Source organism: Oryzicola mucosus (genome assembly GCF_014534685.1).
In the GTDB taxonomy this organism is placed as follows: domain Bacteria; phylum Pseudomonadota; class Alphaproteobacteria; order Rhizobiales; family Rhizobiaceae; genus Oryzicola; species Oryzicola mucosus.
The window spans coordinates 1-57,331 of the sequence record NZ_JACVVX010000009.1 but is presented as its reverse complement, the minus strand read 5'-3'; the positions used below and the strand labels follow the sequence as shown (position 1 = coordinate 57,331).

Genomic DNA, 57,331 nt, shown 5'->3' with positions numbered 1-57,331 from the left:
GGAAGTGAAGCTCTCATTTCCTATGCCTAAATCTGCTCCTCTTCGGCAGCTTGCAGAGCTGCTTCTCAAACACCCGATGGACAAGGCGACCTTGGCCCAATGGGCGGCCAGAATCGGATTGAGTGAACGCACCTTGAGCCGGTCGCTTCTCGTTGATACCGGGATGAGCTTTGGCCGCTGGCGACGCCAGTTGCATGTTGTCCTGGCCCTTCAACGACTTGGTGACGGTGAAACCGTTCAAAATGTCGCGATAGATCTGGGATATGAGAGTGCAAGCAGTTTTGTGACAATGTTTCGAAAGACACTGGGAAAACCCCCAGCGCGATACCTCATGGATCAAACCTACAGTCTGGCTGAGGAGCGCGTCTCTTGATATCTGCGGCATGAGTTTCATCTCGGCGGGATCGAAAAATATAATGTCATGATTGCGCAATGACGCTTCCCGCCGACTGACTTATTGCTTTCAAACAGAAGGGAAATGCGGCGATCATGATCGCGCTCCTCTTCATAAGGGCAGCGCATGACTGCCCTAGCGAGCAAATTCAGATAGGGGTGTTGAAGTGATCGAACAGAAGCCAGTTAAACTGGCAATTGCGTGGCTGGTCCCAGCGGTCGGAGCCGCGATCTTCGTCACAATCCAGTGCTTCTCTTTTCTGAACGACTACGTCAGAAGCGGCGCGACGATGCAGGCCATTACCTTCGGCCCGGCCGCCCTGTGGGGGGTCTCTATCTTTTACGGTGCCTGGGTCGTCCCGCCAATGCTGGCGCTTTCCGAAAGACGCTTGACCGACTGGGCGATGCTCGTCCTTGGTGGTCTCCTTTTCACCATGAGCACGCTTGCCGGCGTATTGGATGGCTTGCGCGACGGCAGCCATCTCGTTGCCTTGGAACTGCTCGCAGTCACGCTTCCGGGCGCGTGCGCGCTGGTCATGACGTGGCGGCACATCCGCTCACATTGAAAGCATCCATCCCGGCAAGGAGACAAGACATGCCTTTGGACAGCACGAATTTCCCGCTCGTCTGGGTGAGTTATGACGAAGGTCCCGATCACGACCACGACGAGGACTTCGCTGCGCTCGAGGCAAATCTGAAGCGCGGCGCACCGTTCGTGCTCTTGACGGATTCCGCTCCGACCGAAGGCCACGAACACAGCCAGGAAGAAAAGAAGCGCACCTCGCTGTGGATGAAGAAGCACAAAGTCGAGCTGCGGACGCTTGTGCTGGCGTTGATCGTGATTGAGCCGAGCGCCACCAAACGCTTGGCATTCAAACCTTTCGGTATAGCTTTTGCTAAATTCTGGGGCTATCCGATGAGGCTGGCCTCGTCTCGTGAGGAGGCGATAGACATCGCCGGGAAACTGCTGTCGGAGCGCGCCGGGGCTGCAACAGCCTGACAAACGACAGCAACGATGCGAGGACGATCATCAGGTCACGTTGGCCATGAAAGGCTATTGTTTTTGGCGACCGCTTACCTTTCGGTAAGGGCATTCGGCTGGCGGAATAGATTAAGCCGTTGGCGCCAGGTACACTAACAAGACCGTGAATGCTGTTGGGATTTCGAAGAGCGGCTGCTTGCGGCCGCGGGGAGGGTAGAAGCTGCACGGCGTCGCTTTCACCCACACTGTCATCACGCTGGATTGGGACTCCAGGAAAGCTGCACTCGCTCATTTCCTAGGCGAGCAGACACCGGAGGAAGAACTATTGAACGCTCGGCAGGATGATTGGTCCCTCCTGCAACACATGTGCTTCGCCTCACATCGGCCCTTGGACCAGCGTTCTCTTTCTGAAAAATTGACATCTAACCTGATACATTAGGGTCCAGACCCTGACACTCCGGCCCGGATCGCGGTCGTGGCAACCGCGCAATCTATGTCGGAACGACTTTGCCAGGGTTCATCAGGCTTCGCGGATCGATGCTGCGTCGAAGTTGCTGCATTACCGCGATCTCTGCTGCGTCCCGGCTGTCGATTAGCTTCTGAAGATAGTTGAAGCCGATGCCGTGCTCCGCGGTGACACTGCCTTTGAAGGCAACGATCGTGGCGGTTACGGCCTCCTCGACCGCGCGGCGCAGCTCCGGAATTGCCGGATCGTCAGCGGATCGGTTGGGGAAACCGACCAGCACATGCAGGTTGCCGTCGCCCACGTGGCCGTAGACGGACAACAAAGCGTCGGGCCACACCGCGACGCGTCGGCGCAGCTCTGTAAGGAAAGCGGGCTGCGCTGCGACCGGAACCGACGCGTCGTTGGCGAACCGGGGGCCCAACTGCTTGGCAACTTCGGCCGTGGCGTGGCGCAGCGCCCAAATGTTCTTCGACTGTGCGATGCTTGTCGCGATGGACGCGTCGGCGATGACGCCGTCCTCGAGCGCTCCGCCGAGGAGCTCCTCCAGTCCTGCGGCCAGCTCAGTTTCATCCTTGCCGCAGAGCTCGATCAGCAGGTGCCAGTCGGCTTCCGTCGCATACGGCACGGCAATGCTTGGCAAATGCCGCTTCACCAGCTGGACGGTCAGGGCGTCGATCAGTTCGAGGCTGGTCAGCGACTCGCCAAAACGCGACGACAGCCGTCCGAGCATCTCGATCGCGGCCTCGGCGTCGCGAAGCACGGTCATGGCCGTCACCTGCGCGCGCTGCTTGGGAAAGAGGCGAAGTACAGCGGCGGTGATGATGCCGAGCGTCCCGCCGGACCCGATGAAGATGTGCTTCAGGTCGTAGCCGGCATTGTCCTTGCGAAGGCTGCGGTTGAGGTCGAGCACGCTGCCGTCCGGCAGTACGACCTCAAGGCCGAAGACGAGGTCGCGCATCACGCCGTAGCGCAATGCGTTCACCCCGCCCGCATTGGTCGCTATGTTGCCGCCGATCTGGCAGCTCCCCTCGGCTCCGAGGCTCAGCGGGAACAGCCTGTCGTGGCGGAGCGCCTCGGCCTGCACGTCGGCGAGAATGCAGCCCGCCTGGACCGTCATTGTCCCGCCTTCGGACGAGACGTCGAGGATGCGGTTCATTCGCCTGAGCCCGATCATGACGCACCGCTCAGTCGGCCAGGCCCGGGTGCCGCCGGACAGGCCAGTGTTGCCGCCCAGCGGTACCATGGGCATACCGGCGTCCGCGCAGGCACGTACAACCGCGGAGACTTCGCTCACATCGGCGGGAAAGACGAGGCAGAGCGGAAGCTCGTTGACGCCGTGCAGAACGTTGGCCGTCTGTGCTGCCAGGTCCGTCTCGCGCGTCACCACATGACCAGCGCCGACAATTGCGGCCAGCCGTTCGATCAGGTGGGTTTCGCCGTTGGTTTCGAAGGGCGTCACTTGGGCCGAGGTGTCAGCCATCTGCAGGCAGCAGTTTGATGGCGTTGCCGCCGGTCAGGGCGCGTATCTGGTCGTCATCGAATCCCTGTTCGATCAGGGTGTTCACGATGCGGCGATAGCCCTCGACAGGACGGGGCGATCCGGTCAGGCCAAGATCGGAGCAAAGCAGCGTCTTGTCGAGGCCGGCCAACTCGATCAGCTGCTTGAGCCGCGCGCCGTCATGCTTGTAGCCGCGCCCCTCGACGAACATGCAGATGGAGTGTTCCATGTGCACGCCCATTGCCGCGAAGCTGCGGATGTCTTCGTCGGAATATTCCACAACATAGGTGGGGTGGTTGACGAGCATCTTCTTGACGCCCCGCCGGATGGCTTCATCGAACAGGATGCCCTGCTCGCTGACGTGCAGATGCCCGCCGGCCAGGATGATGTCTGCCTCCGCAATGAGGTCGAGGATTTTCAGGGTCGCATCAGTGAGCTTGCCCGATTCGTCCAGAACGGTGAGGGGCTCCGCCTTCAGCATCGGTTTCTTGGAGGCGGGAAAGTTCTTGGTCGCCTTGGCGCTTTGATCGATGTGGTTCCTTGCCGCCAGCGTCGGCATCCAGACGATCTGGCCGCCAGTTTTGATGGCATGATCGACCGCGTGCGGGTTAATGCCGCCGCTCGGATTGTTCAACGCGACGCCGGAATAGAGCTTCACCTGCAAGCCTGGCATCAGTTTCTCGATCATGGCGCAATGCGACATGCCGACATAGTAGTGATCCTTGAACACCAGCGCACGGAAGCCAGCCTCCTCGGCGTCCACGGTCGCCTCGTGATGGTCGAGGATGCGCGGCATCGCCGCGGGGCCACTGTGGCAGTGCAGATCCACCGCGCCCTTCAGCAAGCCATCGATTTTGGCGTCCCGCTCGGCGCCGAAGCTCTTCTTGATGTCGATATCGCTCTGATCGGTCGTCATGTTCTGTATCCCATGCTGGCAAAGGTTGAGCCGCCGGCTCAGCCCATCGGGTATTCGTCTTCGTTGATCACCCAACCCGGCTTCAGCGAGAAATCGAGGCGCGGCGGCGAGAAGATGTCGACGAGACGGTTGCCAGCAGAGTCGATACCCTGCGATGTGTGAAGGCTGGGCGGCGGAATGATTGCCACCGAAGGCGCTGCGCAAACCTCATGATCATCCGGCAGCCACTGCGTTGAGTCGGTGATCCAGGGAAACCGGATGTGGTGGATGTACGAGCCGTCAAGCGCCAGCGAGCACTGTTCGAAATCGTCGTGGAAGTGCGGCGACAGGTTTTTGGGGTCGCGCGGCGGCTTGATCTCGAACGCGTTCACCATGAACGTGGTGCATCTGTAGATCGTTCCGAAGCGGCCCGGAACGGGCGGGACATCAAGCGGATAGCAACGGATGGCCCAGCCAGCCGGCGGTTCCGGCCAAGGCCGGAAAGGTGGCAGGTTCGGGTGCGGCTGCGCATATGCACCCGCGTTGGAGCACAATGCCGCCAAATCGGACGACTGGGTCGTGAACAGGCGCACAAGCCTGCCCTTGCCCTGAGCGGTGACCGAGCTTTTCCCCGGAGGCATCACGATCACGGATGCCTTGTCGGTGGTGACCGAAGTGCCGGGCTCTGACAGCACCACCGTCAGGCCGTCCTCCGGCAGCAGGACGACATATTCGTCAGGCTGGTCCAAGCGCTCCCAGGTAATCTCGCCATCGACTTCCGTATAGGCGACAAGGAAATTCTGGCCACGCGCGTACCAAGTCCGCCCACCATCGCGGATTTCCTGCGGATCGGTCTCGTAGAACTTGGCATATTCCGCCCGAGCGTAGCCGGTGGCAGCCGTCGCGGGCGGACCGGGCGTGGCAGCAGCCAGCGCCGAGCGGGGATCGTCTTTTGCGTACATCTCTATCTCCTGCCTGCGCGGCGTCGGATTCTAAAGTTCGGCGAAGTCCTTGAGGACCTTCGTCGCGGCCTGCCGCATCAGTCCCTGATCGGAAGAAACGATGAAGGCGGTTGCGCCTTGAGTCGCGAAACGCGTGGAGTCGGAGGCCGCGCCAACCATCACCATGATCGGTTTGCCGGCGCGGCGAGCGGCGGCGGTGGTCTTCTCCACCGCTGCGCTGACCTCGTCGGCATTCGGGGAGTCGGCGCGCATGGCGACGGCAAGATCGCCACGCCCGATGAAAATACCGTCGATGCCGTCGACCGCCAGAATCTCGTCAAGGAGGTCGATAGCGGCCACATCCTCTATCATCGCGATAAGCGCGACGCCGGCGTCGGACCGTTGGATGTGATCAGCCATGTTTCGCCCGCCATACTCGCCGGCGCGCGGGCTGTTGGAGAAGCCGCGGGCGCCTTGGCGATAGCGCCCGGCAGAGACGACCGCAGCGGCCTTCGCCGCGCTGTCGACATGCGGCACTAGCACCGCTTCCGCGCCACTGTCGAGCGCCGAAAGTATCTGCGCTGGCGTTGCCTCGGAGACCCGCACCACGCCCGCAATATCGAAGGCTCTGCAGGCCAGCAGAACCTGGTCTGTGGCGATGCGGTCGAACGGGGCGTGTTCGGCGTCGATCACGACGAAGTCGAAGCCGACGAGGCCGAGAATCTCCGTCGCGTGGCTGGTTGGGGTCTTGATGAACGCGCCGATCAGCCGCTCGCCGCGCAGGAATCGCGACCGAAACCTGTCCGATCCATCATGAGATTTCGCCAAGTTCGCTTCTCCTCCACGTCGGTGAAGCAAATTATCCACGAATGTGCGGTGGAGTGAACGGTGTATGCGGGCGGGTTTCTGAGGTTGAAACCAGCTCGCCTTATAGGGTCAGGCCGAGCAATCGATTTCACGGGCTGGAACTGGTTCGATATAGCCGTATTGACGCAGCCCTTCCGCCTGTAAGCTCACTCGCGACGGTGGCTATAAAGAAGCGGCAACAGTGCCCGCCACCTCGATTGGGAGGAAATTCATGCGCAAACTCGTTTCGACGCTATCTCTAGGCGCCTTGCTGCTTGCCGGGACGCTGGGCCTGCCTGTTAAGGCCTCTGCGGAAGACTGGCCGGCCCGCAAGCCGATCACCGCGATCTTCCCGTTTGCGGCCGGTTCTGACTATATCGCCCGCCTCGTGATGGGCGCGGTGGAAAAGGAGATCGGTCAGAAGATACTGATAGACAACCGCCCTGGTGCCGGCGGTGCGATCGGTACCGGCTATGCCGCGCGGCAGCCCGCGGACGGCTACACGTTCGTGTTCGCCTATCCCGGCCCGGCGGCTAACTTCACGAATACCTTCGCCGACCTTCCTTACAAGCCGCTCGAGGATTTCGAATACGTTTCCGGCATCTCCAAAGCGACGATGGTCATCTTTGCTCGCACCGATCTGCCCTTCGAGGACTTCAAGGGCATGATCGATTACGCCAAGGCAAACCCTGGAAAGCTCAGCGTCTCCAACAGCGGCATCGGAACCTACGGCCACATGGTGGAGCTCGCATTCTCCGATCTCGCCGGAATCAAAATGAAGATGGTGCCGTATAAGGGCAATTCCGAAGTGGTGACCGACATGCTGTCGGGCAGCCTCGACATGTCGATGGACTTCTTGAACAACAACTACATGAAGCAAATCGAAGCGGGAACCATGCGTCCGCTCGCCATCGTCTCGGCCGAACGTGCCGCCGGTCTCCCAGACGTCCCGACGTTCAAGGAAAGCGGCATCAATCTCGTCGCCCAGCCTTGGGCCGGCTTGATGGCACCCAAGGGCACGCCGACGTCGGTGATCGAGCGAATGAACAAGGCCGTGGTGAACTACCTGAATACCGATGAAGCAAAGCAGGCCTTTGCCAAGATCGGTCAGCAGGTCAATCCGACCACCCCTGAGGAATTCCGCGCTGTCGTCGTCGCCGAGGAGGCCAAATGGCGCGAGCTGATCGCCAAGTACGAGATCAAGAACCAGTGATCCCTATCACCATGTAGCGCCTGCCCGGCGGGTTGTCGGAGTAGGCGTCAAGTGGTGACGGTTTCCTTCAGAGTCGTGGTTCGCCGACGTCCGGCAACCGCCGCGGGACCCTGAGCCGCGCCTCCGGTCCCAACAATTGATGGCGTTGCCAATCGTCGCTGGATCGACTCAGGTGGCGATCGAAAAGCACGGAGGAGAATATGTTAACTACCTACAGGCCAGACCGCCGAAACACAGTCTTTGGATTGGTGTTTGTCGGCTTCAGCGCGTTGATGGCGTTCGAGACTTTGAGGAAACTGTCGATCGGTACGCCTGCCAACATGGGGCCGGGCTTCTTTCCGCTCTTGCTGTCGATCAGCCTGTGCGCGATCAGCATTCTGGCCGTCGTGTTTGGCCAGTCGAGCGCGCAAAAGGAGCCGCTCAAGGTGGCCCCCTTCAGGGCAGTGGCGATGGTCCTCGGTGCGCCAATCGTCTTTGCCCTCAGCATCGATCCGCTGGGCCTGATCATTGCCGTCTTTCTGTCGGTCCTGTTTGCGACGCAGGCCAGCATTCGGTCCAAGATCGGTGAATCCATCCTGCTCAGCGCAGGCTTCAGCGTCTTCTGCGTGCTGATTTTCATCTATCTGCTTAATCTGCCGCTTCCTCTGTGGGGCCGGCTTATAGCCGGTTAAGGGGCCGTATCATGGACTTTCTCCAGAACCTGGGCCTCGGCTTTTCCGTTGCCCTACTGCCCTACAATCTTCTGTTCTGCTTCATCGGCTGCTTCCTGGGCACTGCCATCGGCGTGCTCCCGGGGATTGGGCCGCTCGGCACCATCGCGATTCTGTTGCCCGTAACCTTCGGCGTATCACCGGAAGCAGCGCTCATCATGCTCGCCGGCATCTACTACGGTGCGCAGTACGGCGGCTCCACCACTGCGATCCTGATCAATCTTCCAGGTGAGGCGACCTCGGCCGTCACAGCGATCGATGGCTACCAGATGGCGCGTCAGGGACGTGCGGGCACCGCGCTCGCCATTGCCGCGCTCGGCTCATTTTTTGCCGGCACTGTGGCAACTTTTGCTATCGCCATCTTTGCCAAGCCACTCACCTCGCTGGCGCTCAGCTTTAGCCCGGCCGACTATTTCGCGCTGATGGTTCTTGGTCTCGTCGCTTCTATCGCACTGGCGCACGGTTCGGTGCTCAAGGGCCTTGCAATGATCCTGCTTGGCCTTCTTCTGGGGTGCGTTGGCACCGATTCCTATACAGGCGTTATGCGCTTCACGCTCGGCACGCTGGACCTGGCGGACGGCATCCCCATTGTCGCGTTCGGAGCGGGCATCTACGCGCTGGGCGAGATTCTGCGCGGGCTCGAAGACGAAAGTGATGCGCCTGTGACGGTGGCCCCGGTCAATAACCGCCTGCCCAGCCTCGCCGACCTGAAAGAGGCGACCGCGCCGGTCATTCGGGGAACACTGCTTGGCTCGGTGCTCGGTGTGCTTCCGGGCGGTGGGGCTCTGCTGTCCGCGTTCACGTCGTACGCCATCGAAAAGAAGCTGTCGCGCACCCCCGAGCGCTTTGGCCATGGCGCGATGGCCGGTGTCGCCGGACCCGAATCGGCCAACAATGCGGGGGCGCAGACATCGTTCATTCCAATGCTGACGCTGGGCATTCCTTCCAATCCGATCATGGCGCTGATGGTGGGTGCTCTCATTCTCCAGGGCATCATTCCGGGGCCAAATCTGATCACCGAGCAACCGAAACTTTTTTGGGGTGTGATCGCCTCGATGTGGGTCGGAAACCTGATGCTGGTCATCCTGAACCTGCCGCTCATCGGTCTGTGGCTGAAGCTCCTCAAGATACGGCCACACTACCTGTTTCCGACCATCCTCGGGTTCTCCATGATCGGCGTCTACAGCATCAGCAACTCGGCGTTCGACCTGTATCTGATGGCGTTCTTCGGCGCAGCTGGATACCTGCTTGGGAAGCTGGACTGCGAACCCGCCCCGATGCTGCTGGGCTTCGTGCTCGGGCCGCTTCTGGAGGAGTATCTGCGCCGGGCAATGATCCTCGCCGATGGCGATGTGGCCGTGCTGATCCAGCGACCGCTCAGTGCCACATTGCTCGCGGTGGCAGCGGCCTTGCTCGTGGTGATCCTTCTTCCGTTCATCCGCAAGCGCCGCAAGGAAGTCTTCGTCGAGGACGAGTAGGGCGCAGATCGCCGGTTCATCGATTTCGCGTTCATCATCGGGCAACCTTCGACACGAACCATCAACGAAGGACGGATCAATGCATCATACGCTGAGCCATTGGGGCCTCTATGAAGTTGTGCAGGACGTGAACGGCCCCCGGTTGGTGGCATCGGCGACAGATCCCGATCCGTCGCCGATCGGCCTCGACCAATTGTCGCCTGCAGTTACTCGCTTGCGCGTGAAGCGCCCCGCCGTCCGGCGCAGCTTCCTGGAGGGCAAGCGTGACGAAGGCCGATTGCGCGGTACGGAGCCGTTCGTGGAAGTCGAGTGGGACGAGGCCATCGCGCTCGTTGCTTCGGAACTGGAGCGCGTCATCGGCCGGCATGGCAACAGCGCCATCTTCGGCGGATCATATGGATGGTCGAGCGCAGGGCGGTTCCACCATGCGCAGGGGCAGATCCATCGGTTCTTGAATTGCATCGGCGGGTATGTCCGCCACCGGGACTCCTACAGCCACGCGGCTGCCAATGTCGTGCTGCCGCACATCGTAGCGCCGCTCGACACGTTGATGGCCCAGCATACGAGCTGGGATGAGCTAGCTGAACATTGCGAGCTGTTCGTCGGGTTCGGCGGCGTGCCACTGAAAAACGCGCAGGTCACTGCCGGCGGCGCCATGCGCCATCACGTGCGCGAAGGGTTGGAGGCGATGCGACGAGGAGGCACGCGCTTCATCCTGATCGGACCACTGCGGTCCGATCTCGATATCGACGGGCCGTTCGAATGGCTTCAGATCCGACCGAACACAGACACCGCGCTCATGCTCGGCCTGATGCACTGCCTGCTACGGTCCGGGCGTCACGACACGGAATTCCTCGACCGCTATTGTGTCGGTTTCGACAAGGTGAGCGATTATCTGGCAGGCCGCGCTGATGGTGTCGTCAAGGATGCGGAATGGGCCGCGGGGATCACTGGGGTCGCTGCCGACAGGATCGAGGCGCTCGCGGGCGAGATCGTTTCGTCCCGGACCATGATGAACGTCGCCTGGTCGCTGCAGCGCGCCCGACACGGGGAGCAGCCATACTGGGCGCTGATCACGCTCGCCGCCATGGTTGGCCAGATCGGCATGCCGGGCGGCGGCTTCGGCGTGGGCTACGGAGCGGTGAACTCCGTCGGCACCTCGAAGCTGCGCATGTCGGGCCCCACCTTCCCGCAGCTCAGGAACGCCGTCAGCGACTTCATTCCGGTGGCGCGCATCGCCGACCTTCTCTCTAAGCCCGGTCAGCCGTTCAACTACAATGGCGGCGTCTACCGCTATCCAGACATCAAGCTGGTCTATTGGGCCGGTGGCAATCCGTTCCACCACCATCAGGACCTGAATGCGCTGGCGGCGGCATGGGCCAGGCCGGAAGCGGTAATCGTGCACGAGCAGTACTGGAATCCGGTCGCGCGGATGGCCGATGTGGTGCTGCCGGCGACGACCACGCTAGAGCGCAACGACTTGGGCTATGCCGGGCGCGAAGGGCATCTGGTTGCCATGAAGAAGGTGACGGAACCCCATGCGCAGGCTCGGGACGACTACGACATCTTCGCCCAACTTGCAGCGCGCATGAATGTCGGCCCCGCCTTCACCGAGGGTCGGGACGAGACCGGCTGGTTGCATTGGTTCTATGCAGAGGCCGTCGCCCAAGCGGACAAGCTGGGCTTAACCTTGCCGTCATTCGAGGAGTTTTGGAATACAGGCCTCATTGATCTCGGCGATATGCCGGAAGGGCCGGTGATGCTCGGCAACTTCCGCGCCGATCCCAAAACTCACGCGCTGCCCACACCGTCGGGCAAGATCGAACTTTTCTCGGCCACCGTGGCGAGCTTCGGATATCAGGACTGCCCGGGACACGCAGCCTGGCTCGAACCGGACGAGTGGCTGGGCGCTACGCAGGCGGCACGGTTCCCGCTTCACATGATCTCGAACCAACCCTCGCGTCGTCTCCACAGCCAGCTCGATCATGCCGGCTATAGCGTCGATGGCAAGGTGGCGGGCAGAGAGGTTGCCCGCATCCACCCGGCCGATGCGTCGCGACGCGGCATATCCAGCGGGGACATCATCCGGCTCTGGAACGATCGCGGGAGTTGCCTTGCAGCCGCCGCCATCGACGACGGCGTCATGCCGGGTGTCGTCGTCCTCCCCACGGGCGCATGGTACGACCCGGATCGAACCCTGGAAGTGCCGCTAGAAAAGCACGGAAATCCGAACGCCCTTACGCTTGATCGCGGGACATCCAGCCTCGCCCAGGGATCATCGGCCCAGACCTGTCTGATCGAAGTGGAACGCTTCGAGGGAGAGGCTCCTGTTACGGCCTTTGATCTTCCCGAGATTGAGGCGGGGGCGTCGTAAGACCGATGTACAGGGCCGTTGCCCTGCGGTTTCAGGACGTGAAATCCCGCCACAGAGAGCATGGCTGCCCGATACTGCCTCAGGTAGTTTAAACACGACGATGGCTTCGCCAAGATGCGAAGTTCACAGCCATTCCTGGCCCGTAACTCTCAAATACCGAAGGCTTGCCATGCAGACCGCTCGTTCCTGCTTCATCAACGGACAATGGGTGGTGCCCGACAAGCCCACCTCGTTCATGGTGACCAACTCCGCGACCGGCGCGCCGTGGCTGGAGGTGCCGCTTGCCGGCGTCGCCGAAGCCGAAATCGCGTGCAAGGCGGCGCGCACCGCCTTCGCAGGGTGGTCGACCCTCGATCCCTCCGTTCGCGCCGGCTACCTCGGCCGGATCGCTGACGAACTGGAAGCGCGTCAAGCAGAAATCGCGGCTGCCGTCAGCCGCGAGGTCGGCATGCCGCTAAAGCTGTCCGAGCGCATCCAGGTCGCCGCGCCGATACTGGCATGGCGGCGGCTCGCAAAGACGTCAGCGGACTATCAGTGGACCGAGACGATCGGCAACTCGCTGGTTGAACGGGTCGCGGCCGGCGTCGCGATTTGCATAACACCTTGGAACTACCCGCTGCATCAGATCACCGGCAAGGTCGCGCCCGCGTTGCTTGCAGGGTGCACGGTCGTGCTGAAGCCGTCGGAAGTGGCTCCGTCCGCGGCAATCCTCCTAGCCGAAGCGATCGAGGCGGCGCAGTTGCCCGCCGGCGTTTTCAACATGGTGATCGGCGCCGGGGCCGATGTCGGCGCAGCTCTTGTCGCGTCGCCCGAGGCGGATGTGATCTCGTTCACCGGCTCCACCGCGGTCGGACGCCAGATCGGTGCTCAGGCGCTGTCAGCCGTCAAGAGAGTGACGCTCGAACTCGGCGGAAAATCGGCCTCCGTTCTGTTGCCCGGAGCTGATGTGGCCGTTGCCGTGAAATCCACCGTGGGGAGCTGTTTCCTGAATTCTGGCCAGACCTGTTCCGCGCTGACCCGGTTCATTGTTCCCGCCGCGCAGCAGGAAGAGGTCTTGACCCTCATCTCGGAGGCCGTTCAGCGCATTACGGTCGGTGATCCGCTGGACCCGAATAGCCGCATGGGCCCCTTGGTATCGGACGATCAGCGGGAGCGGGTGCGCCGATACATCCGCAAGGGAATCGAATCGGGTGCGCGGCTCGTCTGCGGCGGTGCCGAGCCAGTCGGAAACGCGGCTGGCTATTTCGTCGCGCCCACCGTTTTCGCCGACGTTGATCCGGCTTCGGACATCGCGCAGGAAGAAATCTTCGGGCCCGTGCTATGCGTCATCCCCTACCGGGACATTGACGAGGCCGTCACGATCGCCAACGGGACGCCCTTCGGTCTTGCCGGCGCAGTATGGGGCCTCGACGACGCGTCTTCGCTCTCCGTGGCGCGGCGGATTCGTGCGGGCCAGGTCGACATCAATGGCGGCCCTTTCAACCTCGACGCGCCCTTCGGTGGCTTCGGCATGTCCGGAGTCGGCCGCGAAAACGGTCGTTTCGGCCTTGATGATTTTCTCGAATATCGGTCGCTGCAGCAACCGCAGCGCAAGGGATGAGCGCGATGGAATTCACACAGGTAAAGCTGCAGGTTGAGGCTGGCGTTGCAACGGTTTCGTTGGATCGTCCGGACAGGATGAACGGCGTTACCGCCGTCATGGAGCGCGAGCTCTATGCAGCCATGAGGCAAGCCGATGCCGACCCGCAGGTGCGCGTCATTGTCCTGACTGGCGAGGGACGGGCCTTCTGCGCCGGCATGGACATGGCAGAACTCGAGGACCTCGCGCCGGAAGACATCTACGAACCGGCCAAGATGCGCCCCTTCGATACTGCGATCCGGGCGGATTTCCAGAGCCGTTACATCTATTTCCCGGCGTTGGTGAATCCGGTAATTTCCGCCATCAACGGAGCGGCCGCCGGGCTCGGCATCGTGTTCGCGCTGGCATCGGACATGCGGTTCGCTTCGGAAAAGGCAGTGTTTTCCACCGCCTTCTCGCGACGCGGCCTGATTGCCGAACACGGCATCGCGTGGCTCATGCTGCAGACCGCGGGGCCAGGGGTGACGGCCGACCTTCTGTTTTCGGCGCGGCGGTTCGATGCTGGCGAGGCGAAGTCGGCGGGTCTGATCGACAGGATCTATCCGCCTGACGAGCTGATGGCCCGAACCCTCGACTATGCGCGCGAGCTGGCTTCGCTGGCGTCACCCCGCTCGGTCAGGGTCATGAAGCGCCAGCTCTGGGATGCACGCTTCCAGAACCTTCAAGATGTCGTGACACAGGCGAACCGTGAAATGATCGAAAGCTTCCGAAGCGAGGATTTCCAGGAAGGCGTACGGCATTTCCTCGAGAAGCGCTCCCCTGTCTTCACGGGTCACTGACATCATGGATTCCGGCATATCATCTACTGACAAGACCTGGCCTCTCATCGACACGGCCGCGCTTCACGCAAGCCGCTCGGCCCGGGACGTGATCCTCGACGCAAGCTGGTATCTGCCCTCGGAGAAGCGCTCGACGCGGGATGACTTCCATGCGTCGCGCATTCCCGGAGCGCGCCGTTTCGACTTCGACGGGGTCGTTACCGATCGAAGCAGCGATCTGCCGCACATGATGCCGCCGCGCGCGGAATTCCAGTCGCACGTTCGCCGCTGCGGCATCAATGACGAGAGTCGTGTCGTTATCTACGACACTGCCGGCATATTCGCCGCGCCGCGGGCGTGGTGGATGTTCAAGGCAATGGGACACGCCGAAGTCGTCGTGCTCGACGGAGGACTCGATGCGTGGATCGCCGCTGGGTATCCGCTTGAATCGGGAGCCGATCTGCCCCCGTTCCGCGGCAACTTCACTGCGCGGCCGGACCGTTCCCGCATCGCCGGAACCGACGACGTTCTGGCAGCGGTGAGGGCGGCCAACCCGCAGATCGTGGATGCTCGTTCGGCCGGCCGCTTCGAAGGTCGCGATCCCGAACCGCGACCCAGCCTGCGCGCCGGCCACATGCCAGGCGCGAGGAACCTGCCTTTCGGACTGCTTCTGGCCGACGGACGCTATCGACCGGTCGATGAACTTCGTGCCGCATTTAGTGCCGTCGGCATCGATCTCGCAAGGCCGGTAATCGCGACATGTGGATCGGGCGTGACGGCTTGCATCGTCGCGCTGGCGGCCGAACAGGCTGGCATCGCCGAGGTCGCGGTCTATGACGGATCCTGGGCGGACTGGGGACGCGATGGTTTTCCCGAACTGCTGGTCGAGACGGGCAGTCCCGACTTCGAAGAAGGCGTATTTCATAGGCTGAAATAAACCAGGTTACGGGTTTATAGCTGAAATGCGGAGATGTAAGGTCGTCGCAGCTCCGGGATGGAGGCTTGCCGCCCTGCAGAACACGCTGGGCGAAGCTGGAGCAGAGGGAGCTGACGTTCGTGCCGCGCTTCCATGATGGGGACTTGGTTCGAAGTAGCTCCGACGCGATGAAGGGAGAAGACGGCCATGAACGCGATGTTTCCCGTAGAGGATTGCCTGACGCCGTCCAACGGTGCCGCCGTCGTCGGCGATGGGGCGCATTCCTACGCGCCGGTCGAATCCGTTCTGCGGGCGCTGGAGGTGCTCAAGCATCTCAACATGCTGCGTGTCGCCACCGTCACCGAGTTGCACAAGATCACGGGTATCGCGAAGCCGACGGTGGTGCGCATGCTCGAAACGCTTATTACGGCCGGCTACGTGACCCGCGACAAGGCGTTTGGCGGCTATCGCATCACGGCGAACGTCCAAAATCTGAGCGACGGATACTTCGGGGCGCCCATGGTCATCGAGGCCGCCCATCCCTATGCATTAGAATTGACCCAGCGCATCAAGTGGGGCGTGGGGGTTGGCATGCTTGAAGGTCAGTTCATGCGGTTGCAGTTCACCACGGCACGCTACAGCCCGTGGGCGATGCCGATGACCCATCTGCGCATGCGGCTGGACCTGTTCACCAGCGCGATGGGCCGTGCCTATCTTGCATTCTGCCCCGACTACGAGCGCGAGGCGCTGATCGACGCCCAACTCGTGCGCATCACCCCCTCGAAGCGCGCCGAAAGCCGGCGGCAGATCGGGCGCGTGATCGATGACATCCGCAACCAGGGATATGCGCGAAAGGTGAGATCGCGTGAACACTCCAGCACCGAGACGATCTCTGTCGCGATCCGCAATGACGGCCTGGTCCTCGGCTGTCTGGCACTCGGATATTTTCGCAACGCCGTGCCGGAAAGCGAAGTTGCGCAGCGTCTGGCCGAGCCTTTGCAGGTCACCGCGCACGCCATTGAGGCGGCAATCGCGGAGAATTACGGCAACATGACCCGAACGCCCATGGGTCAAAACCGAAACTGAGGGATCAGCACCCTCCACAATTAATGGATATGAGATGACACGCAGCGTAATCATTACCTGCGCGCTGACCGGTGGCGCGCGCCTGAACGAGACCGGATACAAGCATGTGCCGATCACGCCGGAACAGATCGCGGCTGATGCGATCCAGGCGGCTGAGGCAGGTGCGGCGGTGGTGCACATCCACGTTCGCGATCCCAAGACCGGCGAGCCGGCGATGGAGCTTGGCCTCTACCGCGAGGTCGTCGAGCGCATACGTGCCAGCAAGGTAGACATGCTGATCAACCTGACCACCGGACCGGGCGCGCGAAGCTTCCCGCGCGTCGACGACCCGACCAAGAGCCAGGACGGATCGGTCCCGCGCACCCCGGACTTCCGCACTCAGCACATCGTCGAGCTGAAGCCCGACATCTGCAGCCTTGACGTCGCGACCATGAATTTCGGCGAGGCGGCGATCGTCAATCTGAGCTCGCATCTGCGTCCGATGGCTGCCACGATCCGGCAGGTCGGCGTTAAGCCCGAGATCGAGGCATTCGACCTCGGTCACGTCTGGCAGGCCGCTGATATGGTGAGCCGCGGCGAGCTGCCGGCCAACCCGCTGTTCCAGCTCTGCATGGGCATTCCGTGGGGCGCGCCGGCGACCGTCGAGGCGCTGTTGCAGATGAAATCGATGCTGCCGGTGGGCAGCACGTGGTCGGCCTTCGCGATCGGCCGCAACCAGTTTCCGATGGTTGCCCAGGCGGCGCTGCTCGGCGGACATGTCCGCGTGGGACTCGAGGACAATCTCTACCTTCGCAAGGGCGAGCTTTCCGTCGGCAATGCGCCGCTGGTGCGTCGCGCGGTGGCGATCCTGGAGAGCCTCGACATGTCGCCCGCCACACCCGACGAGGCCCGTCGCATCCTGCAACTGGGCTGACGGAAGAACGACTGACGGCGCGGCATCAAAATCCCAGGAATCGAGAACATGTCCAAGATCGAAATCACCGACCACGGCAAGGTCAGGCTAATCACCATCAATCGTCCCGAGCGGTCCAATGCCGTCGATCGACAATCGGCGCTTGATCTCCAAGCCGCATTCCAGGAGTTCGAGGCGTCCGACATGCGGGTCGCCGTGCTTACCGGCGCAGGGGAGAAGGCATTCTCCGCGGGCGCCGACATCAAAGACCCGCCGGAGATATGGCGGATCATGCCGACGGTCGGCTTCGAATCCGAGAAGCCGATCATCTGCGCAGTTCATGGCTGGTGTATCGGCGGTGCGTTGATGACCATGGTCATGAGCGATCTCTGCGTGGCAGACGCCACCGCTCGCTTCTCCTATCCGGAAGCGCGGGTGGGTGTCACCGGTGGCGTCGCGGCCGCACTGGCGGCACGCATTCCGCACAAGATCGCGATGGAACTGCTGATGATGGGCAAGCCGATCTCGGCCGACCGCGCCCTGGAAGTGGGTCTGATCAACCAGGTCGTCGAAAAGGGCAAGCATGTCGACACCGCCCTGGAAATGGGTCAGGAGCTTTCCCAGATGGCACCGATGGTGCTGCGCACCATCAAACGCTTCGTGTCCCGCACGCTTCCGAAAAGCCCTTCGGAGCTGATGTTGGCTGCGCAGATCGAGATCGGTACCATCTGGGCAAGCGCGGACAAGAAGGAGGGAGAAGATGCCTTCCTCGAAAAGCGCGCACCGGTCTTTGTAGGTCAATAGCTTTTCGCATCCGGCGAGCTGTCTGCAAAATCTGGACAGAGCAGCCGCAAAGGTTCAGGCTAAACCCGATCCATCACATATCGGACGGAACACGTAGGGCAGGCGAAGTCTGGCGCGCGCCACCATGCAGAATGCGGATATGGTTTCGGCACTGGGCTACAATCCGCGCCTAATTTACGCCGTCACCTTCGCGATAGGTGCGGGACTAGCAGGCTTGGCCGGCGGCTTGCTTGCACCCCTGACCGGAGTGATCCCGTCGATGGGTGTGGCATTTGTCGCCAAGGCCTTCATTACGGTGATTTCGGGCGGAGCGGCCGTCATTTTAGGCACGGGTGTCGCGGCAGCCATCTACGGAACGATCTCCCAAGCGGTAACCTATGTCTCGACCCCGGTTATGGGCGAGGCAGCGTTGTTCGTGGCGGCGATCTTTCTGCTTCGCGCACTGCCAAATGGCCTTGCCGGCCGGTTCTTCAAAGGAGGGGTGTGATGGCCCCGTTCCTCCACATACGGCACAAGGGAACCTTGCTGACATCAGGGTTCATTTTGGCGGCGACCATCGTTTTGCCTTCGCACTGCCAGCGCTGGCAGGTGTGGTGTGCGATGGAACGGTGCCACCACCCAGCGCCCGCAGCGCGTTGAGGATTACCGCTATGTCGATTCCCTCCTGCAGGAGCGCGCCAGCCACCGGCGTGATCAAGCCGAAAGCTGCGGCGATCATCGCGGCACCGGAGAGGGCCAATCCGACGATGATGCTTTGCCGCGCGATTGAACGCGTCCGCCGGGCGATCCAGACGGCATCGGCGACCGGCTGCAGGCGATTGGTCAGGATGATGACATCGGCGGCCTGGGATGACGCGGTGGCGCCCCTGGCTCCCATGGCCACCCCAACCGTCGCGGTCGCCAGGGCAGGCGCGTCGTTGATGCCGTCGCCGACCATCATGGTGGCCGCCAGGGCATTTTCGGCTTCCACGGTGGCAACCTTGTCTGCGGCGCTGGCGTCGGCAACAACCGTGTCGATGCCGGCGGCGGTTGCCACCCGGGTAGCCGTTGCAGCGTCGTCGCCGGTGAGCATGACGAACCGGGACAATCCCGCAGAGCGAAGGTCGTCGAGGGCAGTCCGCGCATCGGCTCTCAAAGCATCGCCGAAAGTCAAAACAGCGGCCAGCCGACCATCCAGCGCCACGAATACCCGCAGCACCGGCTGCCCCCGATAGCGCAATTCGCCCGGCTCGGCCCACAGTGGCAAAGGTTTGCGGTCCAGAACGAGCGAGCGCGACCCTGCGCGTACCAACGTACCGTCGACGACGCCCGTCAGACCGGAGCCCCGATACTCCTGGACATCACTTGGATTGGATAGCGCCAATCCCTTCTTGCGCGCCACCGCCACGATGTTTTCCGCGAGGATGTGATGCGACGCCTGTTCAAGCGATGCAAGCAGCCGCAGGGCCTTGTCCGGATCCCGTCCCGGGGCGGTCTCGACCTCGATCAGGTCGGCGCCGCCATAGGTCAGTGTCCCGGTCTTGTCGAACACCGCCGTGCGCGCCTCGGCCAGCGCCTCCAGCGCGGCACTGCCTTTCATCAGTATCCCGGCCCGCGCGGCCCGCGCGACGCCGCCGATGAAGGCGACTGGGGCCGCCAGAATCAGCGGGCAGGGCGTTGCGACCACAAGCACGGCCAGCGCGCGGATGGGGTCGCCGGAGAAATGCCAGGCCAGCCCGGCAAGGATCAGCGTCGCCGGCAGCATCACCATCGCGAAGCGGTCGGCCATGCGAATGAACGGGGTTTTCGCCGTCTGCGCCGCCGCGACCATATTGACGATGGCCGCATAGGTGCTTTGTGTGGCAATTGCCGAAGCGCGCATAACGAAAGCTTCGCCGGCGTTGATCGTGCCGCTGCGCAGACGGTCGCCTTCAATCCGCCTTTCGGGCAGGGGCTCGCCCGTCACGGCAGACTCGTCAACGGAGGCGGCAGCGTCTGCCAGAATGCCGTCGACAGGCACCAGTTCGCCGGCGCGGACGAGCAATTCGTCCCCAACCGCGACCTCGTCCACGGCAATCGTCTCCAATGCCCCATCCAACCTGCGGTGCGCCAGGCGAGGGGAGCGGTCGGTCAACGCGGTAAGGTCGCGCTCGGCTCGGCCACGCGCAAAATCCTCGAGGACGGTGCCGCCCGCATACATGATCGCGACGACGACCCCGGCGAGCGGTTCGCCGAGGGCGAGCGCGGCAGACATCGACACGAGCGCGATGGCATCAACTCCAAACCGGCCGGCCCACAAGTCGCGAAGAATGGAAAAGGCGAGCACGGTGACGACCGGAACCGTCGAAGCAGTCCAGATGACTGTGGGCCGCACGACGACGACACCTAGGTATTGATTCGCCAATCCAGCACAGAGGCCGATGAACGCGACCGCAAGCAACGCTCTTCGCATGGTGGTTTCGTTCACGGTTGGCCCCGTCCGCGGCGCTAGAGTTTCCGAACGATCTTGGCGAGCATGTCTCTCACTCCGGCCGCGACTTCGCCAGTCGCGAATTCCGCCCCGCCGTAGCCCTTTCCTGCGCGGATGCCGCAACGAGGAACGCGACGGCCAGAAGAGAAGCGACGAGCAGGTTCATTTTAGGCACCTGCCGGTGGATCCATTCGAACGATACGCCATTCGCGCATGCGATCGTTGATCAGGATCAATTTTTCGAGGCCGGAGCTTTGATGCAGCGCAAAGACCGGGTCGGCTCGGCCCAATAGGTTCATTGCAGCAATTGGAATCCTTAACAGACCAGGAACTCCGCAATGTCGTACAAAACAATCCTTACCGTCACCGGTTCCGGCTTCGGCGATGGCGACCTCAAGCTTACGGCCGGCCTGTGCGAGGAGGTGAAAGCCCATTTTTCGGTGCTTGTCATTGCGCTGGCCGCGCCGCCGCCGATAGGTTCGGCCAGAAATCTCTCGTTGGCATGGCTGGAGGAACAAGAAGAGGATATGCGGCGCGTGGATGCGAGGACCGCCGCAGTGTCGGTTCTGCTCGCCGGCAATACACTGTCAGCCGATGTCACTAGCGACTATGCCGAATTCGGACAGGGCGACGAGGCGATCGGACGGCGAGCTCGCTATGCCGACCTGACGGTCCTCGGGCCGGAGGTCCTGGCCGGCGCTACACTGAAGGAAAAAGTAATAGAAGGCGCGCTGTTTTCCTCCGGAAAGCCGCTTCTTCTTGTGCCCGAAGGGTCGTCGCCGACGCTCAAGCCGAAGCGCGTGTTGGTTGCCTGGGATTCTCGTATCGAGGCCTCGCGCGCCGTTCGAGAATCCCTTGAGATGCTGATAGGTGCGGAAGACGTACGCCTCGTACTGGTCGATCCCGTGCAGGGAGAAGAATATCACGGCGAGGAGCCCGGTGCCGACGCGGCCGCCTATCTCGCCCGCCATGGAGTCAAGCTGACGATAGACCGGCTGCCCCGGATGAACCGCTCCGTCGCGGACGCGTTGCGCCAGCACGCTCAGGATACCGCGACTGAACTCATGGTCATGGGCGCCTACGGGCATTCGCGCCTCAGGGAGCGCCTCTTTGGCGGTGTGACGAAATCGATGCTCGACAAGTCATCCGTGCCGATCCTGATGGCGCGCTGATAGCTGCGCTCCGATATTCGTCGAAGGCAATGAGCCGGAGCCGATGCGCCATGAAATGGCGGCCCTAGATGCTGTTTTTGCCTCGATCCGCGCGATCCAGAAGAAGGCGCGGCCGGTTGTGAGGGTCGTGGCACACCCTCGCTTGCGCAGGCATGTCCGATATCCAGGCGATACCCCTGCAGGAGCGGGTTGCCAAATCCAGATATGGCAGCACAACATCATTCCGGAAGCTGCCTTTGCTCGGAGCAGCAATGCTTCAGACGTGTTATGGTCGAGAAAGATGCCTGAACAAGCGCCCCAAGATTATTCGCTCCTGCGTGATGCGGTCGTCCTCCTTCTCGCTGCAATAATGGTTGTGCCGCTGTTCCGGCGCTTCGGTGTCAATTCTGTAATCGGCTATCTTGTCGCTGGGGTGGCCATTGGCCCTCATGGCTTGGCGTTGATACGCGAGCTCGAAGGCACCCATCGGCTTGCGGAGCTGGGAATTGTCTTCATGCTCTTCGCGATCGGCCTTGAGTTGTCGGTCGAGCGATTGAGGGTAATGGCGCGTTATGTTTTCGGCTTAGGCGTGGCGCAGGTAACAGCAACCGGAGTCGTCCTCGCAGGTAGTGCGCTCCTGTTTGGAGCGGGGTGGGGGCAGGCTGCCGTCATCGGCGGGGCGCTTGCATTGTCCTCGACAGCCTTCGTCCTTCAGCTCCTTTCTGAAAGAGGCGAACTTTCTACGCATTTCGGCCGGGTAATCCTTTCGGTGCTGCTGCTCCAGGATTTAGCAGTGGTACCGGGCTTGGCGGTTGTAACCGCGCTGGGCAGAGAATCGGAGGCGCTCGCCCTTGCCCTGATGTTTGCGGGGCTAAAAGCGATCGCGGCCCTCGTCATGCTCATTGTCGTCGGCAGGGTAGTCCTTCGGCCGCTCTACCGCATGATCGCGGACACGCGCAGCCCGGAGCTTTTCGCGGCGGCAACGCTGCTGGTTGTGCTGGCGACGGCATGGGGAACCGCCCAGGCAGGGCTGTCGATGGCCTTAGGAGCTTTCCTGGCCGGGCTGATGCTAGCTGGAACCGAATACCGACACCAAATCGAGGCGGATATCCGTCCAGTGCGGGGCATCCTCCTGGGGTTATTTTTTATCTCGATCGGCATGCTCGTGGACATGAGGGTCATCCTTCCCCAGTTGCCGCAGGTCGTGGCGGTTGCGGCGGGCCTCATGGTTTCCAAGGCGATGGTCGGGATGCTCGTCGGGCGGCTGTTCGGGTTGCCAATATCCATCGCGGCAAATGCTGGTCTTCATCTTGCTCAAGGAGGAGAATTTGCCTTCGTCCTGTTCACGCTTGCCATGGGAACCGGGGTGCTTCCAGTTGCAACCGGGCAATTTCTGCTCGCAGTCGTAGCGATCAGCATGGCATCGACGCCAGTCTTGGCCATGGCGGGGCGGCGTGCGCAAGCCTGGCTTGAACAGCGAGGAGTTGGCGGTATAGCCTCGTTGGCAGCCGAGGCGGAATGCTACTCCGGGCATGTCGTCATTGCCGGTTTCGGTCGCGTGGGCAAGACTATCGCCCAGATGCTCGAGGCGCGGGACCTGCGGTGGGTGGCTATTGATCTTGATGCAGCCAATGTCGCGGAGGCACGCGCAAAAGGTCTGCAGGTTTTCTTCGGGGACGCCGCTAAGGAAGCCATCACCCAGGCCGCCAGAGTGGACCATGCTCGCGCCGCCGTCATCACATTGGACGACCCAGCCGCGGCCGCGGCCGTTCTCAGGTGCATACGAAAGGATTTGCCGGATCTTCCGGTGATCGTGCGTGCACGCGATACAGCACATATGAAAGATCTCCTGCGCAGCGGCGCCACCAGCGTCATGCCCGAAACCATTGAATCCAGCCTGCTGCTTGGAGGGATAGTGCTTCGGGCGCTCGGGGAAGGAGACTCGCAGATCGAAGAGGTCATCGAGCGGCTGAAGCGCTTTAGCTATGACATGCCTGGGCCAAATAGCGCCGGGTGAAAAGCCAATGGGCTGGGTGTCTGAAGCAGCGGTTCAACAATTTACCATTGCTCATCTGTCGCGTTCGATGCGTATTGGCGACCGCTCATCCCCTGCCTCCGTTCCTTGGAAGCAAGCGACACCGCATTCTTAATTTCCAAACATCAGCTTCGATCCGGGAAAAGCGCCTTCAGGCCCTCGGGCGAGGGCGTGGCGATGCCGCGCTCCGTGATGAGGCCGGTGATGAGGCGCGCGGGGGTGACGTCGAAGGCGGGGTTGGCTGCGGGGCTGCCCTCGGGTGAGATACGGACAGTCGCGATCGTGCCGTCGGCTGCGCGGCCCTGGACAAAGCTCACCTCGTCGCCGGCGCGCTCCTCGATCGGGATTTCCTTGACGCCGTCATGCACCGTCCAGTCGATGGTCGGCGAGGGGAGGGCAACATAGAAGGGCACATCGTTGTCGCGCGCGGCGAGCGCCTTGAGATAGGTGCCGATCTTGTTGCAGACATCGCCGTTCGCCGTGGTGCGGTCGGTACCGACGATCACCATGTCGATATCGCCATGCTGCATCAGGTGGCCGCCGGCATTGTCTACGATCAGCGTATGCGGCACACCGTGGCCGTTCATCTCCCAAGCCGTCAAATAGGCGCCCTGGTTTCGCGGGCGGGTCTCGTCGACATAGACGTGAACCGGAATGCCTTCCTCGACGGCGAGGTAGATTGGCGCCGTAGCCGTGCCATAGTCGACGGTCGCGAGCCAACCGGCATTGCAATGGGTGAGAATGCGCACGGGCTCGCCAGGTTTTTTCTTGGCTGCAATATCGCGGATGACCTCTAGGCCATTCACGCCGATGGCGCGGTTGAGCGCGACGTCCTCTTCCGCGATTTCGGCTGCGCGCTTGTAGGCGGCGTCCGCGCGTTCTGCCTCCGGCAACGGCTTCAGATGTTCGCGCATCGCATTCAGCGCCCAGCGCAGATTGATCGCGGTCGGTCGGGTCTCGTTCAGCTCTTCCCAAACGGCGTCGAGATGCGCGTCGGACGGATCGTTCGCCATGGCGATGGCGACGCCATAGGCGGCGGTGACGCCGATCAACGGCGCGCCGCGCACCCACATGTCTCGGATCGCGACGGCGATGTCGGCGACGGTCTTCAGCGTCACGACGCGGAATTCATGCGGCAGCCAGCGCTGGTCGATGATGTCGACGGAGCGGCCGTCCCCGTTCAACCAGATCGTATGGTAGTGGCGTTCTCCGACTTTCACGCGAGAATCTCCTGTTCAAGCCGTTCCACCGTCTCTCGGATGTCCCTTAGGCTGTGGATACGTTGCCGGTTGACGGCGAGGTGTCGCCCGAGCTTCAGGGCTTTGCTTTCGCAGGGGGCACGGCGGTCGGGGTCGGCGATGGTCTCGAAATCGGCATTATGGGCAAGACCGAGGATGCGGCGGTGGATCTCGATTCCGGCAAAGCCCAGCATCTCGCGCCAGATATCGTCGATGACGATGTTAAGCGCCTGCTCGGAAGCGAGCGGGTCGTTGCGATCCTCGAAGAGGCTTGCCTGGTAAAGGATGCCCTTGCGCTCGGTGCGCCAGAGATGGGCAAACTCGGCGCGGAACGTCTCCCACAGCGTCTCTACCGTATCGAGCAGGAAGTTGCGCATCGCGCTGCGCGCGCCAGGTGCCGCTTCATGGCCGGCTTGCGAAAAATAGCTCATCCAGAAATTGGCGATCAGCATGCCGATGTCGAAGCTGATGGGTCCGTAGAAGGCGAATTCCGGGTCGATGACGCGTGTCTCGTTGTCGGTCACCATGATGGAACCGGTGTGCAGGTCGCCATGGCAAAGCGTTTCGGCCTTGGCCGAGAAAAGGTGCTTCAGACGCTGCGCCTCCACCTTGAGGTCGCGGTCGGCGCGCAGTTCGGCGACGAGCGGATCGAGCTGCGGCGTGGTGTGGCGGTTGAGTGTCGCCTCGAAATAAGGATCGGAAAAGACGAGGTTTTCCGTGATGTCGCAAAGCTCGACATTGTCGGAAAACAAAGCGACATCCGCCTTCTTCTCGCGGGTCGCCATAGAAAGGTCGGAGCCGCGGAACAGCGTCCGGGCGACGAAGAGACCGAGGTCGCGGCCGATTTTCGGCAGTTCGCGCCCTTCGATCAGCGCGCGGCGCAGAATGACGTGCGGCGTCAGGAACTCCATGACGATGATGGCCTGCGCCTGGTCGAAGAACAGGATGTCAGGCACCGTTCCGGGGGCGCGTACGCTTTGGCGCTTCAGCGCGTGATACTCGAAGAACGAACGCTTGAGCGGCAGCGGCCAGCTTTCGCCGACGAGGCGCACATAGGGCAGCGCCTGCTTGACGATCACGCTGCCCGTCTCTCCGGTGACGATGAAGACCAGATTGAGGTTGCCGTCGCCGACTTCCCTTATCGTCCAGCGGGACGAATCGCTGCCGATCTTTTCCCTGATTGCGGCGTTGCCGCTCAGCCGAATCGGCAATGTCTCTATGCTCAGCGCCTCGAAGACCTGGCTGTCCATGGTATGCTCCTCACTGCGCATGGGGCTGCCTCCACCGCTTGCCGCCATGCGGTATCGCTCACAGCTAAGGCATCATTCTGTCAAATGTCAACGTTCTTGACATTTGATCGCGGCCCATCCTAACTTGGCTCGTTGGGAGGAGAGAATGAGCGAACAGGTAGTGTTTCGCATTGAGGGCGTGCGCAAATCCTTTGGGCCGGTATCGGTACTGCAGGGTGTGGATCTCGATCTCAAGGCAGGCACGGTGACGGTTTTGATGGGCGCCAATGGCGCCGGCAAATCCACGCTCGTGCGCATTCTTTCCGGCGTATATATGCGTGATTCAGGCACGATCCTGCTAGCGGGCGACGCCTTCGATCCGGCAACACCCGCCGAAGCGATCCGCGCCGGCGTTGTCACGGTGCACCAAAACATCAATGACGGTGTCGTCGCCGATCTCGATGTCGCGACCAACCTGACCCTCGACCGGATGAACGGCAGAGGAGCCAAGCTGTTCTTCAATCCGCGTCGGGTGCGCCGCGAGGCCGCCGCCGTCGCCTCGCGGATGGGCATAGCCATCGATCTCGCTGCCAATATCAACGACCTCACGCTTGCCGACCGTCAAATGGTCGCCATTGCGCGCGCAATGGCACATGAGCCCAAAGTGCTGATCCTCGATGAACCGACGTCTTCGCTGTCGAGCGCCGAGGCGGACCGCCTCTTCGATCTCGTCGATCGCCTCAAGGCGCGTGGCGTCGCCATTCTTTATATCTCGCATCGCATGTCAGATATCCGCCGCCTCGCCGACAGCATTCTTGCCTTGCGCGACGGCCGCATAACAGGCCGGTTCGAGGGGCCTGAACTCGACTATGAAGGAGCGGTCAATGCTATGCTTGGCCGAAAGGTCTCCGCGGGAGCGGTCGCCGCGCGCATCGCCGGCCGTCCGGTGTTCAGCGCGCGTGGTCTCAAGCTGTCGGCGCAGACACGCGCTTTCGACTTGAATCTTGGCGATGGCGAGATCGTCGCCGTCACCGGCCTTGTCGGGGTGGGCAAGACGGCGCTCGCCGAAACATTGTTTGGCGCGCGTGCTCCGTCGGCCGGTGAGATGATGCTGGACGGCACGAATTATGCACCGAAAACGACGGCGCAGGCGATTGCGCGCGGCGTGTTCCTCGTCGCCAAGGATCGCGCGATCAGCGGGATCGTGCCGGATTTCAATATCTACGAGAATGTCAGCCTGCCGTTCCTGCGCCGTCTCTCGTCGCTTGGTATAGTCAACCGCCGGGCCGAAAAGGCGAAGGCGCGCCGGCAGATCGCCGAACTCGGCGTCGTGTGCCGCAGTGAGCGCGACGAGATGCAGACGCTGTCGGGCGGCAATCAGCAAAAGGTCATGGTCGGCCGCTGGCTTTCAGAGCCTTCCCGCCTGCTCATTCTGGACGAGCCCTTTCAGGGCGTCGATATTGCCGCGCGCCGCGACATTGGCGAGAAGCTGCGCACATCCGCAGCCGGGCGCTCCACCATTCTTTTCCTCACCGAGCTCGACGAAGCCTTTGAGGTGGCCGACCGCATCCTCGTGATGTCGGAACACACCATTGTGGGCGAGCACCGAAATGCCGACATCGATGTCGAGCGGCTTCTCTTCGAGATCGCCGGGCAATCCCACCGACAGGTCAGCGCATGATGACGAGTGAAGAGAGCAAACCCGCCGCGGCCGGAGCTTTTGCGCCCTCGGCCCCAAATATTCGCGAAATCGCGATCAAATACGGTTTTATCGCGCTGCTCGTCGGCATGGTGCTCTATTTCTCGCTGGTCACCGGGGGCTTCGCCTCGCCGCAAAGCGCCGTCTTCATCCTGCAGTCCGTGTCGATAACAGGCATTCTCGCGCTCGGCGTCACCGCGACGCTGGTCGTCGGGGGCTTCGACCTTTCGATCGGTTCTGTCGCCACCACTGCGATGATGGCGTCGTCCTATGTGATGGTGGTGATGGGCGGCGACGCGCTGGCGGCGACGCTCGTCTGCCTTGCCGTCGGCGTGCTCGTCGGCCTCATCAACGGCATCATCATCGTTTATATGCGCGTACCGGATCTCTTGGCGACGCTCGGCATGATGTTCCTGCTGCTCGGCCTCCAGCGTATCCCGACGGAGGGACGCTCGATCGCCACGGGGATGACGCTGCCGGACGGTTCGACTGCGACGGGCGCCTTCAGCCCGGCCTTCCTGGCGCTCGGCCGCCATCGCTTCGACCTGATCCTGCCCAATCTCGTTCCGGTCTCCGTAGTCGTGCTGATCGTGCTCGCCATCGTCATCTGGTTCTTCCTCGAATACACCCGATTCGGGCGCATGATGTATGCCGTGGGCTCCAACGAGCGTGCGGCAAGCCTCGCCGGTGCGCCGGTCAATGCTTACAAGATCTCGGCCTATGTCATCTCCGGTGTTTTCGCCTCTATCGGCGGCATCCTGCTCGCTGCCCGGCTTGGTCGCGGCGACATCGCCTCGGGCAACAACCTGCTTCTCGATGCGGTGGCCGCAGCGCTGATCGGTTTCGCCGTGCTGGGCGCCGCCAAGCCGAACGCCTTTGGCACGGCCATCGGCGCGCTGTTCGTCGGCATCCTGCTGCAAGGCCTGACGATGATGAACGCGCCCTATTACACGCAGGATTTCGTCAAGGGCGCAGTGCTCGTCATCGCCCTGATATTCACCTTTGCGCTCTCGAAAAGAGGCAAACGCTGAGGCACAAGCCCTCGGCAGTCAATCAAAGTTCACCAGTGGAGGAGACTGTCATGGATTTTACACGTAGGACCCTGGGCAAAATAACGCTCGGGTTGATTGGGGCCGCGGCATTCGCCGTCCCATCCTTCGCTGCCGATATGCCGTCGCCGTTCGACAAGCCCGGCGACGTCAAGATCGCGCTCGTGCGCTATCTCTCGACCGGCGACTTCTTCCAGTCCTACCTGGCCGGCGTGGAAGCGCAGGCCAAGGCGCTCGGCGTGCAGCTTCAGGTTTTCGACAGCCGCCAGGACGCGGCACTTCAGGCCGACATGGTCGACCAGGCCATCGCGCTCGGCGTGCAGGGCATCATCATCCAGCACGGCCTGACGGAATCCATGAAGGAAGCCGCCCAGCGTGCGGTCGATGCCGGCATCAAGGTCGTCGCCTTCGACGTCAATGTCGAGAACGACAAGATCCCGCAGGTCGAGCAGTCCGACCGCGACCTGGCCCGCCTCGCGCTTGAGCAGGCGATCAAGGACAATGGCGAGAGCTTCAAGGCCGGCTATGTCTATGTCGCGGGCATTGCGCCGCTAGACCGCCGCGACGAGACTTGGAAGGAGTTCAAGGCAAAGTATCCTGGCATCAACGAGGCCGCCCAGTTTGGCACGATGGACAACCCGATCGCCAACTCGGTCGCCAACCAGGCGCGCTCAGTGATCTCCGCAAACCCCGACATCACCGTGATGTTCGCCCCCTATGACGAATTCGCCAAGGGTGTGAAGATCGCCGTCGATGAGGCCGGCCTGTCCTCCAGCGTGAAGATCTACTCGGCCGATATCTCCACCTCAGACATCGCCGCGATGCGCGAATCCGGTTCCGCCTGGGCTGCGACGGCAGCGACGAATCCCGCCGTGGTCGGTCAGGTCTCGGTGCGCACGCTGGCCATGCTGCTTGCCAACGAGGATCCGGGCAAGCAGGTCATCGTGCCTCCGACGCTGATCACCCAGAAAGACCTCAACGATCAGGACATCAAGAACATGGAAGAGCTCGGCGTGAAACTGCCGCAGTTTGCCCATGCCGATGTCGCCATGCCGGCCTGGATGCCGAAGCCCTGAGTTTCCAATGAGCGAAAGGCGAAAGGGCGGTCCATCCGACCGCCCTTTCGTATAGTCGGCAAAGGCCAAGCGAAAACCGGCTTGGTCGGCATCGGCGACTCCAGACCTGTGGGCTTCAGCCCCTGCGCGAGCCGGCCTTACCGAGTCCTTCGCGGCTCCAGTGTTCCACAACCCGCCGCGCCATCGACGTGGTGATGACCAGATGCGAGGCAAAGCCACCCTTTAGCGCCGCGATCAGCGGTCCAAATTTGTTGTCTTCCTGCACGACGAGCATCCGCTTCTTGATCGCGCGGATGGAATCGAGATCGGCAGAGATACAGCGTCGATTGTGGGTGCAATCCAACAAATGGCCATCGTGGTCGATGAGCTGTCCGGCTATGACACCGGCTGCGCCCTTCTCGCCCATGTCGTGCATGTCTTGCGCCGAAAGAGCCCCGCATTTGACGAGGTGGCTGTCTTCTTCGATGCCGCCAACGGAATAGAGCGCCAACTGACAATCGGAAATGGCCGCAAGCTGCTCCCGGATAACGGGTTCGTCACGCAGCTCATCCGCAAGACGTTCCGAGGAGAGTACGAGAGGGGCATAGAAATTGATGCCCTCGGCATTGAGGCGGCGGGCGATTTCGGTTGTGCACTGGTCGGGGCGGTAGGAGTAGGGTGCGCCGAGGTTGCCGCAGAGCTGCACGACAGTGACACCGCGCAGGTCCGCGAACGGCATGACATCGGCTATGTGATAGACGGTGCGGCCCCAGGCCACGCCGATCCGCTCGCCCTTGTTTATGAGCTCAAGGAAGACCGAGGCGGCGACTACCGGCATTTCGGCGGCCGGGTCCATGGCCTTCCGATCCTCCCGCACGATCCAAGCCGTAGTCAGCCCCGTCGCGTCCTCCAACTCCCGGGCAAGGACGTCATCGGAAAAAAGCTCTGACGAGGTGGTAATGGTCACAATGCCCATTTCGCGCGCACGGCGCAGATACATTGCAACCGAAGCTCGAGAAATTTCCAGCCGTTGGGCCACTTCGTCCTGACGCAGGCCATGCGTGTAGTAAAGCCACGCGGCCTTGTGGATGATCTGATCTGCAACGCGGATCGGCATGGTTCCCTTTCGTTAGGCAGAGGCTGACATAATTCATCATCGTTGACAAAAGTCAACGCGGCGCCTTTACCTTGATATCCGACCGCGAATTGTCTGGACCATGGGCGACTCGCTTCCGCGCCCAGTCCCATCTGACATGGAAAGCCGGGTCTCAAAAAGACAGCGGTTGGAGAGCCGTCTATCGTCTTTAACATCTCAGATATCGAATCTTCCACGGTCATGTCGGCTTTCCCGAAGTGGACGAACTGCGTGCCCGCACGCGGGCGCTCGGCCCGAATGCAGGCGCTGCCGAGCGCGGGACGATCCTAGCGCTGCTCGGTTCCATCGAGCGGTCGCAGAACTTGATCCACAGGATCGACGCGGAACGCAAGCCCGCACATCGCTGCAGAATGTTCGTAGGAAATTACCGAGGACATGATTGAGGGCAAGCGTCCGGCGAAACCGCCTTTGAGATTTGCGGCGAGCACCTGAAGCTGTACGCGGCCAGATCGCGATGCAGTTTGCCGGGCAGGGCACAGGTGCCCATCCTGACCCATCACTGCCAACTGAAAGATCGGCGTCCCAATTTGCGGTGTGCCGCCGAGAAATGGCCCTGCCTGCTCGGGCGGTTCAACTGGAGCGGTTCGAAGGCGGCCGCCGACTTTCCCCTTGAGCGACAGGATGCAGCCGGGCGGGGGCTGACGTCTGATGATATTGCGCAGCTCGAAGGCGAGGCGCTTGAACGGCGACAGCTGCCGGATTTGAGACGGAGATGGCCGAAGTCGAACCGCCAGCCGGAGTGCTGTCTGCCCCCATGTTTGCGCACGATCCCAGGGTCCGAGCCGAAACCGTCATCGAAGACGAGTTCCCGAATGTACTTGGCGTCGGCTGCGGATTCAGATCACCAGGAAATCCTTGTAGCTTATGGTTTCCTGGTTCGACAGGATGGCGAACAGGACCGGTTGATAGGTGCTGCCGCTGCCGTCGCGGTCGAAATAGAGTTCGCCGGTATCTGTTTCGTAGATGATCCGGTCCGAAGCATCGGCGGCGTTGCCCGTTGTGTTCGCCCGGAACGCGGCGGACGACAGATTTCCCGCGGAAAGCCCCAGGAACACAGCGTTGTCGATGCGGATGCTGTCGTCCGGCGCATGGAAATCGGTGATCGTGTCGACATTCGACGCCCCAAGCGCCTGATCGAACACGAAGCGGTCGGCACCGCCCTTGCCGGTCAGCGTATCCTTGCCGGCCATGCCGTTCAGAATGTTCGAACCGTTGTTGCCGTCCAGGACATTATTGAGCTTGTTTCCGGTGGCATTGAGGTTGCCGGTCCCCACGAGGTCGAGCGTTTCGACATAACGGCCAGCGAGCGTATAGCTGACCGTGGAGATGACCTTGTCGGTACCTTCACCGTTCGCTTCCACGACATTATCGCCGGCATTGTCGACGTAATACGTGTCGTTCCCCGCATGGCCTATAAGGGTATCCGCGCCGGCCTTGCCGTCCAATACGTTGTTGCCCGATGTGCCGTCGATCAGGTTGGCGAGTTCGTTGCCAGTACCGTTGATGTTGCCGCCGGAGAGATCGAGCGTTTCAACTGAGCGCCCAACAAGCGAGTAGCTGACGCTTGCGTTGATGGTGTCATGACCCTCGCCATCGATTTCGATGACGTTGTCGCCGGCGTTGTCCACATCATAGGTATCGTTACCAGCCCCGCCTTGCATACGGTCTGCACCTGTTCCTCCTCTGAGGTCGTCGTTCCCGGCGCCACCATTTAAGACGTCGTCTCCGCCGAACCCCAGCAGCAAGTCGTCGTTCTCATCCCCAGAGAAGTAATCGGATTGGCTGCCCCCCATCATCTGGTCATTGCCGTGGCCGCCATAAACGCCGCCCAATTGGCTGCCAAGTCGGCCGTCATAGGAGTCGTTACCGCCCCCAAAGAGGATGCGGCCTCTTATAAGGCCATTATTTGTAATGATGTCCCAGCCGCCGTAAGCGTCGACGTAAGCGTCGCCGGAAATGATGTCTATAGAACCGTTATTCGTGATGACGACGTTCTCAGAGCCGTTACGCAGAATGGCCGTGTTGCCGAGAATGTAGCCTTTATTGATGATACTGGCTTGTGTCGACGGGCTAGAAACGGACAGTGTGATCGCGTAACCGCTGTCTCCGTTGGCGATGATGCTCCCACCCTCACCGACACGGATCGATGCGCTGCTGCCCCAAATGCGAATTGCAGAGCCGGCGTCGTTGCTGTTCCTTATTGTGCCATCGACGTTGATGTAGCCATTGGTGGCGGCCGTTGTGTAGTGGACGGTGGTTGTCCCGGCTGAGCTTGCGATTGTGCCGCCCCAAAGATCCACGGTCGGTGCGACATTCGTCGCGAGGAAAACGCGACCGTTTGTCGAATGGAGCATCGCCCATCCTGCAAGCTCATATCCTGAATTGGGATTGGAGATCGTATAGAAATCGCCGGAACCGACATAGTCGGTGTGTAGAAGATATTGTGCGGGCATGAGCGTCTCCATGAATTCTGCGATAGAGACTCTAGGGAAAGCGCCAAAACAACACAGTCGGCATTTGCCGACCGTTCATCTGAATCCGCTCAACTTTGCCGCTTTGCCAGCCTCGGAAAACACCAAATCTAGGCCTCCAGAGTGGGTTGTTGCCCGTTTGGTGGGCAACGAGAAGGTCGAGCAGGAAGGTGGCCCGTCGAAGGGGCGCTACCGTCTGGTCGTCGATGGAATTGAGGTGGAAATGACCTACAGCCGGGTCGGCGACGACTTGATCATCATCGACCATACAGAGGTTCCCGCGGCCTTGCGTGGCCGCAAAGTCGGCGAGCGACTGGTGCGTCAGGGGATCGAGGATGCGCGGCGCGACGGGATCGAGATCATTCCGCTGTGCCTTTTTGCAAAAGCCCAGATCGGACGCCATCCTGAATGGCACCACGTACTGCGTCGGTCGTAGAGGAATGGCGGCGGATCATCGCGTCAGTTGGCGGTATGCTGACCTGTCGACCACCACTGTCGAGGTCGTCACAAGTTGGGTCGGAAGATTGTGCCGGCAACGATGACTCCACGAACAGCTGCTATCCGCTATCATGACCATCAACCGAACCGTCAGGTTTCGGCCCCTCTGCTGCCAGTCTGCAACAAGCGCCCATTTCGGTCGTTCCCGATGAAGGCCTCGCCCCGATAAACAGACATGTCGCTCGGGCGGCACAAGGCACCGCTCCGTGCTGTGGCCACCGCCGCCATCGCGCGTTCGTTGGCGTACCGGGCGCATCCTGATCTTTTCTTTATTCCCCTCCCAGCTCTTCCCAATCGAAGTCTGACCTGAAGCGCCCTTAATCCTGTCTGTCGTATCAACAGGAGATTCGGACATGTCCGACTTCATATTTATCGCGCTCGGCTCTGGCACGCTTCTGGTGCTCGCATTTTACGCCCGCGCGCTCGACCGGCTTTGAGGGCAACGCAAATGCTTGAACCCCTCTTCGGCCTCGCTGTCGCCATTGCCCTTGGCGTCTATCTCGTCGTGACGCTCCTGCGTCCCGAACGCTTCTGATCGGGAGCAGATCCATGACCCTTGTCGGATGGCTGCAGATCAGCCTCCTTTTCCTCGCCGTCCTCCTCGTCATCAAACCACTTGGCCTCTACATGGCCAGGGTGTTTTCCGGCGAGCGGACCTTTTTGTCTCCCGTGCTCGGCCGCATGGAGCGTGATCTCTACCGCGTGAGCGGCATCAGCCCCGAGAAGGAACAGAGCTGGCTCGGCTATACGCTCGCCATGCTGACCTTCTCGCTGGCGGGCTTTTTGGCGCTCTACGCCATGCTGCGGCTGCAGGCCTATCTGCCGCTCAACCCTCAAGGGTTCCCCGGTCTGCCTTCGGATCTCGCGTTCAACACGGCTGTCTCCTTCGTCACCAACACCAACTGGCAGAACTACGGCGGCGAGACGACGATGAGCCATTTCTCCCAGATGGCTGGCCTCACCGTGCAGAACTTCCTCTCGGCCGCGACCGGCATGGCACTTGCCGTTGCCGTTACCCGCGCGCTTGCCCGCTCCAAGGTCCCAACGCTTGGCAATTTCTGGGTCGATATGACGAGAGCCACGCTCTACGTGCTGCTGCCGCTCGCAATCGTCGTGGCGCTCGCCTTCGTCGCGATGGGCCTGCCGCAGACGCTCGATGGATCGGTGACGGCGACGACACTCGAAGGTGCCAACCAAGTGATTTCGCTAGGACCCGTCGCGTCTCAGGAGGCGATCAAGCAGCTCGGCACCAATGGCGGCGGCTTCTTCAACGTCAATGCTGCTCACCCTTTCGAAAATCCGAGTGCCTGGTCGAACTATCTCAACATCTTCGCCATGCTGTCGATCTCGTCAGCCCTCGTATACGCCTTCGGCCAGATGGTCGGAAACCGTCGCCAAGGCTGGGCACTGATCTCGGCCATGGCGGTTCTGCTGATCACAGGCGTCGCCGTGACCTATTGGGCGGAGTCTCAGGGTAACACCATTCTGACGGCCATCGGTGTCGATCCCGCGCTCGGCAATATGGAAGGCAAGGAAGCCCGCTTCGGTCAGGCGATGACGGCACTTTATGCCGCCGTCACGACGGGCCTTTCTGATGGCGGCGTCAACGGCATGCATGGCTCGTTCACCGGGTTTGGCGGTCTCGTGCCGATGTTCCTAATCCAGCTTGGCGAAGTGCTGCCGGGCGGCGTCGGTTCGGGTCTCTACGGCATGCTGATTTTCGCAATTCTCTCCGTCTTCGTCGCCGGGCTGATGGTCGGGCGCACGCCGGAATTCCTCGGCAAGAAAATCGAGGGACGCGAGATGAAGTTCGCCATGCTCGCCGTGCTCATCCTGCCGCTCGCCATCCTCGGCTTCACGGCAGTCTCCGCCATGCTGCCTTTTGCAGTGGCGAGCGTCGGCACGGCTGGCCCGCACGGACTGTCGGAAATCCTCTATGCCTATACCTCGGCTGCCGGCAACAACGGCTCGGCCTTCGGCGGTCTGTCTGGCAACACGCCCTGGTACAACACCACGCTTGGCATCGCGATGCTGCTTGGTCGCTTCGCCTATGTCGTGCCGGTCATGGCGATTGCCGGATCACTCGCCGCCAAGGTGAAGTCGCCTGCTTCCGCTGGGACGTTCCCGACCGACGGCCCGCTCTTCGTCGGCCTCCTGATCGGCATCATCCTCATTCTCGGCGGCCTGCAATTCCTGCCCGCACTGGTGCTCGGCCCGATCGTCGAACACTTCGCCATGCTCGCCGGCCAGACCTTCTAAAGGACCCATCATGTCAAAAGACCAAAAAGCATCAGGTCTTCTCGACCCCGAGATCCTGTTTCCGGCGATCCGCGACGCGTTCGTCAAGCTCGATCCGCGAAAGCTTCTGCGCAACCCGGTCATCTTCGTGACCGAGATCGTCGCCATCGTCGTGACGATCCTCTTCATCCGCGACCTCGCCTCAAATTCGGGCGAGGCAGGCTTCTCCGGCCAGATCGCCGCCTGGCTCTGGTTCACCGTGCTCTTTGCCACCTTCGCTGAAGCTGTGGCCGAGGGCCGTGGCCGCGCCCAGGCCGACAGCCTGAAAAAGACCAAATCCGAACTCATTGCCCGCCGGCTCGGCTCCAACGGCAAGACGGAGACCGTTCCTGCCTCCAGCCTCAAGGTCGGCGACATCGTGCTGGTCGCAGCCGGCGAGCTGATCCCCGGCGATGGCGAAGTGATCGAGGGTGTCGCCTCGGTCAACGAAAGTGCCATCACCGGCGAATCCGCCCCCGTTATCCGCGAATCCGGTGGTGACCGTTCGGCAGTCACCGGCGGCACGCAGGTTCTGTCCGACGAGATCAAGATCAGGATCACCGTCCAGCCCGGCTCCTCCTTCGTCGACCGGATGATCGCGCTGATCGAAGGCGCCCAGCGCCAGAAGACACCCAACGAGATCGCTTTGTCGATCCTGCTCTCGGGCCTGACGCTGATCTTCCTGTTCGTCTGCGTCGCGATCTGGGGTCTTGCCGGCTATTCCGGCACGGTTCTCTCGGTCACGGTGCTGGCAGCGCTTCTCGTCACGCTGATCCCGACCACGATCGGCGGACTGTTGTCCGCCATCGGCATCGCCGGCATGGATCGTCTGGTGCGCTTCAACGTGATCGCCACCTCCGGCCGCGCCGTCGAAGCTGCCGGCGACGTCGACACGCTGCTCCTCGATAAGACGGGCACGATTACCTTCGGCAACCGCATGGCGAGCGACTTCCTCGCCGCCCCTGGCGTCACGCCGACGGAACTGGCAGAGGCAGCACTGATCGCCTCGCTCTCCGACGAAACGCCCGAGGGACGCTCGGTGGTGGCGCTGGCGACAGGCGAGTTCGGCGTACCCATGCCGAAGGCCGAGTTCGATGCCGTGATCGGCTTCACTGCCGAAACGCGCCTTTCGGGTGTCGACATCGGTCAGCGTCGTCTTCGCAAAGGTGCCGTCGATGCGGTCTTGAAGTTTGCCGGTCTCACCGAGCAGCATGCGCCGACCGAATTCCGCCGCGCTGTGGACCAGGTCGCCCGCACTGGCGGCACGCCGCTCGGCGTTGCCGATGGAGACCGTCTGCTCGGCGTCATCCACCTTAAGGATGTCGTCAAGCCGGGCATCAAGGAACGCTTCGCGGCACTGCGCGCCATGGGCATCCGCACGGTCATGGTGACCGGCGACAACCCTGTGACAGCAGCTGCCATTGCCTCGGAGGCCGGCGTCGACGATTTCCTCGCGCAGGCAACACCGGAGGACAAGCTCGCCTATATCCGCCGCGAGCAGCAGGGCGGTCGGCTCATCGCTATGTGCGGCGACGGCACCAACGATGCGCCGGCGCTTGCCCAGGCCGATGTTGGGGTTGCCATGCAGACCGGCACTCAGGCCGCCCGTGAGGCCGCCAATATGGTGGATCTCGATTCCAGCCCGACCAAGCTCATCGAGATCGTCGAGATCGGCAAGCAGCTCCTGATGACACGCGGGTCGCTCACGACGTTTTCGATCGCCAATGACGTCGCCAAATACTTCGCCATCATCCCGGCGCTGTTCGTCGCCACCTATCCGGCCCTTAAAGCGCTCAATGTGATGGGGCTCACCTCGCCGCAGTCGGCCATCCTCTCGGCCGTCATCTTCAACGCGCTGATCATCGTGGCGCTCATCCCCCTGGCTCTGAAAGGCGTGGCTTACCGTCCGTCGGGTGCCGCAGCGCTGCTTCGCCGCAACCTGCTGGTCTACGGTCTCGGCGGGCTCGTCCTTCCCTTTGCCGGCATCAAGGTCATCGATCTCGCCGTCAGCGCTCTTCATCTGGTGTAATCATGCTCAACCATATCAGACCCGCAATCACTCTCGTTGTCGCCATGACCGCTCTCACCGGTCTCGCCTATCCGCTGGCGGTCAACGGCATTGCCCAGGCAGTGATGCCGTCAGGGGCTAATGGCAGCCTGATTGAGCGCGATGGAACGGTCGTCGGTTCGGCGCTTATCGGTCAGACCTTCACCTCGGATCGCTACTTTTGGCCACGCCCCTCGGCGACCGGTCCGGACCCCTACAACGCTGCGGCCTCGTCCGGTTCGAACCTCGGCACCACCTCGGTCAAGCTGAAGGAGCGTGTCATCGCCGATGTCGCCCGGTTGACCAAAACTGGCATTGTGCAGCCCGTTCCAGCCGACGCGGTGACAGCCTCCGGCTCGGGCCTAGACCCGCATATCTCGCCGGCCTTTGCCCGAGCCCAAATCAAACGTGTTGCGCAGGCGAGGGGGCTGGAAACCGCTGCCGTCGCATCGCTCGTCGCGCAGCAAACCGCAAATCCCACCTTCGGCGTTATCGGCCAAGAAAGGGTCAATGTGCTAGAGCTCAACCTGGCCCTCGATGCCCTGTAATATGTGAGTTCTTGAATGGCGGATGACGACCGTAGAGACGACCGGCGTCCCGATCCCGATGCCCTGCTTGCTCTGGCGGATAAGGACCGCCGGGGCAAGCTGACCGTTTTTCTGGGGGCTGCTCCCGGCGTCGGCAAAACCTATGCGATGCTCTCGCGAGCCAAGCGCCTCAAGGCGGACGGCTTGGATGTCGTCGTCGGGCTGGTCGAGACCCATGGCCGCAGCGAGACGGCAGCCTTGCTCGACGGCCTCGAAGTCCTGCCGCGCCGCAGAGTCGCCCATCGCGGCCGCATGCTCGAAGAGTTCGACCTTGATGCGGCGCTCGAACGGCGCCCGCGTATCGTCATCGTCGATGAACTCGCCCATTCCAACCCTGAGGACAGTCGGCACCCGAAGCGGCATCAGGATATCGAGGAGCTGATATCAGCCGGCATCGATGTCTGGACGGCGCTCAACATCCAGCATTTGGAAAGCCTGGCCGATCTTGTCGCCCAGATCACCGGCGTCACGGTGCGCGAGCGCGTGCCTGACATCGTCCTCAAGCGGGCCGACGAGGTGTTGCTGGTCGACCTCGCCCCGTCTGAGTTGATCGAGCGATTGAAGGACGGCAAGGTCTACCTGCCCGAAAGCGCCACCCGCGCCGTCGACCGCTTCTTCCGCCTCGGCAATCTGACGGCGCTGCGCGAACTGGCGCTGCGCCGTACTGCCGACCGGGTCGACGATCAGATGGTCGACTATCTCAAGCAGAATGCCATAGACGGCCCCTGGGCCACGGGCGAACGCCTCATCGTCTGCGTTGGCTCCGATCCCCTCTCGGAGAAGGTCGTGCGGGTGGCGAGCCGGCTCGCCTCCGGTCTCAACGCCCCCTGGCTGGTGGTCTCGATCGAACGCGCGGATCGAGAGGTTGAGACGCCGGAGCGCCTGCAACGGATAGAGACGCTGTTTCGCCTCGCCGAACAGCTCGGTGCGGAAACGCGCCGGATCATCGGCAATGACTTTGTCGAGGAGATACTCAAGCTCGCACGCCGCGAGCACGCCACCCAGATCGTGATTGGCACGCGCAAACGGAGCCGCTGGCAGAAGCTCGTCACCCGGTCGCTGCCCGATGCACTGGCGTCCAGGGCGTCAGGTCTCGGCGTCCACATCGTGACGCAAGACGGAGCGGCCGCCGACCGCGTACGCCCGTCCATGAGCCTGCCTCGAGCCAAGGCGCTGAGACAATCGGCCATCTGGGCACTCGGTTTCGTCGCCCTGACGACGGCGCTGGGCAAGGGGATTGATGTCTTCGTCCAACTGCCGAACATATCCTTGCTCTTTCTGCTCGCCGTACTGGGTGCCTCCGTGGTCGGCGGCTATGCAGCGGCATTCCTGGCCGCAGTCCTGTCGGCGCTGGCCTATAATTTCTTCTTCATCGACCCCCGCCATACCTTCACCATTGCCGCTCCGCATGAGGTCTTCGCGCTCTTCGTTTTTCTTGCCGTGGCCATCATTGCAGGGGGTCTTGCCTCGCGCATCCGCGAACAGGCAGAAGTCGCGCGAATCCGCGCAACCGCGCTGCAATCGCTTTATGATTTCTCCCGCAAGCTCGCGAGCACGGGAAAGGGCGAGGATGCGATCTGGCTCGCCGTCTCGCAATTGCAGGCGCGCCTCAAGCGCAAGGTTGTGCTGCTTGTCCCGCGCAAGGGCGATCTTGGTGTGGCCGCTGCCTGGCCACCGGATGCCGAGCTCGACGTCACCGACATGACGGCCGCCCGCTGGACGCACGACAAGCGGGAGCCCGCCGGCCATGGTACGGGAACGCTGCCCAACAGCCGCTTCGAATTCCGGCCGCTGCTCGGGCCGCACGGAATCGTCGGGGTTTGCGGCATCGAACATTCCGGAGAGAGGCTCGACCTGAATGCCGAACGCGCGCTGACTGCCATCCTTGACCAGACGGCGATCGCGCTCGACAGGGCGCGTCTCGCCGACGAAACCGTCGAGCAGGCGGCAAGGCTGGAAGGCGAACGCTACCGCGAGGCCCTGCTGTCCTCGATCTCCCATGATCTGCGCACGCCGCTGGCAACGATCACCGGTGCCGTCACCGGTCTTCGCCAGCTCGGCGAGCGCATGACGCCGGAGAACCGCGACGATCTTCTCCAATCGATCGAGGAGGAGAGCGGCCGCATGAGCCGTTTCGTCGCCAATCTGCTTGACATGACGCGGATCGAGGCAGGCACGCTGAAGCCGAAACAGGACTGGGTGGATATTGCCGACGTCGTGCAGTCCGCCGTCGAGCGCACGCGTAAATACGCACCGGGACGGATCGTTGAGACAGGTATTGCCGCGGACCTTCCGCTGATCCGAGGCGACAGCGTGCTGATCGGCCAGGTCCTGTTCAACCTTCTGGACAATGCCGTGAAATATGGCGGCGACGAACCGATCAACGTCTATGCCCGTCGCGACGGCAAGGATGTGCTGATCTCGGTCACCGATCACGGGAAGGGCATTCCGCCTGAAGACCTGGATCGAATCTTCGAAAAATTTTATCGCAGGGGAAAGCCGGATGGACGCTCACCCGGTACGGGACTAGGCCTCTCCATCGCCCGCGGTTTCGTCGAGGCCATGGGCGGCAGGATCCATGCGGAGAGCCCGGCGCTCAAGAAGCGGGGAACGCGCGTCGTGATGCGGTTTCCGGGAAGTGAAGCGAGGGGCGAGATTACATGAACCAGTCCCGTATCCTGGTCGTCGATGACGAGCCGCAGATCCAGCGCTTCTTGAAACCCTCGCTGACGGCTGCCGGTTATGAGGTGGTCGAGGCCGCAACGGGCGCGGAGGCGCTGAAAGCCGTCGCCACCCAAGCGCCGGATCTCGTGATCCTCGATCTTGGCCTGCCGGATATGGACGGCAAGGAAGTCATCGCCAGCCTGCGGGGCTGGTCGGACATCCCGATCGTCATTCTCTCGGCCCGCGACCGAGAAAGCGAGAAGATCGCAGCCCTCGATCTGGGCGCCGATGATTATATCGAGAAACCCTTCGGTATCGGCGAACTGACTGCCCGCATCCGCACTGCGCTGCGCAATCGCGGGCGGCGCGATGCAATCCCGACGGTCATGGAGGTCGATGGCCTCACCATCGACCCGATCAAGCGCCTCGTCTCGCGGGATGGCGAGACAGTACATCTCACGCCCAAAGAATACGACCTGCTCCTCCTGCTTGCCCGCCACGCCGGCCGGGTCGTCACCCACCGCACGCTCCTGACGTCGGTCTGGGGTCCTGCCCATGGCGACGACCTGCATTACCTCCGCGTCTTCATCGGCCAACTCCGCCAGAAGATCGAGCGCGATCCGACCCAGCCCCGTATCGTGCGCACGGAACCGGGCGTGGGCTATCGGATGGCTGAACACGAGTGAAGCCGAGTTCGATCGACCTGTATGGAGTGTCATTCGGGATGACCTGAGCAGTTAGCTGACCGCGGCAGGTTGTTGGACCACTACGGGGAGTGAGCGTGCAGCCAAATGGATTCGTGTTATTTCCAGGCGATCTGAGGCAGCCCAGTACACTGTATTAAGCCCGGTTTACAGGTTTTGACCAAGGCCTGCTGCAGCTGACTGCAGAGCGTTCAAACGGAGTTCCTATTCAAGCGTTGGGCTGTTGAACAAAGCGGCCCTCATCAATCGAGAGAACGGCCTTCGTCTGGCAGGCTATGTTCCGACCAGTCTATTCGTGGGATCGGATCACCTACCAGAAACTCAAAGGCGGCGACGCGTTTGTGATCTGGCGTCAGCTCACACTTGAACTGAAGCTTGAACCAATCCTGCTTGCTGTGCAGCGCCGCGCCATCGGCAGAAAGGGCGTTTCCTGCGAACGTTGGCTCCGCCGTCGCATAGGTTACGACCCGATCGGGCAGAAACTCTTTACTCCATGCGCTCACCTGCGCCATCGCTTCCAGCCCGCAAAGTTGCTCGATCTGGTCAGCCGGTGCAAGCGCGGCAAGCTCCTGCCTTGCCTTCCGGCTTCGGGGATCGGCAAGGACCTTCTCCGACAACATCAGCGTCGGCTTCACCTTCCCTGGCGTTTTTTTGTCAGGCGGCTGGATCGCCTGCGAAACTGGGGGCGTCGCAGCATTATCAGGCGGACTGTCTGCCTGAGCGGCAACCCTTTGATTGGAGAGAGGAAGTTGGCGCACTGGCTCGCGCTTTTCCTCTGAAATCGGCGGCGGGAGGTTCACGATCTCCACGTCAACGCTTTCATCCTGCGGGGATGGCAAAGACGCGGGAACGGGTAACTTCCACAGAAGAACGCACACAAAAACGTGGAGGGTCGCAGATGCAGCAAGACTCCATCCGCTGAACTGGTCCTTTGCCGTTATCACAAGCCGCATGAATATTGGTCACGGGGCTGCGGCGGCGAGCTGCTGCAACAGCTTTACGAAATGGCTCGTCCGGATACCTTTCGCGTTCTGTGCTGGATCGACAATCTGCACGACGACCAAACGCTTTGATGGCACGATGGCAACGGCCTGTCCCCCATAGCCAGAAGCAAGGGCCGCCCCGGAGCCGAACACATCAGGGTTCAGCGTCCACCAGAGATAGCCATATCCCATGCTGCCGCGATCGGTCGCGGAATAAGCCACCGTCGCATCCTTCACCCATGATGAGGGAAGGACCTGCCGGCCACCCCACCGTCCTCTGTCAAGAAAGCTGACCGAACCGCGCGGCGTCTCGGGCGCTGAGCCGGAACGGATAGGCGGGGTGATTGGAATGCCGTTCGGACACATAGGAGCCGTCTCTTGCTGAGAAATCCTGCATGCCGATGGGAATAGCGATGCGCTGCGCGAAGCTTTCAAAAATATCCTCGCCAGTCTGCTGCCGGTAGATCGTGCCGAGGGCGTTAAAATCCCAATTGTTGTAGAACCAGAACGTGCCGGGCGCATGGCTCCCGCGCTGCGGTCGGTTTCGCCTGATATCGCCGGTCTCATAGGCTGCGTGATGATAGATGCCCGATCGCGCCGTGAGCAGATCGCGCACGGTGGCCTGTTTTTCCGTTTCGGTTAACGCCGGCGGTTTGTCGTCGATGCCGAGATCGGCGAGAGTGCTGCCAAGGCTAACTCGACCTTCTGAAATTGCGATCCCGTAGAGGGCGCTCAACAAGCTCTTGCGCACCGAAGCGACGTTCACCTTGCGGGTTGTGTCTCCCCAACTGGCTATCACCTTGCCGTCCTGCACCACCATGATTGCTGCAGGCTTTAGACTGGCGGCATAGTCCTGCGCCGCTTTCAGTCTCTCAACCGACCAGCCAGCCGCTGCAGGATCAATGCTTTGCCACGGCTCAGCCTTCGCACCTCCAGCGAAGGCGGATACAAGCATCGCAATAAAAAGGGCCGAAAGGCCGGCTGTGGCTATACGCATTGGGTTTCGGCCCTCATGGCGCGGCTGCGACGATCTTCCGCATGAGCTGGAAGAAGTCCCGCATCTCAATACCATGCCGGTTCTGGCTCGGGTCGACAGTCTGTACGATCACGAGCCGCTTTTCCGGGACATAGGCAACGACCTGGCCACCATAGCCCGCGTTGAATGCGCCGCCTTGCCCCCACTGATCGGTGCGAAGCGTCCACCACATATAGCCGTAACCGCTCTTGTGGTCGGAGGGCTGCGACAAGGCCGTGGTGGATTCCCGGACCCATTCGGCCGGAACAACCTGCCGGCCTTGCCACTGGCCGCCATTCAAAAAAAGCTGACCGAAGCGCGCGAGGTCGCGGGCGCTCATGGTAAAAACATAGGCGGGATGGCTGGATGACCTGTCGAGCGAATAACTGCCGTCTCGTACCGAGAAATCCTGCATGCCAATCGGCACGGCGATCCGTTGCCCAAAGCTCTGGAAAAGATCCTCGCCGGTCTGTTGCCGGTAGATCGTGCCGAGCGTGTTGAAATCCCAATTGTTGTAAAACCAGAACGTGCCAGGGGCATGGCTGCCACGCGCTGGTCTATTCTTGCGGATATCGGCAGTTTCGTAAGCCGCGACGTAGTAGATGCCGGATCGCGCCATGAGCAGATCACGGACGGTTGCTTGCTTCTCGGCCACTGTGAGGGCCGGGCGTTTATCGTCGATGCCGAGATCGGCAAGAGTGCTGTCGTGATCGATGCGTCCTTCTGAAACCGCAATGCCATAAAGCGCGCTGAGCAGGCTCTTGCGCACCGAAGCGACGTTCACCTTGCGGGTTGTGTCTCCCCAACTGGCTATCACCTTGCCGTCCTGCACCACCATGATTGCTGCAGGCTTTAGACTGGCGGCATAGTCCTGCGCCGCCTGAAGCCCATCAATTGACCAGCCGGCAGATGCGAGATCTGCATTCTGCCAGCGCTGCGCACTCGCACCCCCGGCAAAAACAGTCATGACCAAAGAAACGACGGCAAAAACAATCAGACGCATAGATAGCCTTCGAACAGTCAGCAGATAGAACAGCTTTTATCTATCATGTCCGTGCAGCGTGACCTCTTTAAGGTAGCCAGCCCGCAAATTCGCGCTCTCTTGGAGACGACCTGTGCTTCCTGTCGCCATTCCAAGAAACCTTGCGCAGAAAAGGCAGCTCTTTGGGCATGACGCCACTAAACAGACACATGGTCGAGGACGCTGAACTCGCACCGCAGTCTATGTGCCGGCGATCCGGCCCAGCGTGTGGCGCTATAAAGGGGTAACGCGACGAGATAGGACTTAACCAATCGGTTTTGTCGCTAGCTGCCGGCTTGCTTGAGATAGGACAGGCACATGGCGATCAACTGACCTCGAATGTCGGCCTGTAGCGCCAAAGGCATATTGCGCTCGAAGATATTTCTCACTGTGCCGAAAATCACCGAAAGCAGCGTGGCATTGACCAGATCGAGTTGGGCATAGCTGGCATCGGGGGCTGTGGCCAGCATTGCCGTCGTTGCCTGGTCCATGCGCTTGGCGAAGGCTTCGATGAGCGCTTGATTGTCGAGTTCGACGGCAGAGCTGTAGAGTACCCGCGTGACGTCGCTTCGCTCGGTCTTGGCCTCCCAATAGGCCGTGACCAGGGCTTCGACCATGGCAGCGGTCGGTTCACCGTGATGGCGCAAGCAGACAGCCTCCATGCGATCGGCGAGCTGATCGAGGTATCGCTCGTTCAGCGCATAGAGCAGTGCCTGCTTGTGCGGGAAATACTGGTACATGGTACCCACCGACACGCCCGCGCGTTTCGCCACCCGCGTTGTGGTCAGCCGATGGACGCCTTCGGTCAGCAAAACCTGAATGGTCGCTTCGAAAATGGCCTCGACGGTCACGGCCGAGCGGGCCTGACGCGGCCTTTTGCGGGCATTCAGGTGGCTCGGCGCTGCAACGTCCATATGCGAATCCAAAACTCGAATGATCCTTCATATATTGTCATCGGGCATTTGGCCAGTTTCTGAAGGATTTAGATGATGACGACACACAAGATCGCGCTGGTCACCGGCGGCAATAAGGGCATTGGCCTGGAGATCGTCCGCCAGCTGGCGCAGTCCGGAATTACCGTATTCCTAGGCGCACGCAATCTCGCACGAGGGCAGCAGGCGATCGCCTCGACTGGGCTGGAGGCCGAAGCCATCGAGATCGATCTCAACGACGAACAGACGATCACCGCCGCTGCGCAGATCATTGGCGCCCGGCATGGTCGGCTCGATATTCTGGTCAACAATGCCGGCATTGTCGACGCGGAAGACGGCCCGCCATCCGTTGCGACCATTGGCGCTGCACGCCGGCTCATGGAAACCAATTTCATCGGCACGCTGGCGGTGACGCAGGCCATGCTGCCTTTGTTGCGGCTGTCTCCGGCCGGTCGCATCGTCAACCTGGCCACCACCCTGGGCTCGCTCGCCATCAATGGCGATCCATCCTCGCCTTACTATGAGGCGCGTCTGATTGGCTACAATGCCTCGAAAGCCGCGCTCAACATGCTGACCGTGCAGCTGGCAGCGGAATTGAAGGGGACTGGGATTGCGGTCAATTCCGTGGCGCCGGGCTATGTCAAAACCGACCTGACCGGCAACAATGGCTTCATGACCGCCGAGGAAGGCGCGCGACTGCCGGTCGAATATGCCCTTCTGGGCAACGACGCCGTGTCGGGCCGCTTCGTCCAGCCAGCAGGTGAGGCCCCTTGGTAAAGCGCCTCGACCAGTCATTTTGGGGCCTCGCTTGCCATCGATCCGGTGGTGACGGAGGCCGTTTGAAATCAGGATTGCGATCAGCCGGAGCCTTGTGAATGCAAGGAGGCTGATCGCAGCTTGGACTTCTGCGTCCGCCCCTTTCCAGAGGCAGCAGACTTAGCCCAGGGGAATGCCCATGAGCTTGGCAAATGTCACGGGATTGGCGTATTCGCGGACATGGGTGATGCGACCGTCCTGCATCGACAGCTTGAAGACGTAAACATTGCGGTAGCTGGCACCTGTATCGCGCTGGATCAGATCACCCTTGGTTTCCACAAATGCAGTCTTGCCGTCATTGGCAGCATAGATCGTGCGGTCGACAAGCTTCACCTGGCTGAAGTTCTTGAAGATGGTGGCGATATAGCCAAGCGCCTGTTCGCGGCCTTCGAAGTTGAACCAGGGCGCCAGATCGCCTGTGTTCGAAAACGGAATATCGATGGTGGGGACGTCGGCCAGCAGGCTTGAGATCGTCTCCAGGTTTTGCCCTTCAAGCGCATTGAGGTAGGTTTCGGTCAAATCCTCGATCGTCATTTTAGTCGCTCCTTTTTGAATTTATCGCGCCAGACCCATGAATTGCTCGTGGACGAACGCGACGCGGAATCAGATGCGGTTGGCCGCTGCCCCCAGGTGCTTCGCCAGGAAGGTGCCGAGGTCGTTGATGGCTTCGGGCGCGCTGCGCAAAGTGTACACATTGGAGGGGAAGACATGGATCATGCCCTTCCAGATGTGAGCTTCGACTTCACCTCCGGCTGCCTCCAGGGCCTGGGCATAGCGGACGCTGTCGTCGAGGAAGACGTCATCTTCACCGACGTGAATGCGTACCGGCGGCAACCCTGTCAGGTCGCCATGGAGCGGCGACACTTGCGGGTCATCCGATGACCTGTCGCCGCGATATGAGTTTGCGGCAACGACGAGGGCGGCCTTGGTGGTTAGGGGGTCGGCTTCCGCCCGGCTATCCATGCTCGCGCTCTGGAGCGAGAGGTCGACCCAAGGAGCGATGGCAGCAGCGGCAACAGGGGCGTGGCCCTGGGCTACCGCTCTGGCGAGCAAGGCAAAGGCCAGGCCACCGCCGGCCGAGTCACCCGCTAGGGCAACACGCTTGAAGCCCAGCAGGCTGAGCCCCTCATAGGCGCTCCAGGCGTCGTCATAGGCGGCGGGGAACGGATGTTCAGGTGCCAGGCGATAGTCCGCTACGAAGGCAGCGACCCCGGCAACTTTGGCGATATGGCTGGCAAGAAACCGATGGGTGCCGGCAGAGCCGACCACAAAGGCTCCGCCATGAAAATAGAGCAATACGGCGTCCTTGTCGGCGCCTTCAGGGCGGACCCACCATCCAGGAACACCGCCAACGGTTGCGACTTCAAAGGTTACGCCCTGTGCACCGGGAACTTGCCCCATGATCCCGTCGAAAGCGTCCCGCGCCTCGGGAGCGGTGAGCCGGCCCTTACCCGCCAGCAGCATTGGCCGCATCCCGGCAAGAACGGCCCGATTTTCGGGATATTCGGCATGAGTGATGATCGGCATTTTATTCTCCTTGGGGAGGCGACTTCAGGCCTTGGGCGGCAGGAACTCACTGTGGAAGCGGGCGGCATTGGCCAGCATGATGCTGCGGCGTTCGGCCATGACTTCAGGTGTCGGCGGGGTGGGCGGCGTAGTCCGGCCGGGCAGGATTTCGCCGACGAGCTTGAAATACTCCTCCTGCCCTGCCGGCAGGCAGATGCAGAGGAAGCGGGCGGGCGTGGACGAGACGACGCGGAAGCCATGCGGTGCATTGGCCGGGATGTTGACCGTCTGGCCTGGGCCGACGTGATGCACCTCGTCGCGGAAGGTTACCTCCAGTTCGCCTTCGAGGACATGGAAAATCTCCTCGAAATCGTGGCGGTGCGGCGGCGGGCCGCCGGCCGGCACGAACATGTCGATCATGGTATAGCGACCGCCGGTCTGCTCACCCGAAACCAGGATGGTGTAGGTTCCCGCGCCGACACCAAGATGGATGAGGCCTGGATCGTCGGCGTGAACGATGGTCGCGGTGCGGGGGAGATCGTCGGGCGGGAGAGTGCTGGTTTGCTCGGTCATTTGTCTTTTCCTTGTGGGGTGTGGGTGAATCTGCCTGCCTCGTGGCGGGGTTTGGTGTCTGAATGCTGATGAAGTTACTCGTCCAGAATTGATGCCAATAGACGCTCGATTTAGACGGACCGTCTCACCAGTGGATCGGTTCCTGGCCTGATATGCGGAGGGGTCAGGCGGCATGGCGCCGCCTCCCGTTGCGCTTGCAACCTCACCGGGGTCACGGTGACGTCATCAGCATCACCGCTCGAAAACTCGCCCCACGGCTGCGATGCGCGCTCGATAGGGGGACCTTGAGAATACTGGCCTGGAGCGTCGCTGCAGGGCTTAGGGCGGGTTTGGGGCACGAAGCGCCTGACGCTTGTCGATTGCAAGAAAATGGCCTGGCTCCGTAGTCGTCCTGCGTCCTCGATGCGCAAGGCTCCGCGCCACAGCTTGCGGCTCCCCCACCGCCATAAACAAGCTCGCCCCGGCGATACGCAGTGTCCTCCCAGCGCGACAATAATTTAGACTTGGATTGAGGTTGCCACGGCATAATCTGTCTCGGATCGGAGACAGTGAATTTACGATGCTAGACGCTGACGACATGCGCGCCTTTCAGAAAGTCGCCGCGCTGCTGAGCTTTTCCGAGGCTGGCCGGGTCCTTTCGGTGCGAAAGTCCGCCATCAGTCGGTCCATCCAGCGGCTGGAATCCCTGCTTGGCGTCCGGCTGTTCGAACGCACGACCCGCGAGGTTGTTTTAACGGAGGCGGGACGAATGCTGCTCAACCGGTTCGACGAGGTCTTGAACCGCATCGACGAACTGGTTGATGTCGCAGCGACCTTGGCACTGCATCCCCGCGGGCGACTTAAGCTGACCGCTGGGATCGGCTTCGGCATGGAGGTGCTGACTGAGCTGCTGCCCGAGTTTTCGCTCGCCTTTCCGGATATCGACATCTCGCTGGACCTCACGAGCCGGACAGTTGACCTCGTGACCGAACAGATCGACGTCGCCGTGAGGATGGGCCCCATGCGCGATTCCAGCCTTGTTGCCACCCGACTGGGCGCAATTGGCTGCCAGCTGTGCGCCGCGCCGGCCTATCTCGAACGCCGTGGCGCGCCCCAATCGCTCGAAGACCTGCGGACCCACGACCTTCTGGCTATTCCGAAAGGCGATGGCCTTCCGCGCCCCCTGCTGCTTCTGGACAAGGCAGGGGTGGAGCATCAGCTCGAAACCTCCGGGCGGATCACCGCCAATGACCCTAAGGCGATCCATCACATGGTTCTGAATGGAGCCGGGATCACCGCCACGGCGCGATATATCGCCATCCCGGAAATCGAGCGCGGCAACCTTGTGCGCGTCCTGCCGGAGTGGAGCGTTCCAGCGGTCGATGTCAGCCTGGTTATGCCGGCAGGTAAGGAGCGCAGTGCACCGGCGCGGGCCTTCGTCGACTTCATGCGTCAGCGGGCGGCTGGCAATTCGCGCTGGTTCGAGGGTTGAACGCGCTCAGCTCGACCGACATAGGCCGCCAATTCGTCGGGCGTGCCTTTGGGAAAGGCCTCCCGCAAGTGCTCGAGGAATGCCGCCACGCGCGCACTGAGCAGCCGGCGCGACGGATAGAGCGTCCACAGGGCGATATCAGGAGCGTCGACATCGCCCCAGTGCGCCAGCCTGCCGGCAGCCAGATCTTGGCTGACGAGCGAGATGGGCAGACGCGCCGCGCCGATCCCAGCACGAACGGCGTCGCGCACCATGATCATCGACGACAGATGCAGAATGGGATCGACCGAAATACTGGCGTTTGCATCCTCCGATTTGATCGCCCACGCGGTGGCCCGGTCACCGGTCCCACGCACCACCGCCGGAACAGGCACCCCCTCCGTTGGTCGAACCAGGTTCGGGCTGGCGACCACAACCAGACGATCGCGCAGAAAGGCTCGACCGACCAGTGTTTCATTGGGCTTCGGATTGACGCGGATGACAAGGTCATAGGCCTCCTCGATCATGTCGACCTCCCGGTCGTCCGTTGTGACCTCAAGGCGCACTTCGGGATATTGCATGCCAAATTCAGCCGCGAGCTTCCCCATCGCGGTCTGCGAGAACAAGAGCGGCGCGCTGATGCGAAGCCGGCCACGCGGGCTTCCGCCGCCCGATGCTATCGCCGTAGCCGCTTCATCGAGTTCGGTGAGCAATTGCCCGGTACGCTCAAAGAGCGCACGCCCTTCTTCGGTGAGCTTGAGCAGACGCCCGCCGCGCTCGAACAACCGTAGCTGAAGGCTGGCCTCCAATTCGTTGACGCGGCGCGACAGTGTCGCCTTGGGCCGCCCGGCAGCGCGCGAGGCCTTGCCGAACCCGCCATGACGGGCAACCAGGTTGAAATCGGCGAGCGCAAGAAGATCCATTCGTTCCACCTATGAGACACTGAGTCCAGATATAGCGGCTATCAGCGAATCTGTGGATCATTAAATTCGGGGTGTCTTCTAGTGAACCCGGAGTGATCCAAATGACTATCCTTGTTACCGGTGCCAATGGCACAGTCGGCTGTCAGGTCGTCGAACAACTCGCCAAGCGGGGTGCCAATGTGCGCGCTCTGGTTCGCGATACCGCCAAGGCGAACTTCGCCGATGGCGTCGCCGTCGTACAGGGCGACCTTCTCGATGTGGATTCTCTGCGCAATGCCTTCGACGGGGTTTCGACACTTTTCCTCCTGAATGCCGTCGCGCCGGACGAATTTACCCAGGCGCTGATTACGCTCAATGTGGCCCGCGCCGCTGGCGTCGCCAAGCTGGTCTATCTCTCGGTGATCCACAGCGATCTCTACGTCAACGTGCCCCACTTTGCCGGCAAGTTCGGCGTGGAACGGATGATCGAGCAGATGGGCTTTGAAGCCACCATCCTGCGGCCCGCCTATTTCATCAACAACGATCTGACGATCACCAACGTCGTGCTAGGGCAGGGCGTCTATCCCATGCCGGTGGGTGGCAAGGGCCTCGCCATGATCGACAGCCGCGATATCGGCGAAATCGCCGCGATCGAACTCATCCGCCGCGAAATGAGTTCTGCAAGCCTTCCCCTCGACCGGATCAATCTTGTCGGTCCCGAGACTTTGACCGGCGCTGGCATCGCCGCCATCTGGTCTGATGTCCTGGGCCGCCAGGTTGTCTATGGCGGCGACGATATGGCCGGCTTCGAGCAGAACCTGCGGGCCTTCATGCCGCCTTAGATGGCGTTCGATATGCGCCTGATGAGCGAGCGCTTCCTGATCGACGGCATGCTTCCTGAGGCCGGCGACGCCGAGCGCCTGACCGCATTGCTGGGCCGCCCGCTGCGCTCCTACCGCGACTTCGCAAACGAAATCGCCGCCGCTGCCGGCACGATCTAATCGACCAATTTCACATCACGGACTGCCTTCCAGGGCGTCCCTTTCCGGAGGTAATATTATGGGCACTTCAGCAGTCGCGAGCCCGACCAAGATCCTGGTTCTCGGGGCCACCGGCGGCACCGGTCGACTGATCGTCAAACAGGCCCTGGCCAAAGGCTATGAGGTGACCGCCCTCGTGCGCTCGCCCGGCAAGGCGGCCGATCTCAAGGGCGCCAAGCTGGTCGTGGGCGATGCTCGCAACGAAACGACCTGCGTAAGGCACTCAAGGGGCAGGACGCCGTGATCAGCGCCTTGGGCACGCCGCCAAGCCCCTTCAAGGAGGTGACGCTTCTGTCCACCGCGACACGCGCGCTGGTCGGCGCGATGAAAGCCGAAGGCGTGTCCCGCCTTGTTGCCATCACCGGCATTGGCGCCGGCGACAGCGTCGGCCATGGCGGCTTTGCCTTCGACAGGCTGATCTTCCCGCTGCTGCTGCGGAATGTCTATGCCGACAAGAACCGGCAAGAAGCCGTAGTTCGGGAGAGCGGCCTCGACTGGGTTATCGTTCGTCCCGCCATCCTCAACGACAAGCCGGGACATGGCGCCGTGCGTGCGCTCGAGAATTTGTCGACCGTTCATGGCGGCACCATCTCGCGCGAGGCCGTGGCCAGCTTCGTCCTGCAGCAGACCCGTACCGATACATGGCTGCGCCGGTCGCCCTTAATCACTTGGTGACGGGGCAGCTTCAATCGAATGAGTCGAGAACGAATCCAAAGGGCTGGGTGCGTTTGGTGAAAAAGCAATACGGGGTTCATGGCGGTCTGTCGGTTTCTGGATCAAACGGAAAGAAAGCAGACAGTCACCGATTGACCGTTGCCAGAGAACGACGGCAACGGCGGGCATAGCCTCAGGCGTTAGTGGCGACCGTGACCTGCGCCAATGCGCTTGCAGGGCCGTCTAGTGCAGCGATTGCGGCGGGCCACGCGCCCATATCGAGGTCGAGAGCGGTGCGAAGCCAGGCCAGGCTTAGCCGTCGTGTCGCCTCAAGGCTGTCGGGCGCTTCGACTTCCGTTTCCTTTGCATCCAGACCAGCAATGCCGCCCAATCCGTGACCAACACCATGCACGGTGACGAGAGCCTGGGCTCCCGGGCTGTCGTAAAAGGCATCTGCGTGCCACTCCGGGCCGCGTGGCGTGAACTGCGGGTCGTCGTCCGCGCCGCAGATCACGAGACTGGGCGTTGTCATCTGCGCAAAATCGACGTCGAAAAATGGAAATCGGGCCGCGTTTTGCGCGGTCAGGTCGTTGCCACCGCGACCGGGCGCGGCCAGCAGAACGCCGGCGGATATGCGCGGATCGGCAAAGCTCTCCCCTGCAAGCTGCGCGCCCAGAAGCAGGCTGACCGTGTGGCCGCCGAAAGAATGGCCGGCAGCCGCGATGCGCCGGTGATCGAGGCGACCCGCTATGGCTGGTGCCTGCTGTTCCACGTCGTCGAGATGGTCGAGAACTGCTGTCATTTCTGACGCGCGCTGGCGCCAGAAGTAGGGCGCACCGGGTGCGTCCTTCGGCAGTCCACCGACAGGCGAATTGCCATGAGTTGGCTGGATCACGGCAAAGCCGCGTTCGGCCCAGAACTGCGCCAGGGGCGCATAGCCATCTTTGGAAGGAAGATATTTTGACGGTCCCGCCCCGTGCGACAAAAGCACGATCGGCAGGGCATTGCCTTTCGCCGGCGCAGTCACGCGCAGTTCAAGCGGTGACCGCCCCGCCATCGGCAGGACGACCGGGGTATAGGCCACGGTCAGCGCCGCCTGAGGCGTTGGGATGGACCGCGACAGGTCGATGAGATTATTCATTGGTGTTATCCTTATTGGCGCAGCTGCGCCGTTCGGCAAAGAAGCGTGCTCACTCAAGCGGAGGCGTGGGTGATCGTCTGGGCGAAGATGGTTTTTGCATCGGCGCCTGCGGGCAGGCGCATCGGTGCGTCCGGCTCCGTCACCGCCCGCCATACTGCCTGTGCCACGTCGTTCGCCTCTGTCTTTTCGGTCGAGCTGCGCATGGCTGCAAAGTAGTCCTGCACGAAAGCCTCATAGGGCGCGGGGACGTTCATCCCCATGCGCGCCACGGCGTTCTTGCCAAAGGCAGTTGTCGGAGCTGAGCCCGGCAGGACAAGCCGGGTACGGATGCCGAATTGCGCCGTCTCGAGGGCGAGGCTTTCGGTGAACGCATTGATGGCCGCCTTGCTGGCGCTATAGACGGAGAGCGCCGGAAAGGGGCGCAGCGTCACACTGGAACTGATGTTGACGATGACGCCCGCCTGGCGGGCCCGCATGCCCGGCAAGACCGCCTGCGTCATGGCTATCGTGCCCAGGACGTTGGTCTCGAAAAGTTCGCGCGCCTTGGCCATGTCGATCCCCTCCAGCACGTTCAGCATGCCCACGCCCGCATTGTTGACCAGCGCATCGAGGGCACCGGCGTCCGCCACGGCCCGCGCAATACTGGCTGCATCGGTGACGTCGAGCGGCACGACGTGCAGGCGGTCCTGCATTGGCATTGTGTGAGCGGTGGGGTCGCGCATGGTTGCCACCACCTCCCACCCCTGGGCGAGGAAGAGTTGCGCCGTGGCGAGACCGAAGCCCGAGGACGCGCCGGTGATAAGAACTTTTGGCATCGATATATCTCCTGTCGTGCTAAGACGAGAGATGGACAAAGAACGTCGGACTTTCTATATTTGAACGTCCATATTTCTTCATTGAAAGTCCGAATTGTGGCCGTTCCGAGCCCCGACCCCCTCTCCAGCGTTGTCGCGCTGCTGAAGCCCGAGCCCTCGATCGCCAAGCTTGTTACCGGCGGCGGTCGCTGGCGCGTCGAGCGTACGAACATGGCAAGCCCGTTCTACTGCGCCATGGTCGAGGGGTCCTGCCTGCTGACCATTCGGGATCGGGCACCCCTTGTTCTTGAGGCGGGAGACTTCGTGCTGGTGCCGGAAGTCTTCGACTTCACTATGTCGAGCATCGATCCGCCGCCGAGCGGCACCCCCATGCTGCCGCTGGAAACTGGCCCGGGCATGTTCCAACTGGGCGAGGCGGACGCACCGGCAGAGGTGCGGTGCCTGGTGGGGCACTGCAAGTTTGCCTCGCCTGACCGGGAACTGCTCGTTTCGCTCCTGCCTGCCGTGATCCATGTGCCCGCACAGGGACGCCTGATCGCGCTTGTTGAGATGATCCAGGAAGAGACGCAGAACGATCGGGCGGCGCGCGACATGGTCCTCAGACGGCTTTTGGAGCTGCTGCTGGTCGAGGCCCTCCGCTCCGTCGAAAGCACGATGGCAGAACCCGGTTTGCTCCGTGGCCTTGCCGATCCCCAACTTGCCTTGGCGCTGCGCCAGATCCATGCTGACCCCGGTGCAAGCCTATCCGTTCAAGGTCTTGCCGCTGCGGCGGGCATGTCGCGCTCGACCTTCTTTGACCGCTTCCACGACGAGGTCGGATCCGCGCCCATGGAATATGTAGCGGCCTGGCGAATGGCCGTTGCGAAGGACATGCTGCTCAAGGGCAACATAGCGATGGCAGAACTCGCGCGGCGTGTGGGCTACGGCTCGGTCAGTGCATTCAGCATGGCCTTTTCGCGACATGTCGGAACACCACCCGGCGCTTTCGCCGCCAAACGCCAGGCCGCATAAATGCACCTCGACCAAATTTTCATCCGATGACCGAAAGGAAGCGATCGCTCACATCGTTCAACAACCGCAAATGGCAATTGTCGGGAAATTCCAATTTTCGGTCTGAATGGCAGACATCGAGTCGGAAATCGCCGTCGAGATCAGCCCACCCTAGCGGCAGCTAGTTGGTTCTCGATGCCCCCAAGCGGACCGTCTAAAAATGGCCCTGTCTTCGCCAATCGGCGTTGTCTGCTTATTCCGCAAAAGCTCGCTGAAGCGGACAGTCGGCAAGCCACCCAAGTGGCCGGTCAAAGACCGACCCCTTTGCGGTGATTGACCAAGTTTCGGCGGCAACCTAAAGGCCGACATACAGCAGAAGGAGATTTATGCGCAGAGGCTTGCAATCCTGACCGCCAACAGCGCTTTCGCCGGCACCATAACCTGGTCGCCGGACCTTTTTGCATATCTCTTCTTCGGAGTTCTTATGAAGAACAATGACATAGTAATCCGGCCCTATGCGCCTGAAACAGATTTAAAAAAGCTGTCACGAATCTGGCTGGATGCATCGCTACTGGCCCACCCCTTTATCGGCGAACAGCGCTTGCACGAGCAGCGCACCCTGATCGAAGATCAATATCTGCCTAACGCCCAGACATTGGTAGCCTGCATTGACGATCAGCCCTGCGGCTTCATCAGCCTGCTCGACACCTTCATTGGGGGAATCTTTGTTTCTCCTGATCGGCAACGGTTTGGCATCGGGCGGCAGCTTGTCACTCACGCCCTGAACCTCAAAGGTGAGTTGGAACTTGAGGTCTACACCGCCAACCTGCAGGCAATGGCCTTCTACACCCGGCTCGGCTTTCAGGAGCTGTCACGCCGTCGTCTTGATGATGACGGTAACCCCTTCGAAAATGCGCGCCTGCGCTTGATCGGATAGCAGTTCGTCGGGCGGTGAGAGCTGCCGCCCGACTGACATTCTTGGCTATTTCTCGCTGAAGGCCAGCCAAAGACACCCAAGTGGCGGCACACGGTCGAGGTGTTGAAGCAGCGTTTCCTAGATTTTGACGGCACCCCCTTAGGGTCACACAGTGTCAATCAACAACAATCGACCGGCCTCAAGATACGAGGCCATTTTCCGGTGGTCCCTGATCAGGATGGCGCTTGAGCAAAGGTAGTGTGCTGAGAGTTCTGCAAATTCGCTGAGAGGGGCGGTCATGGCAGGCTGGTGATGTTCAACGTCACCTGATTCCCTTGAAGGAACGCCACCATGACCAAGACTGAAGGTAAGACCGC

General features: G+C 61.7%; 51 protein-coding genes and 3 pseudogenes (1 of these 54 cut by a window edge). 32 read left to right on the top strand and 22 right to left on the bottom strand.

Translation table 11 applies throughout. The annotated features are described in order from the left end of the window. The 3 genes from ICI42_RS20785 to ICI42_RS20775 form a co-directional block, all read left to right on the top strand. Positions 1–373, top strand: partial view of an AraC family transcriptional regulator gene (locus ICI42_RS20785; RefSeq protein ID WP_188166529.1) — the 3' portion only. It extends 443 nt beyond the left edge of the window; 373 of the gene's 816 nt are visible here — the last part of the coding sequence; the start codon falls outside the window, past its left edge; its stop codon occupies positions 371–373. A 187-nt stretch (positions 374–560) separates the two neighbouring features. Further along, a complete protein-coding gene (locus ICI42_RS20780; RefSeq protein ID WP_188166528.1) occupies positions 561–959 on the top strand; it encodes a hypothetical protein in 399 nt (132 codons plus the stop codon). A 29-nt stretch (positions 960–988) separates the two neighbouring features. Beyond that, positions 989–1,393 (top strand): hypothetical protein, encoded by a 405-nt coding sequence (locus ICI42_RS20775; RefSeq protein WP_188166589.1) that lies wholly within the window; start codon positions 989–991, stop codon positions 1,391–1,393. A 473-nt stretch (positions 1,394–1,866) separates the two neighbouring features. Here ICI42_RS20775 and ICI42_RS20770 read toward each other — a convergent pair whose 3' ends face one another. Genes ICI42_RS20770 through ICI42_RS20755 form a run of 4 tightly spaced genes read right to left on the bottom strand, consistent with a single transcriptional unit; the run spans position 1,867 to position 6,003 of the window. After that, on the bottom strand, positions 1,867–3,321 hold the full coding sequence (locus ICI42_RS20770) for an FAD-binding oxidoreductase (protein ID WP_188166527.1): 1,455 nt from the start codon (positions 3,319–3,321) through the stop codon (positions 1,867–1,869). Further along, complete coding sequence (locus ICI42_RS20765) at positions 3,314–4,255, bottom strand: DUF6282 family protein (protein WP_188166588.1); 942 nt, start codon at positions 4,253–4,255, stop codon at positions 3,314–3,316. Before ICI42_RS20765 ends, ICI42_RS20770 begins: the two co-directional genes overlap by 8 nt. Positions 4,256–4,293: 38 nt before the next feature. Then, positions 4,294–5,196 (bottom strand): cupin domain-containing protein, encoded by a 903-nt coding sequence (locus ICI42_RS20760; RefSeq protein WP_188166526.1) that lies wholly within the window; start codon positions 5,194–5,196, stop codon positions 4,294–4,296. A 30-nt stretch (positions 5,197–5,226) separates the two neighbouring features. Beyond that, positions 5,227–6,003: an HpcH/HpaI aldolase family protein gene (locus ICI42_RS20755; RefSeq protein ID WP_188166525.1), complete on the bottom strand. Its 777-nt coding sequence runs from the start codon at positions 6,001–6,003 to the stop codon at positions 5,227–5,229. A gap of 250 nt (positions 6,004–6,253) precedes the next feature. Here ICI42_RS20755 and ICI42_RS20750 point away from each other — a divergent pair, with 250 nt between their 5' ends. From ICI42_RS20750 to ICI42_RS20700, 11 genes are all read left to right on the top strand, one after another. Then, positions 6,254–7,234 carry a Bug family tripartite tricarboxylate transporter substrate binding protein gene (locus tag ICI42_RS20750; RefSeq protein WP_188166524.1) on the top strand — a complete coding sequence of 327 codons (981 nt, stop codon included), beginning with the start codon at positions 6,254–6,256 and terminating at the stop codon, positions 7,232–7,234. 200 nt (positions 7,235–7,434) lie between these two features. Further along, positions 7,435–7,905, top strand: coding sequence for a tripartite tricarboxylate transporter TctB family protein (locus ICI42_RS20745; protein WP_188166523.1), 471 nt, complete (start codon positions 7,435–7,437; stop codon positions 7,903–7,905). A gap of 11 nt (positions 7,906–7,916) precedes the next feature. Continuing rightward, on the top strand, positions 7,917–9,422 hold the full coding sequence (locus tag ICI42_RS20740) for a tripartite tricarboxylate transporter permease (RefSeq protein WP_188166522.1): 1,506 nt from the start codon (positions 7,917–7,919) through the stop codon (positions 9,420–9,422). Positions 9,423–9,501: 79 nt separating this feature from the next. Then, positions 9,502–11,796 (top strand): molybdopterin-dependent oxidoreductase, encoded by a 2,295-nt coding sequence (locus ICI42_RS20735; RefSeq protein ID WP_188166521.1) that lies wholly within the window; start codon positions 9,502–9,504, stop codon positions 11,794–11,796. A 169-nt stretch (positions 11,797–11,965) separates the two neighbouring features. Then, the gene (locus tag ICI42_RS20730; RefSeq protein WP_188166520.1) at positions 11,966–13,396 is read left to right on the top strand and encodes an aldehyde dehydrogenase family protein; all 1,431 of its coding nucleotides are present in this window, start codon (positions 11,966–11,968) and stop codon (positions 13,394–13,396) included. A gap of 5 nt (positions 13,397–13,401) precedes the next feature. Continuing rightward, positions 13,402–14,214, top strand: coding sequence for an enoyl-CoA hydratase (locus tag ICI42_RS20725; RefSeq protein WP_188166519.1), 813 nt, complete (start codon positions 13,402–13,404; stop codon positions 14,212–14,214). 4 nt (positions 14,215–14,218) lie between these two features. Continuing rightward, on the top strand, positions 14,219–15,130 hold the full coding sequence (gene sseA, locus ICI42_RS20720; RefSeq protein WP_188166518.1) for a 3-mercaptopyruvate sulfurtransferase: 912 nt from the start codon (positions 14,219–14,221) through the stop codon (positions 15,128–15,130). Positions 15,131–15,316: 186 nt separating this feature from the next. Then, complete coding sequence (locus ICI42_RS20715) at positions 15,317–16,195, top strand: helix-turn-helix domain-containing protein (protein WP_188166517.1); 879 nt, start codon at positions 15,317–15,319, stop codon at positions 16,193–16,195. Between the two features lie 34 nt (positions 16,196–16,229). Next, entirely contained in the window at positions 16,230–17,108 is an 879-nt protein-coding gene (locus tag ICI42_RS20710) for a BKACE family enzyme (RefSeq protein ID WP_188166516.1), read from the top strand. Positions 17,109–17,156: 48 nt separating this feature from the next. Continuing rightward, the gene (locus ICI42_RS20705; RefSeq protein WP_188166515.1) at positions 17,157–17,891 is read left to right on the top strand and encodes an enoyl-CoA hydratase/isomerase family protein; all 735 of its coding nucleotides are present in this window, start codon (positions 17,157–17,159) and stop codon (positions 17,889–17,891) included. 124 nt (positions 17,892–18,015) lie between these two features. Continuing rightward, entirely contained in the window at positions 18,016–18,378 is a 363-nt protein-coding gene (locus ICI42_RS20700) for an ABC transporter permease subunit (protein WP_188166514.1), read from the top strand. Between the two features lie 51 nt (positions 18,379–18,429). On the opposite strand, the gene ICI42_RS20695 is transcribed toward ICI42_RS20700, so the two are convergent. After that, positions 18,430–20,322 carry a heavy metal translocating P-type ATPase gene (locus ICI42_RS20695; RefSeq protein WP_188166587.1) on the bottom strand — a complete coding sequence of 631 codons (1,893 nt, stop codon included), beginning with the start codon at positions 20,320–20,322 and terminating at the stop codon, positions 18,430–18,432. A 356-nt stretch (positions 20,323–20,678) separates the two neighbouring features. Between ICI42_RS20695 and ICI42_RS20690 the strand changes: the two genes are divergently transcribed. After that, positions 20,679–21,512, top strand: a complete 834-nt coding sequence (locus tag ICI42_RS20690) for a universal stress protein (RefSeq protein WP_188166513.1) — start codon at positions 20,679–20,681, stop codon at positions 21,510–21,512. Positions 21,513–21,555: 43 nt separating this feature from the next. Next, positions 21,556–23,508: a monovalent cation:proton antiporter-2 (CPA2) family protein gene (locus ICI42_RS20685; RefSeq protein ID WP_188166512.1), complete on the top strand. Its 1,953-nt coding sequence runs from the start codon at positions 21,556–21,558 to the stop codon at positions 23,506–23,508. 143 nt (positions 23,509–23,651) lie between these two features. Here the strand turns inward: ICI42_RS20685 and mtnA are convergent, their stop codons facing one another. Together mtnA and mtnK are read right to left on the bottom strand one after the other, a co-directional pair. Continuing rightward, on the bottom strand, positions 23,652–24,746 hold the full coding sequence (mtnA, locus tag ICI42_RS20680; protein ID WP_188166511.1) for an S-methyl-5-thioribose-1-phosphate isomerase: 1,095 nt from the start codon (positions 24,744–24,746) through the stop codon (positions 23,652–23,654). Continuing rightward, positions 24,743–26,014: an S-methyl-5-thioribose kinase gene (mtnK, locus tag ICI42_RS20675; RefSeq protein ID WP_188166510.1), complete on the bottom strand. Its 1,272-nt coding sequence runs from the start codon at positions 26,012–26,014 to the stop codon at positions 24,743–24,745. Before mtnK ends, mtnA begins: the two co-directional genes overlap by 4 nt. Positions 26,015–26,159: 145 nt before the next feature. Between mtnK and ICI42_RS20670 the strand changes: the two genes are divergently transcribed. Genes ICI42_RS20670 through ICI42_RS20660 form a run of 3 tightly spaced genes read left to right on the top strand, consistent with a single transcriptional unit; the run spans position 26,160 to position 29,817 of the window. After that, positions 26,160–27,674: a sugar ABC transporter ATP-binding protein gene (locus ICI42_RS20670; RefSeq protein ID WP_188166509.1), complete on the top strand. Its 1,515-nt coding sequence runs from the start codon at positions 26,160–26,162 to the stop codon at positions 27,672–27,674. Beyond that, positions 27,674–28,723 (top strand): ABC transporter permease, encoded by a 1,050-nt coding sequence (locus tag ICI42_RS20665; RefSeq protein WP_188166586.1) that lies wholly within the window; start codon positions 27,674–27,676, stop codon positions 28,721–28,723. The genes ICI42_RS20670 and ICI42_RS20665 overlap by 1 nt, the downstream gene beginning before the upstream one ends. 50 nt (positions 28,724–28,773) lie before the next feature. After that, complete coding sequence (locus ICI42_RS20660; protein WP_188166508.1) at positions 28,774–29,817, top strand: substrate-binding domain-containing protein; 1,044 nt, start codon at positions 28,774–28,776, stop codon at positions 29,815–29,817. A 115-nt stretch (positions 29,818–29,932) separates the two neighbouring features. On the opposite strand, the gene ICI42_RS20655 is transcribed toward ICI42_RS20660, so the two are convergent. From ICI42_RS20655 to ICI42_RS24190, 3 genes and pseudogenes are all read right to left on the bottom strand, one after another. Further along, entirely contained in the window at positions 29,933–30,913 is a 981-nt protein-coding gene (locus tag ICI42_RS20655) for a sugar-binding transcriptional regulator (RefSeq protein ID WP_188166507.1), read from the bottom strand. A gap of 305 nt (positions 30,914–31,218) precedes the next feature. Then, positions 31,219–31,721 (bottom strand): annotated as a pseudogene (locus ICI42_RS20650) (replication initiator protein A); the annotation flags it as partial. Between the two features lie 67 nt (positions 31,722–31,788). Continuing rightward, on the bottom strand, positions 31,789–33,417 hold the full coding sequence (locus ICI42_RS24190; RefSeq protein WP_210317428.1) for a calcium-binding protein: 1,629 nt from the start codon (positions 33,415–33,417) through the stop codon (positions 31,789–31,791). On the opposite strand from ICI42_RS24190, the gene ICI42_RS20640 reads away from it, so the two are divergent. The 7 genes from ICI42_RS20640 to ICI42_RS20610 all read left to right on the top strand — a co-directional run bounded on the left by ICI42_RS20640 (position 33,404) and on the right by ICI42_RS20610 (position 42,182). Continuing rightward, positions 33,404–33,859 carry a GNAT family N-acetyltransferase gene (locus ICI42_RS20640; RefSeq protein WP_230980481.1) on the top strand — a complete coding sequence of 152 codons (456 nt, stop codon included), beginning with the start codon at positions 33,404–33,406 and terminating at the stop codon, positions 33,857–33,859. The genes ICI42_RS24190 and ICI42_RS20640 overlap by 14 nt on opposite strands. A gap of 510 nt (positions 33,860–34,369) precedes the next feature. Then, complete coding sequence (kdpF, locus tag ICI42_RS24280; protein WP_082352480.1) at positions 34,370–34,456, top strand: K(+)-transporting ATPase subunit F; 87 nt, start codon at positions 34,370–34,372, stop codon at positions 34,454–34,456. Between the two features lie 14 nt (positions 34,457–34,470). Then, complete coding sequence (kdpA, locus tag ICI42_RS20630) at positions 34,471–36,180, top strand: potassium-transporting ATPase subunit KdpA (protein ID WP_188166505.1); 1,710 nt, start codon at positions 34,471–34,473, stop codon at positions 36,178–36,180. A 10-nt stretch (positions 36,181–36,190) separates the two neighbouring features. Further along, positions 36,191–38,227, top strand: coding sequence for a potassium-transporting ATPase subunit KdpB (kdpB, locus tag ICI42_RS20625; RefSeq protein WP_188166504.1), 2,037 nt, complete (start codon positions 36,191–36,193; stop codon positions 38,225–38,227). A 2-nt stretch (positions 38,228–38,229) separates the two neighbouring features. After that, positions 38,230–38,793 (top strand): potassium-transporting ATPase subunit KdpC, encoded by a 564-nt coding sequence (gene kdpC / locus ICI42_RS20620; protein ID WP_188166503.1) that lies wholly within the window; start codon positions 38,230–38,232, stop codon positions 38,791–38,793. Between the two features lie 15 nt (positions 38,794–38,808). Next, entirely contained in the window at positions 38,809–41,496 is a 2,688-nt protein-coding gene (locus ICI42_RS20615; RefSeq protein WP_188166502.1) for a sensor histidine kinase, read from the top strand. After that, on the top strand, positions 41,493–42,182 hold the full coding sequence (locus ICI42_RS20610) for a response regulator (RefSeq protein ID WP_188166501.1): 690 nt from the start codon (positions 41,493–41,495) through the stop codon (positions 42,180–42,182). Before ICI42_RS20615 ends, ICI42_RS20610 begins: the two co-directional genes overlap by 4 nt. A 260-nt stretch (positions 42,183–42,442) precedes the next feature. Here ICI42_RS20610 and ICI42_RS20605 read toward each other — a convergent pair whose 3' ends face one another. From ICI42_RS20605 to ICI42_RS20590, 5 genes are all read right to left on the bottom strand, one after another. Continuing rightward, entirely contained in the window at positions 42,443–43,009 is a 567-nt protein-coding gene (locus ICI42_RS20605) for a DUF930 domain-containing protein (RefSeq protein ID WP_330999213.1), read from the bottom strand. Between the two features lie 153 nt (positions 43,010–43,162). Next, a complete protein-coding gene (locus ICI42_RS23770) occupies positions 43,163–43,405 on the bottom strand; it encodes a hypothetical protein (protein ID WP_230980480.1) in 243 nt (80 codons plus the stop codon). 58 nt (positions 43,406–43,463) lie between these two features. After that, positions 43,464–44,138, bottom strand: coding sequence for a serine hydrolase domain-containing protein (locus ICI42_RS20600; protein ID WP_230980479.1), 675 nt, complete (start codon positions 44,136–44,138; stop codon positions 43,464–43,466). 55 nt (positions 44,139–44,193) lie between these two features. Beyond that, a complete protein-coding gene (locus tag ICI42_RS20595) occupies positions 44,194–45,201 on the bottom strand; it encodes a serine hydrolase domain-containing protein (RefSeq protein WP_188166500.1) in 1,008 nt (335 codons plus the stop codon). Between the two features lie 302 nt (positions 45,202–45,503). Then, a complete protein-coding gene (locus ICI42_RS20590; RefSeq protein WP_188166499.1) occupies positions 45,504–46,133 on the bottom strand; it encodes a TetR/AcrR family transcriptional regulator in 630 nt (209 codons plus the stop codon). A 75-nt stretch (positions 46,134–46,208) separates the two neighbouring features. On the opposite strand from ICI42_RS20590, the gene ICI42_RS20585 reads away from it, so the two are divergent. Further along, on the top strand, positions 46,209–46,928 hold the full coding sequence (locus ICI42_RS20585) for an SDR family oxidoreductase (protein WP_188166498.1): 720 nt from the start codon (positions 46,209–46,211) through the stop codon (positions 46,926–46,928). A gap of 159 nt (positions 46,929–47,087) precedes the next feature. Here ICI42_RS20585 and ICI42_RS20580 read toward each other — a convergent pair whose 3' ends face one another. The 3 genes from ICI42_RS20580 to ICI42_RS20570 form a co-directional block, all read right to left on the bottom strand. Further along, positions 47,088–47,501 (bottom strand): nuclear transport factor 2 family protein, encoded by a 414-nt coding sequence (locus tag ICI42_RS20580; RefSeq protein WP_188166497.1) that lies wholly within the window; start codon positions 47,499–47,501, stop codon positions 47,088–47,090. A 69-nt stretch (positions 47,502–47,570) separates the two neighbouring features. Beyond that, a complete protein-coding gene (locus ICI42_RS20575) occupies positions 47,571–48,494 on the bottom strand; it encodes an alpha/beta hydrolase (protein WP_188166496.1) in 924 nt (307 codons plus the stop codon). A 24-nt stretch (positions 48,495–48,518) separates the two neighbouring features. Next, a complete protein-coding gene (locus tag ICI42_RS20570) occupies positions 48,519–49,046 on the bottom strand; it encodes a cupin domain-containing protein (RefSeq protein WP_188166495.1) in 528 nt (175 codons plus the stop codon). Between the two features lie 559 nt (positions 49,047–49,605). Here ICI42_RS20570 and ICI42_RS20565 point away from each other — a divergent pair. Beyond that, a complete protein-coding gene (locus ICI42_RS20565; protein WP_188166494.1) occupies positions 49,606–50,517 on the top strand; it encodes a LysR family transcriptional regulator in 912 nt (303 codons plus the stop codon). On the opposite strand, the gene ICI42_RS20560 is transcribed toward ICI42_RS20565, so the two are convergent. After that, positions 50,478–51,419: a LysR family transcriptional regulator gene (locus ICI42_RS20560; protein ID WP_188166493.1), complete on the bottom strand. Its 942-nt coding sequence runs from the start codon at positions 51,417–51,419 to the stop codon at positions 50,478–50,480. The two genes, ICI42_RS20565 and ICI42_RS20560, sit on opposite strands and share 40 nt — an antisense overlap. A 101-nt stretch (positions 51,420–51,520) precedes the next feature. On the opposite strand from ICI42_RS20560, the pseudogene ICI42_RS20555 reads away from it, so the two are divergent. Then, positions 51,521–52,399, top strand: a pseudogene (locus ICI42_RS20555) (SDR family oxidoreductase). 58 nt (positions 52,400–52,457) lie between these two features. Next, a pseudogene (locus ICI42_RS20550) lies at positions 52,458–53,113 on the top strand (NAD(P)-dependent oxidoreductase). Positions 53,114–53,285: 172 nt separating this feature from the next. Here the strand turns inward: ICI42_RS20550 and ICI42_RS20545 are convergent. Together ICI42_RS20545 and ICI42_RS20540 are read right to left on the bottom strand one after the other, a co-directional pair. Beyond that, a complete protein-coding gene (locus tag ICI42_RS20545; protein ID WP_188166492.1) occupies positions 53,286–54,233 on the bottom strand; it encodes an alpha/beta hydrolase family protein in 948 nt (315 codons plus the stop codon). 53 nt (positions 54,234–54,286) lie between these two features. Then, positions 54,287–55,048 (bottom strand): SDR family oxidoreductase, encoded by a 762-nt coding sequence (locus ICI42_RS20540; protein WP_188166491.1) that lies wholly within the window; start codon positions 55,046–55,048, stop codon positions 54,287–54,289. A 96-nt stretch (positions 55,049–55,144) separates the two neighbouring features. Between ICI42_RS20540 and ICI42_RS20535 the strand changes: the two genes are divergently transcribed. Beyond that, positions 55,145–56,059: an AraC family transcriptional regulator gene (locus ICI42_RS20535; RefSeq protein WP_188166490.1), complete on the top strand. Its 915-nt coding sequence runs from the start codon at positions 55,145–55,147 to the stop codon at positions 56,057–56,059. Between the two features lie 463 nt (positions 56,060–56,522). Continuing rightward, positions 56,523–56,975 carry a GNAT family N-acetyltransferase gene (locus ICI42_RS20530; RefSeq protein ID WP_188166489.1) on the top strand — a complete coding sequence of 151 codons (453 nt, stop codon included), beginning with the start codon at positions 56,523–56,525 and terminating at the stop codon, positions 56,973–56,975. 144 nt (positions 56,976–57,119) lie between these two features. Here ICI42_RS20530 and ICI42_RS23480 read toward each other — a convergent pair. Then, positions 57,120–57,331 (bottom strand): hypothetical protein (locus ICI42_RS23480; RefSeq protein WP_210317423.1); only part of this gene is annotated, 212 nt, incomplete at its 5' end.

Coding starts and splice junctions, on each gene's coding strand:
- ICI42_RS20665 (WP_188166586.1), top strand. CDS start 27,674: ATGACGAGTGAAGAGAGCAAACCCGCCGCGGCCGGAGCTTTTGCGCCC.
- ICI42_RS20730 (WP_188166520.1), top strand. CDS start 11,966: ATGCAGACCGCTCGTTCCTGCTTCATCAACGGACAATGGGTGGTGCCC.
- ICI42_RS20760 (WP_188166526.1), bottom strand. CDS start 5,196: ATGTACGCAAAAGACGATCCCCGCTCGGCGCTGGCTGCTGCCACGCCC.
- ICI42_RS20615 (WP_188166502.1), top strand. CDS start 38,809: ATGGCGGATGACGACCGTAGAGACGACCGGCGTCCCGATCCCGATGCC.
- ICI42_RS20660 (WP_188166508.1), top strand. CDS start 28,774: ATGGATTTTACACGTAGGACCCTGGGCAAAATAACGCTCGGGTTGATT.
- ICI42_RS20740 (WP_188166522.1), top strand. CDS start 7,917: ATGGACTTTCTCCAGAACCTGGGCCTCGGCTTTTCCGTTGCCCTACTG.
- ICI42_RS20640 (WP_230980481.1), top strand. CDS start 33,404: ATGAGCGTCTCCATGAATTCTGCGATAGAGACTCTAGGGAAAGCGCCA.
- ICI42_RS20610 (WP_188166501.1), top strand. CDS start 41,493: ATGAACCAGTCCCGTATCCTGGTCGTCGATGACGAGCCGCAGATCCAG.
- ICI42_RS24190 (WP_210317428.1), bottom strand. CDS start 33,417: ATGGAGACGCTCATGCCCGCACAATATCTTCTACACACCGACTATGTC.
- ICI42_RS20570 (WP_188166495.1), bottom strand. CDS start 49,046: ATGACCGAGCAAACCAGCACTCTCCCGCCCGACGATCTCCCCCGCACC.
- kdpB (WP_188166504.1), top strand. CDS start 36,191: ATGTCAAAAGACCAAAAAGCATCAGGTCTTCTCGACCCCGAGATCCTG.
- ICI42_RS20565 (WP_188166494.1), top strand. CDS start 49,606: ATGCTAGACGCTGACGACATGCGCGCCTTTCAGAAAGTCGCCGCGCTG.
- ICI42_RS20735 (WP_188166521.1), top strand. CDS start 9,502: ATGCATCATACGCTGAGCCATTGGGGCCTCTATGAAGTTGTGCAGGAC.
- ICI42_RS20690 (WP_188166513.1), top strand. CDS start 20,679: ATGTCGTACAAAACAATCCTTACCGTCACCGGTTCCGGCTTCGGCGAT.
- kdpA (WP_188166505.1), top strand. CDS start 34,471: ATGACCCTTGTCGGATGGCTGCAGATCAGCCTCCTTTTCCTCGCCGTC.
- ICI42_RS20695 (WP_188166587.1), bottom strand. CDS start 20,322: ATGCGAAGAGCGTTGCTTGCGGTCGCGTTCATCGGCCTCTGTGCTGGA.
- ICI42_RS20540 (WP_188166491.1), bottom strand. CDS start 55,048: ATGCCAAAAGTTCTTATCACCGGCGCGTCCTCGGGCTTCGGTCTCGCC.
- ICI42_RS20775 (WP_188166589.1), top strand. CDS start 989: ATGCCTTTGGACAGCACGAATTTCCCGCTCGTCTGGGTGAGTTATGAC.
- kdpC (WP_188166503.1), top strand. CDS start 38,230: ATGCTCAACCATATCAGACCCGCAATCACTCTCGTTGTCGCCATGACC.
- ICI42_RS20670 (WP_188166509.1), top strand. CDS start 26,160: ATGAGCGAACAGGTAGTGTTTCGCATTGAGGGCGTGCGCAAATCCTTT.
- ICI42_RS20765 (WP_188166588.1), bottom strand. CDS start 4,255: ATGACGACCGATCAGAGCGATATCGACATCAAGAAGAGCTTCGGCGCC.
- ICI42_RS20685 (WP_188166512.1), top strand. CDS start 21,556: ATGCGCCATGAAATGGCGGCCCTAGATGCTGTTTTTGCCTCGATCCGC.
- ICI42_RS20575 (WP_188166496.1), bottom strand. CDS start 48,494: ATGCCGATCATCACTCATGCCGAATATCCCGAAAATCGGGCCGTTCTT.
- mtnK (WP_188166510.1), bottom strand. CDS start 26,014: ATGGACAGCCAGGTCTTCGAGGCGCTGAGCATAGAGACATTGCCGATT.
- kdpF (WP_082352480.1), top strand. CDS start 34,370: ATGCTTGAACCCCTCTTCGGCCTCGCTGTCGCCATTGCCCTTGGCGTC.
- ICI42_RS20545 (WP_188166492.1), bottom strand. CDS start 54,233: ATGAATAATCTCATCGACCTGTCGCGGTCCATCCCAACGCCTCAGGCG.
- ICI42_RS20600 (WP_230980479.1), bottom strand. CDS start 44,138: ATGCTTGTATCCGCCTTCGCTGGAGGTGCGAAGGCTGAGCCGTGGCAA.
- ICI42_RS20705 (WP_188166515.1), top strand. CDS start 17,157: ATGTCCAAGATCGAAATCACCGACCACGGCAAGGTCAGGCTAATCACC.
- ICI42_RS20580 (WP_188166497.1), bottom strand. CDS start 47,501: ATGACGATCGAGGATTTGACCGAAACCTACCTCAATGCGCTTGAAGGG.
- ICI42_RS20595 (WP_188166500.1), bottom strand. CDS start 45,201: ATGCGTCTGATTGTTTTTGCCGTCGTTTCTTTGGTCATGACTGTTTTT.
- ICI42_RS20560 (WP_188166493.1), bottom strand. CDS start 51,419: ATGGATCTTCTTGCGCTCGCCGATTTCAACCTGGTTGCCCGTCATGGC.
- ICI42_RS20700 (WP_188166514.1), top strand. CDS start 18,016: ATGCAGAATGCGGATATGGTTTCGGCACTGGGCTACAATCCGCGCCTA.
- ICI42_RS20750 (WP_188166524.1), top strand. CDS start 6,254: ATGCGCAAACTCGTTTCGACGCTATCTCTAGGCGCCTTGCTGCTTGCC.
- sseA (WP_188166518.1), top strand. CDS start 14,219: ATGGATTCCGGCATATCATCTACTGACAAGACCTGGCCTCTCATCGAC.
- ICI42_RS20745 (WP_188166523.1), top strand. CDS start 7,435: ATGTTAACTACCTACAGGCCAGACCGCCGAAACACAGTCTTTGGATTG.
- ICI42_RS20710 (WP_188166516.1), top strand. CDS start 16,230: ATGACACGCAGCGTAATCATTACCTGCGCGCTGACCGGTGGCGCGCGC.
- ICI42_RS20725 (WP_188166519.1), top strand. CDS start 13,402: ATGGAATTCACACAGGTAAAGCTGCAGGTTGAGGCTGGCGTTGCAACG.
- ICI42_RS20530 (WP_188166489.1), top strand. CDS start 56,523: ATGAAGAACAATGACATAGTAATCCGGCCCTATGCGCCTGAAACAGAT.
- ICI42_RS20585 (WP_188166498.1), top strand. CDS start 46,209: ATGACGACACACAAGATCGCGCTGGTCACCGGCGGCAATAAGGGCATT.
- ICI42_RS20715 (WP_188166517.1), top strand. CDS start 15,317: ATGAACGCGATGTTTCCCGTAGAGGATTGCCTGACGCCGTCCAACGGT.
- ICI42_RS20770 (WP_188166527.1), bottom strand. CDS start 3,321: ATGGCTGACACCTCGGCCCAAGTGACGCCCTTCGAAACCAACGGCGAA.
- ICI42_RS20590 (WP_188166499.1), bottom strand. CDS start 46,133: ATGGACGTTGCAGCGCCGAGCCACCTGAATGCCCGCAAAAGGCCGCGT.
- ICI42_RS20655 (WP_188166507.1), bottom strand. CDS start 30,913: ATGCCGATCCGCGTTGCAGATCAGATCATCCACAAGGCCGCGTGGCTT.